This is a genomic window from Sphingorhabdus sp., from assembly GCF_040079335.1.
Taxonomy (GTDB): domain Bacteria; phylum Pseudomonadota; class Alphaproteobacteria; order Sphingomonadales; family Sphingomonadaceae; genus Sphingorhabdus_B.
The window spans coordinates 1-43,911 of record NZ_JBEBKL010000021.1; the positions used below are offsets into that span (position 1 = coordinate 1).

48 protein-coding genes and 1 rRNA gene are annotated in these 43,911 nt (G+C 58.7%); 25 read left to right on the plus strand and 24 right to left on the minus strand.

Going from position 1 to position 43,911, the window contains the following annotated elements:
- The coding region (locus tag ABL922_RS07530; protein WP_349023595.1) for an ABC transporter ATP-binding protein at positions 1–412 on the plus strand (412 nt) is incomplete at its 5' end.
- Here ABL922_RS07530 and ABL922_RS07535 read toward each other — a convergent pair.
- The 5 genes from ABL922_RS07535 to ABL922_RS07555 form a co-directional block, all read right to left on the minus strand.
- Complete coding sequence (locus ABL922_RS07535) at positions 409–1,179, minus strand: hypothetical protein (protein WP_349023596.1); 771 nt, start codon at positions 1,177–1,179, stop codon at positions 409–411. The two genes, ABL922_RS07530 and ABL922_RS07535, sit on opposite strands and share 4 nt — an antisense overlap.
- Entirely contained in the window at positions 1,176–2,378 is a 1,203-nt protein-coding gene (metC, locus tag ABL922_RS07540; protein ID WP_349023597.1) for a cystathionine beta-lyase, read from the minus strand. The genes ABL922_RS07535 and metC overlap by 4 nt, the downstream gene beginning before the upstream one ends.
- A 16-nt stretch (positions 2,379–2,394) precedes the next feature.
- The gene (locus ABL922_RS07545) at positions 2,395–3,192 is read right to left on the minus strand and encodes a DUF2189 domain-containing protein (protein ID WP_349023598.1); all 798 of its coding nucleotides are present in this window, start codon (positions 3,190–3,192) and stop codon (positions 2,395–2,397) included.
- 100 nt (positions 3,193–3,292) lie between these two features.
- A complete protein-coding gene (gene sseA / locus ABL922_RS07550; RefSeq protein ID WP_349023599.1) occupies positions 3,293–4,135 on the minus strand; it encodes a 3-mercaptopyruvate sulfurtransferase in 843 nt (280 codons plus the stop codon).
- 104 nt (positions 4,136–4,239) lie between these two features.
- Positions 4,240–5,406, minus strand: coding sequence for a hypothetical protein (locus ABL922_RS07555; protein ID WP_349023600.1), 1,167 nt, complete (start codon positions 5,404–5,406; stop codon positions 4,240–4,242).
- 87 nt (positions 5,407–5,493) lie between these two features.
- Here ABL922_RS07555 and queF point away from each other — a divergent pair, with 87 nt between their 5' ends.
- On the plus strand, positions 5,494–5,952 hold the full coding sequence (queF, locus tag ABL922_RS07560) for a preQ(1) synthase (RefSeq protein WP_349023601.1): 459 nt from the start codon (positions 5,494–5,496) through the stop codon (positions 5,950–5,952).
- Between the two features lie 73 nt (positions 5,953–6,025).
- Positions 6,026–6,691: an OmpA family protein gene (locus ABL922_RS07565; RefSeq protein ID WP_349023602.1), complete on the plus strand. Its 666-nt coding sequence runs from the start codon at positions 6,026–6,028 to the stop codon at positions 6,689–6,691.
- Here ABL922_RS07565 and ABL922_RS07570 read toward each other — a convergent pair.
- The gene (locus ABL922_RS07570; RefSeq protein WP_349023603.1) at positions 6,688–7,917 is read right to left on the minus strand and encodes a UbiH/UbiF/VisC/COQ6 family ubiquinone biosynthesis hydroxylase; all 1,230 of its coding nucleotides are present in this window, start codon (positions 7,915–7,917) and stop codon (positions 6,688–6,690) included. The genes ABL922_RS07565 and ABL922_RS07570 overlap by 4 nt on opposite strands.
- Before the next feature lie 122 nt (positions 7,918–8,039).
- Between ABL922_RS07570 and ABL922_RS07575 the strand changes: the two genes are divergently transcribed.
- From ABL922_RS07575 to ribA, 5 genes are all read left to right on the plus strand, one after another.
- Positions 8,040–10,352: a DNA translocase FtsK 4TM domain-containing protein gene (locus tag ABL922_RS07575; protein ID WP_349023604.1), complete on the plus strand. Its 2,313-nt coding sequence runs from the start codon at positions 8,040–8,042 to the stop codon at positions 10,350–10,352.
- A 73-nt stretch (positions 10,353–10,425) separates the two neighbouring features.
- Positions 10,426–11,043, plus strand: a complete 618-nt coding sequence (locus ABL922_RS07580) for an outer membrane lipoprotein carrier protein LolA (RefSeq protein WP_349023605.1) — start codon at positions 10,426–10,428, stop codon at positions 11,041–11,043.
- Positions 11,044–11,415: 372 nt separating this feature from the next.
- Positions 11,416–11,889 (plus strand): hypothetical protein, encoded by a 474-nt coding sequence (locus tag ABL922_RS07585; RefSeq protein ID WP_349023606.1) that lies wholly within the window; start codon positions 11,416–11,418, stop codon positions 11,887–11,889.
- A gap of 99 nt (positions 11,890–11,988) precedes the next feature.
- Positions 11,989–12,783 (plus strand): exodeoxyribonuclease III, encoded by a 795-nt coding sequence (locus tag ABL922_RS07590; protein WP_349023607.1) that lies wholly within the window; start codon positions 11,989–11,991, stop codon positions 12,781–12,783.
- Positions 12,780–13,826, plus strand: a complete 1,047-nt coding sequence (gene ribA / locus ABL922_RS07595) for a GTP cyclohydrolase II (RefSeq protein ID WP_349023608.1) — start codon at positions 12,780–12,782, stop codon at positions 13,824–13,826. The genes ABL922_RS07590 and ribA overlap by 4 nt, the downstream gene beginning before the upstream one ends.
- Here the strand turns inward: ribA and ABL922_RS07600 are convergent.
- The 11 genes from ABL922_RS07600 to leuC form a co-directional block, all read right to left on the minus strand.
- Positions 13,823–14,485 carry a Crp/Fnr family transcriptional regulator gene (locus ABL922_RS07600; RefSeq protein ID WP_349023609.1) on the minus strand — a complete coding sequence of 221 codons (663 nt, stop codon included), beginning with the start codon at positions 14,483–14,485 and terminating at the stop codon, positions 13,823–13,825. The two genes, ribA and ABL922_RS07600, sit on opposite strands and share 4 nt — an antisense overlap.
- 15 nt (positions 14,486–14,500) lie before the next feature.
- Positions 14,501–15,889 (minus strand): tetratricopeptide repeat-containing protein, encoded by a 1,389-nt coding sequence (locus ABL922_RS07605; RefSeq protein WP_349023610.1) that lies wholly within the window; start codon positions 15,887–15,889, stop codon positions 14,501–14,503.
- Positions 15,889–16,659 carry a hypothetical protein gene (locus ABL922_RS07610; RefSeq protein ID WP_349023611.1) on the minus strand — a complete coding sequence of 257 codons (771 nt, stop codon included), beginning with the start codon at positions 16,657–16,659 and terminating at the stop codon, positions 15,889–15,891. The genes ABL922_RS07605 and ABL922_RS07610 overlap by 1 nt, the downstream gene beginning before the upstream one ends.
- Positions 16,660–16,675: 16 nt before the next feature.
- Positions 16,676–18,379, minus strand: a complete 1,704-nt coding sequence (locus tag ABL922_RS07615) for a TIR domain-containing protein (protein WP_349023612.1) — start codon at positions 18,377–18,379, stop codon at positions 16,676–16,678.
- Between the two features lie 123 nt (positions 18,380–18,502).
- Positions 18,503–18,829 carry a Grx4 family monothiol glutaredoxin gene (gene grxD / locus ABL922_RS07620; RefSeq protein WP_349023613.1) on the minus strand — a complete coding sequence of 109 codons (327 nt, stop codon included), beginning with the start codon at positions 18,827–18,829 and terminating at the stop codon, positions 18,503–18,505.
- 98 nt (positions 18,830–18,927) lie between these two features.
- A complete protein-coding gene (locus tag ABL922_RS07625) occupies positions 18,928–19,161 on the minus strand; it encodes a BolA family transcriptional regulator (protein WP_349023614.1) in 234 nt (77 codons plus the stop codon).
- Between the two features lie 11 nt (positions 19,162–19,172).
- Positions 19,173–19,496, minus strand: a complete 324-nt coding sequence (locus ABL922_RS07630) for a DUF1476 domain-containing protein (RefSeq protein WP_349023615.1) — start codon at positions 19,494–19,496, stop codon at positions 19,173–19,175.
- 74 nt (positions 19,497–19,570) lie between these two features.
- Complete coding sequence (locus tag ABL922_RS07635) at positions 19,571–20,566, minus strand: NADPH:quinone oxidoreductase family protein (RefSeq protein WP_349023616.1); 996 nt, start codon at positions 20,564–20,566, stop codon at positions 19,571–19,573.
- Between the two features lie 10 nt (positions 20,567–20,576).
- Complete coding sequence (gene leuD / locus ABL922_RS07640) at positions 20,577–21,170, minus strand: 3-isopropylmalate dehydratase small subunit (protein ID WP_349023617.1); 594 nt, start codon at positions 21,168–21,170, stop codon at positions 20,577–20,579.
- Between the two features lie 64 nt (positions 21,171–21,234).
- The gene (locus ABL922_RS07645) at positions 21,235–21,528 is read right to left on the minus strand and encodes a hypothetical protein (protein ID WP_349023618.1); all 294 of its coding nucleotides are present in this window, start codon (positions 21,526–21,528) and stop codon (positions 21,235–21,237) included.
- Positions 21,529–21,611: 83 nt separating this feature from the next.
- On the minus strand, positions 21,612–23,042 hold the full coding sequence (leuC, locus tag ABL922_RS07650; protein WP_349023619.1) for a 3-isopropylmalate dehydratase large subunit: 1,431 nt from the start codon (positions 23,040–23,042) through the stop codon (positions 21,612–21,614).
- A gap of 100 nt (positions 23,043–23,142) precedes the next feature.
- Here leuC and ABL922_RS07655 point away from each other — a divergent pair, with 100 nt between their 5' ends.
- Positions 23,143–23,544, plus strand: coding sequence for a thioesterase family protein (locus ABL922_RS07655; RefSeq protein ID WP_349023620.1), 402 nt, complete (start codon positions 23,143–23,145; stop codon positions 23,542–23,544).
- A 17-nt stretch (positions 23,545–23,561) separates the two neighbouring features.
- Entirely contained in the window at positions 23,562–24,077 is a 516-nt protein-coding gene (locus ABL922_RS07660) for a sterol desaturase family protein (protein ID WP_349023621.1), read from the plus strand.
- On the opposite strand, the gene ABL922_RS07665 is transcribed toward ABL922_RS07660, so the two are convergent.
- Positions 24,074–24,427 (minus strand): YbaN family protein, encoded by a 354-nt coding sequence (locus tag ABL922_RS07665; protein WP_349023641.1) that lies wholly within the window; start codon positions 24,425–24,427, stop codon positions 24,074–24,076. The genes ABL922_RS07660 and ABL922_RS07665 overlap by 4 nt on opposite strands.
- Positions 24,427–25,863, minus strand: coding sequence for an NAD-dependent succinate-semialdehyde dehydrogenase (locus tag ABL922_RS07670; protein ID WP_349023622.1), 1,437 nt, complete (start codon positions 25,861–25,863; stop codon positions 24,427–24,429). The genes ABL922_RS07665 and ABL922_RS07670 overlap by 1 nt, the downstream gene beginning before the upstream one ends.
- 114 nt (positions 25,864–25,977) lie before the next feature.
- Between ABL922_RS07670 and ABL922_RS07675 the strand changes: the two genes are divergently transcribed.
- The 5 genes from ABL922_RS07675 (at position 25,978) to ABL922_RS07695 (ending at position 30,611) form a co-directional block, all read left to right on the plus strand.
- Positions 25,978–27,159, plus strand: coding sequence for a GGDEF domain-containing protein (locus ABL922_RS07675; RefSeq protein WP_349023623.1), 1,182 nt, complete (start codon positions 25,978–25,980; stop codon positions 27,157–27,159).
- Positions 27,160–27,242: 83 nt separating this feature from the next.
- The gene (locus tag ABL922_RS07680) at positions 27,243–28,154 is read left to right on the plus strand and encodes an SMP-30/gluconolactonase/LRE family protein (RefSeq protein WP_349023642.1); all 912 of its coding nucleotides are present in this window, start codon (positions 27,243–27,245) and stop codon (positions 28,152–28,154) included.
- Positions 28,155–28,164: 10 nt separating this feature from the next.
- A complete protein-coding gene (locus tag ABL922_RS07685; protein ID WP_349023624.1) occupies positions 28,165–28,863 on the plus strand; it encodes a VIT family protein in 699 nt (232 codons plus the stop codon).
- Positions 28,864–28,866: 3 nt separating this feature from the next.
- Positions 28,867–29,967, plus strand: coding sequence for a DUF2855 family protein (locus ABL922_RS07690; RefSeq protein WP_349023625.1), 1,101 nt, complete (start codon positions 28,867–28,869; stop codon positions 29,965–29,967).
- Positions 29,964–30,611, plus strand: coding sequence for an HAD-IA family hydrolase (locus ABL922_RS07695; RefSeq protein ID WP_349023626.1), 648 nt, complete (start codon positions 29,964–29,966; stop codon positions 30,609–30,611). Before ABL922_RS07690 ends, ABL922_RS07695 begins: the two co-directional genes overlap by 4 nt.
- A 30-nt stretch (positions 30,612–30,641) precedes the next feature.
- Here the strand turns inward: ABL922_RS07695 and ABL922_RS07700 are convergent, their stop codons facing one another.
- Both ABL922_RS07700 and ABL922_RS07705 read right to left on the minus strand, forming a co-directional pair.
- Complete coding sequence (locus ABL922_RS07700; RefSeq protein WP_349023627.1) at positions 30,642–31,745, minus strand: hypothetical protein; 1,104 nt, start codon at positions 31,743–31,745, stop codon at positions 30,642–30,644.
- Positions 31,746–31,876: 131 nt separating this feature from the next.
- Entirely contained in the window at positions 31,877–32,884 is a 1,008-nt protein-coding gene (locus ABL922_RS07705) for a hypothetical protein (RefSeq protein WP_349023628.1), read from the minus strand.
- 181 nt (positions 32,885–33,065) lie between these two features.
- Between ABL922_RS07705 and ABL922_RS07710 the strand changes: the two genes are divergently transcribed.
- The 6 genes from ABL922_RS07710 (at position 33,066) to ABL922_RS07735 (ending at position 37,720) form a co-directional block, all read left to right on the plus strand.
- Positions 33,066–33,806, plus strand: a complete 741-nt coding sequence (locus ABL922_RS07710; RefSeq protein ID WP_349023629.1) for a PAN domain-containing protein — start codon at positions 33,066–33,068, stop codon at positions 33,804–33,806.
- Positions 33,807–33,916: 110 nt separating this feature from the next.
- Complete coding sequence (locus ABL922_RS07715) at positions 33,917–34,624, plus strand: CoA transferase subunit A (RefSeq protein WP_349023630.1); 708 nt, start codon at positions 33,917–33,919, stop codon at positions 34,622–34,624.
- On the plus strand, positions 34,624–35,283 hold the full coding sequence (locus ABL922_RS07720; RefSeq protein WP_349023631.1) for a CoA transferase subunit B: 660 nt from the start codon (positions 34,624–34,626) through the stop codon (positions 35,281–35,283). Before ABL922_RS07715 ends, ABL922_RS07720 begins: the two co-directional genes overlap by 1 nt.
- Positions 35,284–35,368: 85 nt before the next feature.
- Positions 35,369–35,734, plus strand: a complete 366-nt coding sequence (locus ABL922_RS07725) for a hypothetical protein (protein WP_349023632.1) — start codon at positions 35,369–35,371, stop codon at positions 35,732–35,734.
- A gap of 36 nt (positions 35,735–35,770) precedes the next feature.
- A complete protein-coding gene (locus ABL922_RS07730; RefSeq protein ID WP_349023633.1) occupies positions 35,771–37,030 on the plus strand; it encodes a serine hydrolase domain-containing protein in 1,260 nt (419 codons plus the stop codon).
- Between the two features lie 6 nt (positions 37,031–37,036).
- Positions 37,037–37,720, plus strand: a complete 684-nt coding sequence (locus ABL922_RS07735; RefSeq protein ID WP_349023634.1) for a glutathione S-transferase family protein — start codon at positions 37,037–37,039, stop codon at positions 37,718–37,720.
- Positions 37,721–37,884: 164 nt separating this feature from the next.
- On the opposite strand, the gene ABL922_RS07740 is transcribed toward ABL922_RS07735, so the two are convergent.
- Both ABL922_RS07740 and ABL922_RS07745 read right to left on the minus strand, forming a co-directional pair.
- Complete coding sequence (locus ABL922_RS07740) at positions 37,885–38,742, minus strand: hypothetical protein (protein ID WP_349023635.1); 858 nt, start codon at positions 38,740–38,742, stop codon at positions 37,885–37,887.
- A 163-nt stretch (positions 38,743–38,905) separates the two neighbouring features.
- The gene (locus ABL922_RS07745) at positions 38,906–39,325 is read right to left on the minus strand and encodes an EVE domain-containing protein (protein ID WP_349023636.1); all 420 of its coding nucleotides are present in this window, start codon (positions 39,323–39,325) and stop codon (positions 38,906–38,908) included.
- A 62-nt stretch (positions 39,326–39,387) separates the two neighbouring features.
- On the opposite strand from ABL922_RS07745, the gene ABL922_RS07750 reads away from it, so the two are divergent.
- The 3 genes from ABL922_RS07750 to ABL922_RS07760 are packed head-to-tail and all read left to right on the plus strand — an operon-like array spanning position 39,388 to position 41,862.
- Positions 39,388–40,329: a 2-oxoglutarate and iron-dependent oxygenase domain-containing protein gene (locus tag ABL922_RS07750; RefSeq protein ID WP_349023637.1), complete on the plus strand. Its 942-nt coding sequence runs from the start codon at positions 39,388–39,390 to the stop codon at positions 40,327–40,329.
- A gap of 49 nt (positions 40,330–40,378) precedes the next feature.
- Positions 40,379–40,996: a class I SAM-dependent methyltransferase gene (locus tag ABL922_RS07755; RefSeq protein ID WP_349023638.1), complete on the plus strand. Its 618-nt coding sequence runs from the start codon at positions 40,379–40,381 to the stop codon at positions 40,994–40,996.
- Positions 40,993–41,862: a glycosyltransferase family A protein gene (locus ABL922_RS07760; RefSeq protein ID WP_349023639.1), complete on the plus strand. Its 870-nt coding sequence runs from the start codon at positions 40,993–40,995 to the stop codon at positions 41,860–41,862. The genes ABL922_RS07755 and ABL922_RS07760 overlap by 4 nt, the downstream gene beginning before the upstream one ends.
- Here the strand turns inward: ABL922_RS07760 and ABL922_RS07765 are convergent.
- Positions 41,859–43,373, minus strand: a complete 1,515-nt coding sequence (locus ABL922_RS07765) for a lipopolysaccharide biosynthesis protein (RefSeq protein WP_349023640.1) — start codon at positions 43,371–43,373, stop codon at positions 41,859–41,861. The two genes, ABL922_RS07760 and ABL922_RS07765, sit on opposite strands and share 4 nt — an antisense overlap.
- 445 nt (positions 43,374–43,818) lie before the next feature.
- Between ABL922_RS07765 and ABL922_RS07770 the strand changes: the two genes are divergently transcribed.
- Positions 43,819–43,911 (plus strand): 16S ribosomal RNA (locus tag ABL922_RS07770); the annotation flags it as partial.

Consider the following 43,911-nt stretch of genomic DNA (forward strand, 5'->3'; position numbering starts at 1 on the left):
CCCCAACCCCTCCCCTAGAGGGGAGGGGCTAGTTGAACATCTGCTCGAAGAAGTCGGCCTCCCCCGTGATTTCGCAGCCCGCACGCCAGCTTCGTTGTCGGGGGGGCAAGCGCAGCGCGTGGCGATTGCTAGGGCACTGTCTGCCAACCCCGAAATGCTACTGCTCGACGAGGCGACCTCTGCGCTTGACCCGCTGGTTGCCGATGGTGTGGTTGCGTTGTTCGCCCGGTTGCAGCGCGAACGCGGCCTCTCGTTGCTGTTCATCACCCATGACCTCGCCCTCGCCCGGCGGGTCGCGCACCGGATCGCGGTGATGGAGGCAGGGCGGATAGTCGAATGCGCGTCGCGAGTGGAATTGTTCGCCAACCCGCAGGCAGTGGCGACCAAAAGGCTGATTGCGGCAAGCGGTTAATTTTGCGGTCGCTGCTGCGCTTTTCCAGCCAACGTTTTGAGTTGGCCGACTTGCAGCACCACCCATGTGTCGCTTTCCTTAACACGCATTCTGCCAGCCTCACCGCTCAGGGGTTCGGAACATTCAACAACGGTAACGGAACGCAGATATTCTGAATCCGCGCGAGCTACCTCCAGATGCTGTTCATATGGACTGCCTGACAATTCTGAGGCCAGTGCTGCAATCGCTTCACGCCCCTCTTGAAAATCGGGTCGACCTTCGTCAACCGTGGCTGGACATAGCGGATCAAGACTGTCGTAAATGTTTATCGCTATGCTCCGGAACTTTGCAGCATTGGCGACATTGATCCACTTCGGGACCTCCGATTTTTCGGAGCCAGTTGCCGTCAGCTTTGTCAAATCTGCATTTGCTTGTTCCAACCATCGCTTATGGTGCTCAAAGTTGAGTTCGGAATCCAGGATACCGTCGAATCCGCAGTTCCAATTGGCACCATCGGCAATTTCATAGTCGATTGTCTGTTTCGCCAACGCAAAATCAGTTCCCGCAATCGTACCACTTGCCTGTTTCTCGTATTTAGCAAACGTTGCTATCATTGGCTGCAATGCAACGCGACGCATTTGCGTCAAATCTGACCGTTCACAGGGATAGGTAGATAGTTGGTAAGCATCGTATGCCGTTCGTCTCAATTTTGGATTTAGTTTATTCACCTCCGAGCTGCACGACGCCATTAAACCGAGCATCGCCAGCACGATGATCGCAATTCTCATGTTCTTGATCCAACATTCTGAAATCCCCGTTCCAGATCAGCCTTCAGATCCCCGACATCTTCCAGCCCGATTTGCAAGCGGATAACCGTACCGTCGCAATGCCAAGGCACCGCGCTGCGATATTTCTCCGGCCTTTTCGGCACGGCCAGACTTTCAAAGCCGCCCCAGCTATAGCCGATACCGAACAGTTCAAGCGTATCGACGAATTTGGCGGCCTTGTCCCGATCGCCCTTCAGGACAAACGAAAACAGCCCCGACGATCCGGTAAAGTCGCGCTTCCAGATTTCATGGCCCGGGCAGGAAGGCAGGGCAGGATGCAACACGGTTGCCACTTCGGGTCGCTCGGCCAGCCAATGCGCGATGTCGAGCGCCGCTGCCTCATGCGCTTTCAGCCGTACCGCCATCGTGCGTAACCCACGCGCCGCGAGATAGGCATCGTCGGGGGACAACACTTGCCCTAGCGTTTGCGCGGTCGAACGCAGCGCCTGCCAGTGGCGTTTGGTGGTGGTGACGGACCCCGCCATCACATCGCTATGGCCAACGACATATTTGGTCGCGGCAAGGATGGTCATGTCGACGCCTTTGTCGAGTGCGGTGAAAAAATAAGGCGTGGCCCAGGTGTTATCGAGCAAAGTGACGATCTCGCGCTTGCCCTTGTGCGCCTTGGCGGCTGCGCAGATGGCGGGGATGTCGGACACCTCGAAGGTCAGGCTGCCCGGGCTTTCCATCAGGATCGCACGGGTGCGTTCGCAGAACAGCTGTGAAATACCTGCCCCAATCAGTGGATCGAAGAAACGTGTTTCAACGCCCCAGCGCTTGAGAAAACCCTGCGCAAAACTGCGGCTGGGATCATAGGCATTGTCGCTCATCAGCAACACATCGCCCGGTTGCAACACCGACAGTAGCGCCCCGGCTATGGCTGCAACGCCCGAAGGGTAAAGCATCGTGCCATGCGCGCCAGGTTCGAGTTCGGTCAGCGCTTCCGAAAGCGACCATTGGGTGGGGGCGCCGCGGCGCCCATAGAAGAAACGGCCGTCTTCATTGGTCTTGTCGCCTTCATCGAGTGCTGCGACATCGTCATAGAGATGCGTGCTCGCGCGCCAGACGGGGGGATTAACCGCCGCCCCGGTCAGCGCCTTGCGGCGACCACCGGTGATGATCTTGGTATCGGGTTTCTGCGGATGCTTGGGTTCGGCCATGCCCGTTCGATAGCCGCTAAGCCCCTGCGCTGTCGAGTGCGGCGCCGTCAACGGCGCGACAATAGAGATGCCAGGTCGCATGGCCCAGCACCGGCAGCACTACGAACAGGCCCAGAAAGGCGGGCAACATTGCGAGGAACGAACCGATAGCGATGAACGCCGCCCAGCCCACCATCACCGCCTTGTTCGACCGGATCGTGCCAAGGCTGACGATTATCGCGGTGATAAAATCGACATCCTTGTCGCACAGCATCGGCAGGCTCATCACCGTGATTGCGTAAAGCGCGAATGCGAACAGCGCTCCTACCAAACTGCCGACCAGCAACATCGCGATGGCGAGGGGCTGTAGGAGCATTTCGATATTCTCTGCGCCAATCCCCGATTCGGCCATGAAGATCGCGAAAATGCCATGCGCCAATATCATCCAGAAACTGAAGGCGACGAAGACGATTCCGGCGACCATCAGCACCTGATCATCGCCGCGCCCGCGTAGCGCCCAGATGATCGAACGCCAGTCGACGGGAAGCCCCGCTTGCCACCTGCGGCTGACTTCGTAAAGCCCGACAGCGGCGAAAGGCGCGATGATCGGAAAACCGGCGATCAGCGGGATCGACCATGCGCCTTCGCCGAGCTTGACCAGGCCATAGACCAGCACCGCCCCGCCAATCGCGTAGAAGGCGGCGAAGAACAGCCCGAACGCCGGATAGGCCCTAAAATCGTGCCAGCCAGCAGCTAGGGCAGCACGGAGATCGGCAAATGTCAGATTGTTGGCGACCGTATAGGGCGCAATGGGGGTTTGGCCGGTTGCAGCCATGATGTTCTCTCCCTGTCCATCTTCCCCATAGGTAAGATGCAACGATTCGCGCTTGGCATCAAGCGCTTAACATCAGGGCTGTTTCGATTGGCGGAGCGGCTCAGGCCGCGCCGGTTTCCTTGGGCGTGTCAGGGTCGAGGCCCCATTCGCTCCAGCTGCCGTCATACAATGCCACGTCTTTCTTGCCGGTAAGACGGGCACCGAACAAGACCACGGCGGCGGTCATGCCCGACCCGCAGGTCGTGATCATCTGCTTGTCGAGATCGACCCCTGCTTCGGCAAAGGCGGCTTCCAATGGGGCACCCTGTTTCCAAGTGCCATCGGCGTTAAACAGGTTGGAATAAGGCAGGTTGCGGCTGCCCGGGATGTGGCCCGATGCCATATCAGCGCGCGGTTCAGTTTCTTCGCCGGTGAAACGACCAGCACCGCGGGCATCGACGACCACGGCATCCTTGCTGTGCAGATTGGCGAGCATATCGGCCTTGGTCTTGACGCCGCTATCGTCTTTCCAAACGGTGAAATGGCGGTGGCGCAAAGACGGCTTACCATTTTCGAGCGGGCGCCCTTCTGCCTTCCATTTGGCAAGGCCGCCATCGAGGATGGCGACATCGTGCGCGCCGAACAGCGTCAGCATCCACCAGGCACGGGTCGCCGATTTGAACACGCTGTCATCATAGACGACGATGCGGCTGCCATCACCAAGGCCCAGCGATTGCATGCGGCTGGCAAATTTTTCAGGCGGGGGCAGCATGTTGGGCAGGCTCGAATTGCTGTCGGCGATTTCGGCAAGGTCCATGAAGACCGCGCCGGGAATATGGCCGCCTTCATATTCGGCAGCGGCATTACGCCCCGCATCGGGCATGTGCCAGGTGGCATCAACAATGCGCAAATCCGAAGCGCCCAATTCTTTCGCCAGCCACTCGGTGCTTACCAGTAAATCCATTTTGCCCGTTCCCTTTTCGTCCGACTTTGTCCGCTTGAAGCGATTCTTGTGCAGTGCACGATATGCCGCTTTTCCGGGCTAGTCGAGCGCTAAGAGCCGGAATTTCACGCAAATAGCGGGCGGGCAGATACACCAGTGAAGCGTTTGGGGCCCCGATCAATGGGCAGTGGCTTCATGCGCAGGGTTGTTCCGTCACCTTCTCGACCGATCAGCTGTGATAATCGCACCTCTACCGGCGCACCCTCAATCTGACCGACAAGATTGATCAGGATAATCGGCGCAACAAATTCGCGCTCGGTCCAGCGGAAGGTGGAAAGCTCGGTTCGGAGCTGACGGATTTCGATCACCGCGTCGATCCGTTCTCCAGCAGCGAGCGGCCCCAATGATTGCAGCGCGCCATCCCCTTTTGCTTCATGGAACGCGGCAATCGCTTCTTGCTGGCCATTTTGGGCGGAGATCATGTGCGAACGCATCAGCAAATTATCGATAGGCAATTGCCCCCGGTTGATGATCGTTAGCTTACCGGTCACCGAGAGACTCGCGATGCTGAGTTGGGCCGCTTCGGGCTTGAACTCGGCAAAAATCTGCTCCGGACCGGGGGGTGTTGCGAGCTTGGTCGGTGCGTTTGGCGGCAACGGCGTGGAAGCAAGAGGCTTTGGTTTGTCTAGTCGGGCTGGTGGCGAAGGCTGCTGTAAAGGAATCGCAACTTCGCGTGGCCGTCTGGCCCGATTTTTCCGCCGACGGAATAGCAGGGCAGCTGCTACCAGCGCGCATAGCGCAGCGATTGCTGCGCCCAACCAGACAATTTTGAGGGGCGCAGCCTTCTCTTCGATCGGAGTAGCCGCCTGTGCGTTGTCGCTGCCCGCAATTTCGGGTGGAATGACAGGATCGGTAGATACCGTCGGCGCATCTCCTGTAACGGGTTCTGCCGCTACGGACGGCGTGACCTCGGACGGCGGTGTTTCGTTCTGGCGCGGCGCGGCGCTGCGGTCGGTCGGTCTGGGTTGGGCCTGAGTTGGCGCATTCCGCTCACTGACTGCTGGGCGTGTCGCAGGCGCCGATGTCGTAGGAGCCACTTCGGGCGAAGGCTGTGGCGGGTTTTGCTCGGGTGCCGGACGGGGCGAAGGAGTATCGAGCCGGAAGTCGCGCAACTCGGGTGGGGTCGACGTGCCGATATTCGGACTGCCACCCGTATCCTGGGCGAACAGCATTGCGGGTGCAAGCAATGCCGCTGCGCCTGCAATCACCCGTCCCTGCAAACTTTTTGTCATTGCCTTCCTTCAGTTGGCTGGCGGCTGAATGCCAAATGAATAGTGCATGGGAATGACATAGGCCGTGCAACGCGCTAGACAAGCCGCATGACTGAAAAACCGAATCCCAAATTTCTGGGGCAAGCCAGCGCGCTGCCAAACTCACCCGAACAAGCCGAACTGGACTATGTGCCAAACCCGCGCGCGGGCACATTATATCTTGTGCGCTTCGCAGCGCCTGAATTCACATCGCTTTGCCCGGTGACGGGGCAGCCTGATTTCGCGCATCTCGTGATCGATTATGCGCCTGACGCGACGATCGTCGAATCCAAATCCCTGAAACTTTTCTTGGGCGCGTTTCGCAACCATGCCGCCTTCCACGAGGATTGCACCGTCGGCATCGGCCAGCGGCTGTTTGATGAAATGAAGCCTAAATGGCTGCGTATCGGTGGATATTGGTATCCGCGCGGCGGCATCCCGATCGACGTTTTCTGGCAGTCAGGCGCGCCGCCCGAAGGCCTTTGGCTGCCCGAACAGGGCGTGGCGCCTTATCGTGGCAGGGGCTGATTTTACCAGTTTTGTAATATCAGGTTCATCGCGACTGTGGTCATGTCCTCGCAACAGAACAGGAGAAAATACCATGAACCGTCGTTCCAAAATTACGATCGCGCTGTTGATTTCAGCAATGTCGGTAACCGCCTGCACGACCAACCCTGAAACCGGCGAAAAGCGCATATCCAAAACCGCCATCGGCGGCATTGGTGGGGCTCTGGGTGGCTATCTGCTGGGCGACCTGATCGGCGGAAAGCGCGACCGGACCGAAAAGATCCTCGGCGCGGGCATCGGCGCGGTCGCGGGCGCTGGCGTCGGCTATTATATGGACCAGCAGGAAAAGAAGCTCCGCGAACAGACTGCCGGGACTGGCGTCGAAGTCGTCCGTGATGGCGATCAGCTGGTGCTCGATATGCCTTCTGAAGTCACCTTTGCTTTTGGCAGCGCCAACCTCTCGCCCGAATTTCGAGCCACGCTCGACAAGGTTGGCGCGACATTGGTGGAATATGAAAAAACCTATGTCGATGTGATGGGCCACACCGACTCGGTTGGCTCGGACGCGTTCAATCAGACCCTGTCGGAACAGCGTGCAGCTACCGTCGCAAGCTATCTGACCGGACGCGGGGTTCAAAGCGCCCGTCTTGCCACCAAGGGCTACGGCGAAAGCCAGCCCAAGGCTAGCAACACCACCGAAGAAGGCCGCGCCGAAAACCGCCGTGTTGAAATTCGGCTGGTTCCGGTGACCGCGAGCTAAACTGGCAGTCCTTGTAGCAATTTGGGCAGATTGCCCGACTCGCCGCGCGCTTCGGCCATGAAGAAGTTTTTGATCGGCTTCATGCGCTGAACCGCGGCGAGGCCGACGCGGCGGGCGGCCGAAGCCGTTTTGCCGGGGATGCCGAACAGCTTGTTGAGCGTGTCGGTCGCCATCATCACCGTCTGGACGTCAAGGCTGCGCCAGCGGGTGTAGCGGTCGAGGATTTGGGCATCACCCGGATCGAGCCCCAGCCGCATCCCTTCGACCACCACCTGCGCCAGCGCCGCCACATCGCGCAGGCCAAGGTTGAGTCCTTGCCCCGCAATCGGGTGCATCCCGTGCGCGGCATCGCCAACCAGCACCATGCGTGTGTCGGTGATGCGGTTGGCGTGCTGGAAATTGAGCGGATACCCCATGACCGGCGCATTCATCTGGATTTCGCCGAGCAGCCCGCCCATTGCCTTTTCAATCTCATGCGCCATCCCGCGCGCTGACAGTTTCTTGTAAACAGGTGCTTCGGCACGGGGAACCGACCAGACAATGGCGGAACGATGCTTGCCAGCTTCGTCATCGCGCATCGGAAGGATCGCAAATGGGCCGGTCGGATAGAAAATCTCGTAAGCAACCTGATTGTGCGGCTTCTCGTGGAAAATTGCCGTTACCATCGCCTCATGGGCGTAGTCCCATTCGGTGAGGCGAATTCCTGCGGCATCGCGCGACACGCTTTTCCGCCCTTCGGCGACCACCAGCAGCGATCCGGTGAGTATATCGCCATTTTTCAGCTCGACGCGGACGCCCGCATCATCGGCTTTGGAGGAAGCAATCTCGGCAGGCATATGCAGATGGATTTCGGGCCGCGCCTGGGCGGCCTCATATAACGCCCGCCGGATCAGCTGGTTTTCGAACATCTGCCCCAGATAGCCATCGCCTTCGTCTGGTACGAAATCGAGCGAGCCGGGTTTCAAGCCATCGCTGACCCATATCTGTTCGATCGGACAGCCCTTGCCTTCCAATGCCGGACCGAGACCGATTGCCTCTAGCAATTTCATGCTCGAACTCGATATCGCGGACACGCGACCATCGAAATGCGGGGCAAGCATCGCGGCCTGATCGGCGCGGTCGATAACGTGGCAGCTGACACCGTGCACCGCGAAAGCGAGTGCCTGGGCAAGGCCATTGAGCCCGCCTCCGATGATCACTACGTCGGCAAATTCGTTCTTTGACATGGGGATTCGCTTAGGCCGGTTTTCAGGGGCTGAAAAGGTAGGAAAAACTGCGGACTCTTGACGGCGAGTCCCGCCTCCGCGAAAAGGCGTGCATTCACTCTAACAGGCGTCGCAAACAACTTATGGCATCGCGTTCCCCCAAATCCCAGACCGCCAATTGGCGGCAGATGATGCGCCAGTCGCTGTTGCGCAGCGGTGCGCTGATCGGGGCGGGCGTGGTCGGTCTGTTCGCGCTCTTTTATGCGATTTCCTTTCTTAGTTATTCGTCCGGCGACAATGCATTCAACAGTTCGGCCGCAGGCGTGAGTGGAAACTGGATGGGGCGGCCTGGCGCCTATTTAGCAGATGCATCTTGGTTTACATTCGGGATTCCCGGTATTCTGCTCGTCGCAATTTTTTTGGTATTCGCCCGCCGCCTTTGGCGTGATGTACCCCAACCTCGCTGGAAGAGGCAGATTCTACTCTGTCTTATCGGCATGCTACTCGTGGGTTTTGGTCTACAGCACATGCTTCCTGACAGCGGATTTGATCGGCCGGCCGGGGTAGGTGGTGCACTGGCCCTACTTCTCGATCGGGGTTTCTCGGGGATTGTAACGAATATCGATGGAAACTGGAGTAAATTGGTCAGTTGGATTACCATTTTAGCTTCGGTACTAGGGGGACTTGGCATCGTCCTTCGCTCGTTGGAGCTGGAACGGCCGCTGTTCACGATCCCATCGATCCAGATGCCATCGCTCGGTGGTTCGTCCGAACGAATTGCCGCTGACCCATCGGCGCCACAACGCGAGCCCGAATTTGTAGCTGATCCGGTTCCGCGCAAGCCCGTCGAACGCGAACCACGCCGGGCCCCAGAAATTGCAGAACGGCAAACGGCTCCCAAGAAAGCCAGCTTTGCATCCGGCGCCAAGCAGGGCGACTTTTTCGGCAACTACACGTTGCCTTCGCTCGACTTGCTCGACACCCCGCCGCCCTCGACAGCGCCCAAGCTCGACAAGGCGGCGCTCGAATCGAATGCGCGGCTGCTCGAATCGGTGCTCGATGATTTCAAGGTGCAGGGCGAAATCGTCGCTGTAAGGCCCGGCCCCGTCGTCACCATGTACGAACTGGAACCCGCCCCCGGCGTCCGTGCGCAGCGCGTCGTGCAATTGGCCGAGGATATCGCGCGCAACATGTCGGCGCTCTCTGCGCGCGTCTCGACCGTGCCGGGGCGCACAGTCATCGGCATCGAACTGCCCAACCACAACCGCGAGGCGGTGGTGCTGCACGAAATGATCGCCTCAACCGCCTTTGCCGACCAGAAGGGGCAGCTGCCGATCATCCTCGGCAAGAATATTTCGGGCGATCCGGTGGTGGCTGATCTGCAGCCGATGCCGCATTTGCTTGTTGCGGGCACCACCGGTTCAGGCAAGTCGGTTGGACTCAACTGCATGATCTTGTCGCTGCTCTACCGGCTGACGCCCGACCAGTGCCGGATGATCATGATCGATCCCAAGATGCTCGAACTCAGCATCTATGACGATATCCCACATTTGCTCGCACCTGTTGTGACTGAGCCTGCCAAGGCGATCCGCGCGCTCAAATGGGCAGTTGAGCAGATGGAAGACCGTTATCGGATGATGTCGTCGGTTGGCGTGCGGAACCTGCAGGGCTTCAACGAGAAGATCCTTGCCGCCAAGGCCAAAGGACAGCCCTTGGGGCATAAGATCCAGGTCGGCTATGATCCGATGACCGGGCTGCCGCAATATGAAGAGCAGCAGCATGATTACCAGCCGCTGCCGCAGATCGTGGTGATCGTCGACGAGTTGGCTGACCTGATGATGACTGCGGGCAAGGAAGTCGAATTCCTTATCCAGCGCCTCGCGCAAAAGGCGCGTGCGGCGGGCATCCATCTGATTATGGCGACGCAGCGCCCTTCGGTCGACGTGATCACCGGCGTGATCAAGGCCAACCTGCCGACGCGCATCAGTTTCCACGTCACGTCGAAAATCGACAGCCGCACCATATTGGGCGAACAAGGCGCCGAACAGCTGCTCGGCAAGGGTGACATGCTCTACATGGCAGGCGGACGAGGGCTGACGCGTATCCACGGGCCGTTTGTTTCGGACGAGGAAGTCCGCAAGGTTGCCGAGCATTGGCGCGGGCAGGGCGAGCCCGATTATATCCAGTCGGTCACGGAAGAACCCGAAGACGGCGGCTTTGCGCTTGATGGACTGGGTGACGATGACAGCCCTGAAGATGCGATGTACCGCAAGGCTTGCCAGATCGTTTTCGAAAGCCAAAAGGCATCCACCAGCTGGATCCAGCGCCAGCTGCGTATTGGCTACAACAGCGCCGCCCGCCTTATTGATAGGATGGAAGAGGATGGCTTTGTGACAGCCCCCAACCATATCGGCCGTCGCGAAGTGTTGCGTGACCGCAATGGTGAACCGATCTAGCGCCCCGGTTTGATATTCAGAATCGGTTCAATGCGCTGCCAGTATCTGCGTTGGCAAAAGCCAAGGAAAACACATGACCTATATATTCTCCCGATTTTTGCTCGTTCCCGCGATTATGGTGTCGGCGGCCAGTGCACCTGCGCAGCAATCGAATGATCTTAGCCAAGTGGTCAGCCATATGCAGGCAGTGACGACGATGAACGCGACTTTCACCCAGACCGATCGAAACGGGCAGAGCCTCACCGGTAAGCTGTTGCTAAAGCGCCCCGGCCACGTTCGGTTTGAATATCAGAAAGGTGTGCCCCTGCTGATCGTCGCCGATGGCAAGGCGCTGACCATGGTCGATTATGAGGTGAAGCAGGTGCAGCGTTGGCCGATCCGGAACAGCCCGCTCGCAGCCCTTCTCGATCCCGGCAAGGATCTGGCGCGGTTTGGCAAGCGTGTCGACACATCCAACCCCAACGTCATCAGCGTCGAGGTGCGCGATCCCAAGCGCCCTGAATATGGCACGATGACAATGATCTTTGTGAAGCAGGCCGGTGCCCCCGGCGGGCTGACGTTCAACGGCTGGGTCGCGCTCGATTCGAAAAATAACCGGACAACGGTGCGACTCGCCAATATCAAATTCAACCAACCGGTTGCGCAATCCAACTTCAGTTGGCGTGACCCACGGCCGCGTCGCAAGAGCTGAGCGAACTCATCGGTGAGTTGAGCCGACAAGCCGACCAGCCGATAGTCTGAACAGGGCTGTTCATCTTACCGACAGGAAAATCACCCTAGATTGAGGACATCGAAGGACAGGCGGCTACGCGGTTTTCCCCCTGTTGCCCGTGGCGCTAAAGTCTTCCTTCGGTTTCAGCGTGACGAACGCAAGCTCGGCCCTCATCCCAAATGCCCCCGGGATGAGGGCTTTGCTTTCTCCCGCTCTGACGCGGTGTTGAAATACAACACGCTGTTCAGACGCTCGGCGCAGCAGGCGAACGCTATGCCGCAGACCTTGCTGTGCCCCATTGCCCAACGCCATGCGAAGCTGCACGCTGGCATAAGAAGAGGGAGTGCAGCAATGGTCGCAAAAAACTCGGTCTGGATGAAGCGCGCAGCGATATTGGCACTTACGGTCGCGGTTGCGGGATGTGCTTCGAAGCAGACGCGGCATGCAAGCCCTCTCGCAGCAACGTCACGACCGGCAGCTGCCGACACCGAGGCCATATGGCATTTGCGCTCCGGCTTGAACGTTGCCGCGCTCAATTGTCGTGGACGGGGCCGGGCTCATGTGGCCCCTGCATATAACCGGATGCTGGGCCGTCACCGACAGATACTATCCAGCGCCTATGCGTTTGAACTTAACCGCCACGGCCAACGCGCCCTCGACGGACATCTCACCCAGATATATAATCGTTTTGCCAATCAGCGTTCGCTAGATCGCTTCTGTTCAACCGCGTCGACGATTGTTGGCGAAGCGAATGCGCTGGCTTCTGCCGAGCTCTCTCGTTCTGCGCCGCGGCTTTTGCGCGACCTGGAACGCAGTTTGAAATAACCGATCGCCAAAACAGCTGGGGCTAAATTTGCGCATTTACGCACGCGGGCCCGCCATTCCCTGCTTGCTCCGTAGCGCCCCCGTCCCTAAGCAACCGCCATGGCAACCACTCTTCGTATCGCTTCCTGGAACATCAACTCCGTCCGCGCCCGCATCGACATTGTCGAGCGTTTCCTGCGCGACGAAGCGCCTGACATATTGTGTCTTCAGGAAACCAAGGTTGCTGATCCGCAGTTTCCCGAAGGGCCGTTCCGCCAGCTCGGTTACAACCATATCGTCATCAACGGGCAACCGATGCACCACGGCGTTGCGATTATCAGCAAGGTATCGCTGGCGAACAAGCAGGTGCATGACTGGCAAGCCAATGGCGAAGCGCGGCATGTCGGCGTAGAGATCGCAAACGGCGTGCGCCTCGAGAATGTCTATGTGCCAGCAGGCGGCGATATTCCGGATAGAGAGCAAAACACCAAATTTGGGCAGAAGCTCGATTTTCTCGCGCGGATGACCGAATGGTCGGGCGCAGTCTCGGTCCCAACGATCCTGACCGGAGACTTCAACGTTGCTCCGCTCGAAACCGATGTCTGGAGCCACAAGCAGCTGGTCAATGTCGTCAGCCACACGGCTATCGAAATTGCAGCGCTCGGTGGACTGCAGGCGGCTGGCAATTGGATCGATCTGGCGCGTGAGTTCGTGCCGCCCGAGAAGAAGCTCTTCACCTGGTGGAGCTACCGCGCACAGGATTGGGAAACCTCTGACCGTGGCCGTCGCCTAGACCATATGTGGGTGACCCCCGATCTGAAAGAAAAGGCGCACGCACATGTCGTGCACAAACCTTGCCGTGGCTGGGGCAAGCCTTCGGACCATGTACCGATCGTGACGGAATTCCGTCTTTGAGCGATGCTGCCGCCAAGCGCGCGGCTCGGGCGATTGACGCGCTGCGGCGCGGCTGGCCGGTGCGCGTGGGCGAATTGACGCTGGTGGCGATAGAAACAGGGGCAGCGGCAGAATTGTTTGAAAGCGGTCGGATAAAAGGCATATTGCTGTCATCTGCACGCGCGGCGACGCTCAAACTGGCCAACCAATTTGCAGCTGCCGACACGCAATTGCCGGTTCTGATTGCGCCACCTTCCGATCTGAATGCTTCGCTCTCGCTTGCGATTGCCGATCCTTCGCTCGACTTGCGTTTTCCGTATAAAGGGCCCTTTGTGGCGTTGACAATCGAGCAACCCGATGCGGCAAAAGCCGCTATGGAGCTTGTCCGTGAGGCAGGGTTATTGCCCGCTTTTCTGTTGGTCGAGGCGGATGCAGATGCAGATTTTGCCCCTTCCGATCTTGCAGCCTTCCAGAAAGCCGACAATCTGCGCATCGCCGCTCGGGCGCGTTTGCCGGTTTCGGCGGCAGAAGATGCGGAGTTGGTTGCCTATCGCTCGGTCGCCGATGCAGCCGACCATGTGGCTCTCGTGGTTGGCCAGCGCGATGGCAGCCCGCCCGTTATCCGCCTGCACAGCGAATGCCTGACCGGTGATGTGCTCGGTAGCCTTAAATGCGATTGCGGCCCGCAGCTGCATGAGGCGCTGCACCAGATTGCCGACGCGCAATGGGGCGTGCTGCTCTATCTGCGGCAGGAAGGACGCGGGATCGGTCTGGTCAACAAACTGCGCGCTTATGCGCTGCAGGATCAGGGCTTCGATACGGTCGATGCCAATATCCGGTTGGGCTTTGCCGTTGACGCGCGCGATTTTTCGGTGGCGGCGCAGATGCTGCGGTTGCTCTCGATTGGAGAGGTGCGTCTGCTCACCAACAACCCGGAAAAAGTCGCCGGGCTGGAGGCGGAAGGCATCAAGGTTGTCGAACGCCTGCCACTCAAGATCGCCGCCAACCCGCACAATGCGCATTATCTCGCCACCAAGCGCGACCGCACCGGCCACAAGCTTTAAACGATCAGTTCTTCCAGCATCCGGCGAGAAACGATACGCAAGCCGTTCTCCTGCCGAAGGACGATACCGCGGCGCACCAGTGTCGCCAGCGCCCGCGATGCCGTCTCTCGGGTCGTATGAACGCTCAAAGCCAGCGCAGCGACAACTGGCGCCGGCTCGATGTTCCCATTGCCATCCGACAGTTGCAGCAAGGCACGATAAAATCTCCCGGTGGCGCTGAGTCCAATGCGCGCTGCCATGCGGTCAAGTACCAGATCGAGCTGTCGCGCGAGCAGATTGGCGATGCCGTTGGCGATCTCGGCATGCTCGCCAGCCAATGCTTTAAGCCGCGGCGTTGCAATGGTCAGCAACCGTGTTTGGCCGACCGCCGCTATATTGGCGCGGAAAACCGATTCATCGGGATAGGCGCCGAAAATTTCGCCGGGCCCGTGGCGTGCCAATTGTACTTGCTGGCCGTCGACACAGAATAATTCGGCAACGACAGCCCCTTCGACGACCAGCAACAGGTGGGCCGAGCGGTCACCGCCAATGGCCAGAATAGCGCGGTGGGCCACCGAACGGCTGGTCATTTCAGCGGCCAAAATGCGGGCGCAGGCTTCGGTGCAACCGAAGCAACCCTGAATGACGGCGATGTCGTCGCGGGTCATGTGCGCTGTCATCCAGCCATCCGTCCGCTACCCGCCGCTTTTCGTGAGTTTCGCAAGACAGATATCAATCGAGCCGGCAGGGGTGGCGATCTCCCCCAATGATTCAACCCGTCCAACTGCTCCACTCGCGAGCAGCGCTAGGGCGGCGCTTCGGCTGGCAACCAGCATTCCGGCTTCGCCATGCGCCAGCAAGGTGCGCACCCTTTGGTGCTCATCAAGACGGCAATCGAGCGCGGCAATTTGGTCTCCTGCCTTCGCCAGCACTTCCAGCGCTTCGTCCAGATCCGGATAAGTTTCGGGCGGCGCGCCGTCGATCGCCACGTCAAAGACCAGTTCGCCTTTCGGCAGCGGTGCAGACGGTAAGCCTGCATTGCCTTCGATCTCTACAAGATGAATTTCGCGGCCTGACTTGAGCCAGAGGTCTCCCAATACCGGGCGACCGGCGGGTTCGATTCGCAATGCCACAGCCCGGGTTTCCAATTGCCGTGCGAGCTCGGCCACCATGCCCATTGCATGATATTCGGCGAGCATCACACCCGCGGCGCTGGTACCTTTGTTGGAACCGCAGACCGCCACCGAATTTGCGTTGTCCAACAAGGCGCCAAAGCGCTGCTCCCAGTCGGCACCAAAAGGCGCAACCGATGAGAGGTGGAAGTCGGATGGATCCGAAGGAAGTGCGACATTCAGTTCAGCGCCCGATGCGACCAAGTATTCCGCGGCAATAATATCGGCACCTGCTGCCAGCGCACCAAAGGCAAAACCGGGAGCGATGGCCTCAATCGTCGCCTGAATCGCCTTGGCGGCGGTCTGATCGTCCGGCGCGATACCGAGAATGCCACTATAGTGCAGAACTGCCGGGGGCCGAAACCGGTCCAGCCATGCGACATCGGCATTGGTCTGAGCCGCGATCAGTGCGAACTGGCGTAATGTTGCGGCGCGGTCTTCCCATGCCGTCGGCGCCTGTTCTACTGCGTTCTGAAAGCTCTTCGCCGCATCGGCTTGTCGCCCGAGCAGCAACAGCGCCTCTGCCCGGGTTGCTTCGCACCAATAGGGCGTTTCACCCTTGTCCGCGCCACTTTCGATCAGGTTTAGAACCTTGCTTGCCAGCAGTTCGGATCGTACGCGGTCTCCGGCGAACAGCGCCATAGCCGACGCGTTTATGAGCGGATAGCTGTCCTGACGGAGCGCCGCTGCTTGCTCATAAGCATTCCGCGCCAGATCGAACATTGTGGTTCGTTCGTGCGCCACCGTTTGTCTGGCTCGATCCTTTAGCAAGCGGCCTTTGAGGGTCAGAGCATCGAAATCGCCATCCACCCGATCCAGCCCTGCGGCGACGAATATATCCCATGCCTGCGACGTCGCGCCGCTGCGCGCGAGCGAGAGGATCCTGGCATATTCGCCGCCGGTTTCGGGCATCAGGGCTTCTTGATCCCGTTCGTGCCATCCGGATCGATAACCAAATATATACAGTCTTCGGGGCTATTCACGTTCCAATTCATCCGGACGTGGATGTTCATCGAAAAATCGACCCGCTTGGATTCAGGTTGCAAGTCCGCCGTGACAGCGTCAGGTATTTTTGAGCCATTTCCATATGCGTACCAATTTTCCACGGTCAACAGTTCTATGCCGTCCTGTATAACAATTCGATCATTCCAGAAGCTGTTGTTCCGCGGTAGTTTTTTCAATTTGTCTTTGTTACCATCTTTGGCCTTATAACCCGACATCACGATCAAATTGACCGGATCAAATTGGACATCGCCCGGATCGTTATCGAGGTAAAAATAGAGTCGCGTTTGCGCTGAAAATCCAAATTTTCGAAAACTGTTGGCATATCCCAAATCAGCTTGGGACCAATTTAGATGCTCTCTGAATTTTGACACTGCCCTCTTTTGACTCGCAGCGTCGTCCGCACCTTCATTTGCAATGAATATGGATTTTACAACCAGCTTTGCGTTTTCAAAGTGAAGATAAACTAGGAAATCGAATTGCGGTTCAAAGTTCCATTTATACTTTGCCGGTCGCTCTTTGGCATTGGCAATATCCGGCACCTCATCGTTTCCATCTCCTGGTCCAAATGTTCCTACATTCCCAAACTGAACCGGATCTTTGTCGGCTTTTGAACAAGCCGACAAGGCGATCGTTGCACCTGCAGCGCCCAAGATATTCCTGCGATTAATGTCAGTCATTTCCGTTATTCCCCCTTCAATTGCCATCCTGCCTTTTGATTGCGTCGAAAGCTGTAGTGCGCTGGCGGAGTCCCGAACCAAACTGCGCCTCGACCTGTCGTGCCAGTTCGGCTGACTGTGCAGCCCGGCGGCGCCAATTGCGGCCTTGCTTGCGATCGATTTCACCGTGGTAATAGGCCAGCCGGAGCCGTTCGATCCGTAGTCCTGGATTGTCATCCGCCCGCTTGATGGCTGCGTCGATCCGCGTGATTGCAGGTGTCAGCACTGCTTCTGCAGCGCGAATATCGCCTTGCTCCAGATACAAGCTGATCAAGCCGATAGCTGGCAAATTGGCACGTTCGATATACTCGATGTTGAGCGGATCGCGCGCGATCAATTGCTCAACGGTAGCCGCCTCGGCATGGCGTTGTGCAACGGCTTTGGGCAGCTTGCCCTGCACTTCGAATATGTCCGCCATCCAGCCCTGCCGGTTGGCCAATGCCAGGATGGTTTTTGGATTTCTGGGGTCGCTTCGTGCAGCTTTTTCCATAAGCGCGAGCGATTTTACGCAGTCGGGTTCCGCCTTTGCAGCGTCGCTGCTCTGGTCGAACTCCAGTTCGCACAGATTCCCATGGGCATATCCCATTTCCTCGAAACTGCGTGCCGTGTTTGGCTGAAGTCTGGCCAGTGCACGCGCTTCGTTCAAATAGTTGTTCCAATATTTTCGTGCGGCATCAAAGCTGTCTTGATGGACGGCGATCCGGCCTAACCAATAGACGCTTTGGGCGTTGGCGAAGCGATGCTCCGCGTTGTCCGGATCGGCTTTGACGAGGTCAGAGGTGATCGCATTTGCCATATTCAGTCGACGCGAAGCGGCGGCAAAATCGCCGCGCTTGATGTCGATTTCGCCTACTGCATGCAGGATGCGGGCCCGGCGGTTCAGGCTGTCTGCCGTCAGAGAGCCGCTGGTCTGATCGTCATAATATCGCAACGCGCGGGCATTGACGTCGTCCATCACGTCCAATCGGCCGACGCCATCAAGCTTGCTGCCGAGATCGGTAATCAGATATTCGACCAGCCCTTCGGCCTCGGCCCGCTGGCGCGCCGCTTCGTTTCGCGCAGAGATGGCAAGCGTCGTCATTACACCCATGGCTAGCATCGCAGCAAGTGCGCCTGCCGTGATCCACATCACGCGGCGCATTTTGCGTTGGGCGTCGCGTTGGACTAATGTGTCCAATGGAACTGCGGCTATCCCGGCGACAATCTTGAGGAAACCGAGTGACCATCCGTCGGCTTCCGGCCGCAGGTCGGCGGCGAGGGGTTCCAGACCGCCCTCGGTTAATACCGGAGGAAAAGCTTCGCCGGGTTCGCCCCGCACCAATGCTGCAAGAACTGGCCTGTCCGGGTGCAATTTCCGAAACAGTTCGATTTCCTGTGACACCCAGTGCGACGACCGCGCATCGGGGGAGCAGATAACGATCAGGGCCTCTGCGGCGGCAAGGGCATCGCGAATGGCATCAGTAAGGCTGGGGGCAGCGGCCAGATCCTCGCGATCACGAAAGATACGGCCAATGTCGGCTGACTGCTCTGGATGCAAAGCGGCGACATGCCGGGGAAGGCGATATTGTTCTAGCTTGCGCTGTAGTTTCGCGGCGATTGCTGCATCGGCATGGCTGTAGCTGATAAAGGCAGCAAAGCGCTGTGCTGCGCCGTTTCCCGACTGTATCCCGCCCCTAGTCATCGCATCGACCCCCTGCGAATCTCGTAGCAAAGTTACACGATATTAGAGCAAGTTAAATCGCTTTTCGATTCACCGCGCAGAGGGCCAAAGTTGCGGCCTTGTTTGGAGCGAATTGCAGGCCGCTCAGCCTGCTTTGGCCAGACCCTGGCTCTCAACCAGTTCCTGCAGTTCGCCAGCTTCATACATTTCCATCATGATGTCGCTGCCGCCAAGGAATTCGCCCTTTACGTAAAGCTGCGGGATGGTCGGCCAGTCGGAATATTCCTTGATGCCCTGACGGATTTCCTGATCCTGCAGCACGTCGACGCTGGCAAATTCGACATTGAGGTGATCGAGGACCGCAATCGCCCGGCTCGAAAAGCCACATTGCGGAAACAAGGGCGAACCCTTCATGAACAGGACGACGTCGTTGTTCTTGACCAGTTCATCGATACGTTCGTGCGCTGACATAAACTTCACTCCAACTTTCACCGAAGCCCTGAGCCTGTCGAAGGGCGCTTCTCGGTGAGGCGTGCTTCGACAGGCTCAGCACTACGGTTAAACTCAAATTACTCCGGCACAGCCGTGGTCAGCTGCAGTGCGTGCAGCACCCCGCCCATCCGGCCACCCAAAGCATTATAAACCGCCTGATGCTGCTTCACGCGCGGCATCCCGCGGAAAGTTTCGCTGACGACGCGTGCGGCATAATGGTCCCCGTCGCCGCGCAGGTCGGTGATTTCAACCGTCGCATCGGGAAGCGCAGCCTTGATCATGTCTTGTATGTCGTCAGCCGCCATTGGCATGGGATAGCCCTTTATGCCTCTTCGATGAACTGGCGGCGGGCCTCGACCAGCTTGGTGTCGAGTGCGGCGCGTATTTCGGTATCGCTGGTTTCGACGCCGGCCGAGGTCAGGTCGCCGAGAAGCTTGCGGATGACATCTTCGTCACCGGCTTCTTCAAAATCAGCCTGCACCACCGAGGTTGCATAGGCCCCTGACTCTTCAGGGGTCAGCCCCATTTTCTCGGCAGCCCACAGGCCAACAAGCTTGTTGCGCCGCGCTGTTACCTTGAACTGGAATTCCTCGTCGCGGGCGAATTTATTTTCAAAGGCGTGTTCGCGATCATCAAAAGTGGTCATGCTCGAATCCTTCGGCGCTACAGACTTAAAATAGTCACGCGGCCCCTGCCAAACAAGGGCCGCGGCTGCAAGGATTAGATGGTGACGACCAGCTTGCCGACCGCCTCGCGGTTGCCGAGCTTGGCGATGGCCTCGCCACCGCGTTCGAGCGGGAAGGTTTCCGACACGCGCGGCTTGATCTTGCCTGCCTTATAGAGATCAAACAGCTCCATGATGTTGGCGCGGTTCTTCTCGGGTTCGCGCGCGGTATAGGCGCCCCAGAACACGCCGCAAACGTCACAGCTTTTGAGCAGCGTCAGGTTGAGCGGCAGCTTGGCGATACCGGCCGGGAAGCCGACGACTAGGAAGCGGCCTTCCCAGGCGATTGAGCGCACTGCGGGTTCGGAATAATCGCCGCCAACGGTGTCATAGACGATGTCAAAGCCATTGGGGCCAGCCGCTGCCTTGAACATTTCGGCCACAGCCTTCGACTGATCCTTGTCGAACGGCTGATATGGATAGACGACGACATCATCGGCCCCAGCCTCGCGCGCAACCTGCGCCTTGGCTTCGCTCGACACGCCTGCGACCACGCGCCCGCCATAGGCTTTGGCCAGCTCGATGGCTGAAATGCCAATGCCGCCTGCACCACCGAGCACGAGGACGCTTTCGCCCAACTTCATTCGGCCTCGGTCCTTCAGCGCGTGCGCGCTGGTGCCATAAGTCATCAGCAACGAGGCCCCTTCTTCGAACGACATTTCGTCGGGCATCTTGTAGAGATTGTGTGTGCCCAGCACGATTTTTTCCGAAAGTCCGCCATTGCCGCAACCTGCGAGCACGCGGTCGCCAACTGCAAAGCCGGTCACGCCTTCGCCGATCGAATCGACCAGACCCGCAATCTCGCCACCGGGGGCGAAAGGCCGGGGTGGTTTGAACTGGTAGCGGTCTTCAATAATCAGCGTGTCAGGGAAGTTGATCGAGCATGCCTTCACGGCAACCACAACCTGCCCCTTGCCAGCGACCGGATCGGGCAAATCACCCAGCACAAGGGTTTCAGGGCCGCCGGTGGCGGTCGATAACAGCGCTTTCATTTCTCTCTCCTCAAATCATCTGGGGCGTGAGCCACGGTTTTTCGGTGTTCAATCTGGATTCATATGCCGAAATCGCGTCGCTGTTGGCGAGTGTCAGGCCGATTTCGTCGAGGCCGCCCATCAGGCAATGCTTGCGGAACGCATCGATTTCAAAGGTGAAGCGGTCCTGAAAGGGTGTGGTCACGACCTGGTTTTCCAGATCGATATGGATCGGATCGGTTCGGGCAACTTCCATCAACCGGTCGACCGCTTCCTGCGGCAGGACAACCGTCAGCAAGCCGTTCTTGAAGGCGTTGCCTGAGAATATGTCCGAGAAGCTCGGCGCAATCACCGCCTGGATGCCCATGTCGGCGAGTGCCCATGCGGCATGTTCGCGGCTCGATCCGCAACCAAAATTGTCGCCAGCGATCAATATGGGGGAACCTTCATATTCGGCACTGTCGAAGAGATTGCCCGGCTCCTTGCGCAACGCCTCAAACGCGCCCTTTCCCAGCCCCGAACGGCTGATCGTCTTCAGCCATGCAGCGGGGATGATGACGTCAGTGTCAACATTTTTGAGGCCGAAAGGATAGGCCTTTCCGGAGATAGTGGAGACGGGGTTCATTCGGAATCAGTCCGTTTCAGTCTTGAGGTTATATTCAGATCGACGTTCGGTTCTGACCTCAAGTCTATTTTTTGCGCTTTGGCAAGAAGCGCTGCCATAATGATGGCTTCACGCGCTGCGGCAAGGCCTGGCCGGTGGCATCCAGCAGATATTTGGCGAGCAGCAAGGCCTGATTGTGCGTCATCAGGAAGTGATGGCTGTCGATCTGGTGATCGTCGAGCGCCTGTTTTGAGACCGTGCTTTGAATGCGCAGGTCGATTGACGAGCCGAGACCATTGTGCGTCCAGCCCACCACTACAGCGCGATGTTCTGCGGGGTCGGTTGGCTCCACCTTTTTCTTGGCCGGACGTCTTGCCATCAATCGCCTCCTGAAGCCATTTTACATTCCGCAGCAAGCTATGCGAGTCAATATGCCCAAAGGAAGATGTGCCGCAGCGGGACTTAGCCTATCAACTCCCGCACATCGGTGAGCCTGCCCGTCACCGCCGCCGCCGCCGCCATCGCTGGCGAAACGAGATGCGTCCGGGCACCTGGGCCTTGGCGTCCGACAAAATTGCGGTTGCTGGTGGAGGCACAGCGTTCCCCCGCAGGCACCTTGTCGGGGTTCATGCCGAGGCAGGCCGAGCAGCCCGGTTCGCGCCATTCCAACCCTGCTTCGATGAAGATACGGTCGAGACCCTCGGCCTCGGCCTGGCGCTTTACTAGGCCAGAGCCGGGGACGACGATGGCCCATTTAATGTTGGCGGCTTTCTTGCGGCCCTTGAGCACGGCGGCTGCAGCGCGCAGGTCTTCGATGCGGCTGTTGGTACAGCTGCCGATGAAGATATTCTGCACCTCGACTTGGGCGAGCGGGGTGCCGGGCTCCAATCCCATATAGGCAAGGCTCTTGGCGGCTGCTTCCTGCTTCGACGGATCGGCAAAGCTCATCGGATCAGGAACGCTGCCGGTGATGGGAACAACATCTTCGGGACTGGTGCCCCAGGTGACGCTCGGCGCAATGCCGGCGGCGTCTAAGACGACGACCTTGTCGTATGCCGCGCCCGGATCGGTCGTGAGGGTGCGCCAATAGGCGACGGCTGCGTCCCAGTCGGCACCCTTGGGGGCCATCGGACGATCCTTTAGATAAGCGAAGGTCTTTTCATCGGGCGCACACAGTCCGGCGCGCGCGCCATGTTCGATTGCCATGTTGCTGACCGTCAGGCGGCCTTCGATGCTGAGATTGCGGATAGCACTTCCGGTATATTCGATGACATAGCCGGTCCCGCCTGCTGCACCCAGCACACCGGTGATGTGGAGTACGATATCCTTGGCAGTAACGCCCGGACCCACCTCGCCCTCGACGCGGACTTCCATCGATTTGGATTGCTTGAGCTGCAGCGTCTGCGTTGCCAACACATGCTCGACCTCGCTGGTGCCGATGCCAAAGGCAAGCGCGCCGAGTCCGCCGTGGCAGGCGGTGTGGCTGTCGCCGCAGACGATGGTTGTGCCGGGCAGCGAAAAGCCCTGTTCGGGGCCAACGACATGGACAATGCCCTGTTCCACATCGGCATCGCCGATATAGCGAATGCCAAAGGCAGGGGCGTTGGCCTCGAGCGCTGCCAGCTGCTGCGCGCTTTCGGGGTCGGATATGGGGATGCGATGCCCGCTTGCGTCGCGGCGCGCTGTGGTCGGCAAATTATGGTCGGGCACCGCGAGCGTCAGGTCGGGCCGACGCACGCTGCGACCGGCGGTGCGCAGCCCTTCAAAGGCTTGCGGGCTGGTCACTTCATGCACCAGATGGCGGTCGATGAAGATCAGGCAAGTGGCATCGTCGCGGGCAGACACGACATGCGCGTCCCAGATCTTTTGGTAGAGCGTGCGGGGCTGATTCATATGCTTGGGCTAAAGGCACAGCACACCGCGCTTGGCAAGCAAGGATATTTTATCGGCGTTGTGGAAAATGTAATCATCGGTCGCTATATTGCGATTCAATATGAACACACTTTCGCACCTCTTCCCCATAAAGATCCTGCCCGAAGACATCGATTTCATGGGGCATGTGAACAACAGCCGTTATCTCAACTGGGTGCAGGAGGCGGTGCTCGAACATTGGCGCAACCTCGCCCCGCCCGAGGCAGTCGCACAGCGCGCATGGGTCGCGCTCAAGCATGAGATTACCTATCGCAAGCCCGCTTTCCTTGAGGATGTCGTGGTTGCCAATGTGGTGCTCGAAAGCGTCCAAGGCGCTCGCGCCTTTTACGAAACGGTGATTAAGCGCGGCGAAGAAGTGCTCGCCGAAGTGAAATCGAGCTGGTGCTGCATCGACGCCGAAACGCTGCGTCCTGCGCGGATTGGTGCGGATGTTGCCGCCTATTTCTTTCCGAAGGCGGATTAAGCCGCTATAGTGACACCATGTCGCTGATTGCCATCATTCTAATTGTCTTCGCTACCTTCTTCGCGATGGAGTTTGTCGCGTGGAGCAGCCACAAATATATCATGCATGGTTGGGGCTGGGGATGGCACCGTGACCATCATGAGCCGCATGACAATGCCCTTGAAAAGAACGATCTTTACGGTTTGGTTGGTGCAGCGATGAGCATTTCGATGTTCGCTATCGGCAGTCCGATGGTCATGGGCGCGGCGGCCTGGGAGCCGGGCACATGGATCGGGCTTGGCATCCTCTTCTACGGCATCGTCTATACGTTGATCCATGACGGGCTGATCCACCAACGCTATTTCCGCTGGGTGCCCAAGCGCGGCTATGCCAAGCGGTTGGTGCAGGCGCACAAGTTGCACCATGCGACGGTCGGCAAGGAAGGTGGGGTCAGTTTTGGCTTTGTCGTTGCCCGCGATCCGGTGGTGCTCAAGCAGGAACTCAAGGTCCAGCGCGAGGCAGGGATCGCCGTGGTACGCGAGGCTTTGGGCTAGGCCTCCGGCCGCCGCCAGAGCCATGTGCCGCAGACCAGCCCGACTGCTGCTGGGAGTAGCGACCAGGGCGGGGTCAGCGTCAATCCGCCAATCAAAGCACTGGCCAGAAATGCGCTCGTGGCCGACCATTTGGCCCGCCTACTGACCACACCCTTTTCGCGCCATGCCACCAGATGGTGGCCGTAGCGGGGGTGGTTCATAAGTTTCGCTTCAAGCGCCGGGCTGCTGCGGGCGAAGCAGAAAGCGGCGAGAATCATGAAGGGCACGGTGGGCAGGATTGGCAGGAAAATCCCTACCGTTCCGAGGCCAACCGAAGCCCATCCGGCTGCAAGATAGAGCCGCCGGGCAATCACGCCTGATGGATTGCCTTGGTCACATAATAGCTTTCCATACCCTCGGGCCCGCCTTCGCTGCCAAAGCCGGATTCCTTGACGCCGCCGAATGGCATATCGGGCATTGAAATCGCGGCGGTATTGATGCCGACCATGCCTGCTTCGATCAGGTCGCCCGCCATATTCGCCTGACGACCATTTTCGGTGTGGACGAACGAGGCAAGGCCAAAGGGCAGGCGGTTGGCCTGTTCGATGGCATCGTCGAACTTTGCGAATGGCCGGATCAGCGCGACCGGGCCAAAGGGCTCGTTGGTCATGATGTCGGCTTCGAGCGGAACATCGGACAGCACCGTCGGGCGGAAGAAATAGCCGTCGCCATTGTCGGCGTTGCCCCCGGTGCCGACGCGCGCGCCCTTGGCGATAGCATCCTGCACCAAGGCACCAATCGCCGGCGGACGGCGCGCATTGGCGAGCGGGCCCATGATCGTGTCAGCATCAAGGCCATTGCCAACCTTCACCCTGGCCGTGCGTTCGTTGAACCCGGCGACGAAGCGATCGTAAATCCCCTCCTGCACATAAAAGCGCGTCGGCGAGATGCAGACCTGCCCCGCATTGCGGAATTTCTGCGTGACGACGATGTCTAATGTCTTTTCAAGGTTGCAATCGTCGAACACCAGCACCGGCGCGTGCCCGCCTAACTCCATAGTCACGCGTTTGACGCCGTCGGCGGCGAGCTTCATCAGATGCTTGCCCACGGGAATCGAGCCAGTGAAGCTCAATTTGCGGATTACGGGTGACCCAAGCAGCTGACGGCTGACCATATCGGGCACGCCAAAGACAAGCTGTGCGACGCCTGCGGGGATACCCGCATCGGCGATACAGCGCATGATTTCGCTGGTTGAGCCCGGCGTCTCTTCGGCTGGCTTGGCGATCACCGAGCAACCTGTGGCCAGTGCCGCCGCAACCTTTTTCGACATCAACGACACGGGGAAATTCCACGGTGTCAGCGACGCGACCGGACCGATAGGCTGTTTGAGCACCATTGCGCGCTGGCCTGCGGGGCGGAGTGCGATGCGGCCATAGCTACGCTTGGCTTCCTCGGCGCAATATTCGAAGACCGCGGCGCAAGAGAGCGTCTCGGTGCGCGCCTCAGCCAGCGGCTTTCCCTGCTCCATCGTCAGGAGGGTGGCAATATGCTCCGCTCGCTCACGGATCAGAGCCGCAGCCTTGTGCAGCACCGCCGCGCGGGCGTTAACGTCGGTTGCGCGCCATAGGGCAAAGCCTTTGGCAGATGCTGCTAGCGCCTCGTCCAGATCGGCGGCGGTTGCCAGTGGCAGCTCGGCGAGGACTTCGCCGGTTGCCGGATTGAGCACCTGATGCACATCGCGGCCCTCGCCCGAGCGCCAGCTGCCATCAATGTAAAGGGCAAGATTCGCCTGATATTCGCGTGTCATGGATTTCCTGCGACAATGTTTTCGATTGCCCTCCATCTAGGCGCTTCAATTTCGCTTGGAAAGTCCAGTCGCTTTAACCTGTGCTTTACCGCAACTGGTTAATCCTGCGGTTTAATGGGCAAACCATATTTGATAGCCAAGATTCGATTCCAGGCCGCACGGCTCTGGCGTTGGTTTGCGCCATCGGTTCCGCGCTCAATTCTCGCGCCGCTGCATGCCGCGCAGCTTGATAATGTCCGCACCCAGGTGCCAATGCTGCTCGCGGTAGCTGCGCTCAACACCTGCATCGTTATGGCGGTATGCTGGAGCAATGGCCTGCCGTTTAGCAATTATGCCTGGATGTCCGGCCTCATTCTCTATTGTTGCGCACGAATGACCGTGTGGAAACGGTTGCTGCAAAAGCCGATCCCGCTGGCAAAGGTGCCGATCATTATCAAGGCGAATGTCGGGCTGTCGGTCGGCATGATGGGATTTCTGGGCATCACAGCCTCGATCACCTATATCGCCGGAACTTTCGCCTACGACACGCTAATACCGGTCTCGCTGGCCTTTGGCGCGACCGCGATTGCCCATTGCCTCTATACGCTTCGGCCTGCGGCGATCGGCGTCCTCGTCATTGGCATCACGCCGGTGGCGCTGTCGATGATCTTTGCAGGTGACTTCAACGCCAAAATGCTGGGTATTTCGATGCTGAGCGTAGAGGCGCTGATGATCCGCTTTGTCGCCGCGCAATATGACCGGTTGATCGAAGGGTTGTTCCTCGAACAGCAGATCCGTGAACTGGCCGACACTGACCCGCTGACCAGTCTTCCCAACCGCCGTGCCATCATGGCGTCAATCGAGGCGGAGCTCGAATGCGAGAGCGAACAGAAGCCGAGTTTCGGTATCGCGCTGCTCGATCTTGATGGCTTCAAGCAAGTGAATGACAGCCTCGGCCATCATGCCGGTGATCTGATGCTGCTCGGTGTCGGCGGGCGTCTCGCCGATGCAGCCGAAAAAGATGACAGTGTGGGTAGGCTGGGCGGAGACGAGTTCATCGTACTTTTCCGCAATGTGGAGAACAAAGCCGAATTGTCTGCCCGCACCACAGCGATGCTGGCGGCTTTGTGCCGCCCCATCGATCTTGACGGCAGTCGCCTTCCTGTTGCCGCGAGTCTCGGATATGCGCTTTATCCGGAGGATGGCCAAACGGTTCGCGAAGTCATGCACGTTGCCGATGCCGCACTCTATGCCGAAAAACGGGCAAGCAAGGCGCAGACGCAAACCGTAGCGTCAAGCAGACAAAGCGCCGCCTGAGCCACAGAATCGGGCTTCCCAAATGCACTTCCTGCTGCCAGCTTGGGTGGCGAGAGAGCATGGGAGAGACGATTATGGCGGAAATGGTAACCATCACTGACGGGCTGCGCTTTCCCGAAGGGCCGGTTGTGATGCCCGATGGCAGCATCATCCTGACCGAAATCGAGCAGGGTAAAATCACGCGGGTCAAGCCCGATGGAAGCAAGGAAACCGTGGCCACCACAGGCGGGGGCCCCAATGGCCTCGCACTCGGCCCCGATGGCAAGCTCTATTGCTGCAACAATGGCGGCTTCGAATATGCCGAAGCCAATGGCTATCTGGCCCCGCATGGCATTGCCAATGACTACTCAGGCGGGCGGATCGAGCGGATCGACATCGCCACTGGCGCAGTCGAAATTCTCTACAAGTCGGGCGATCATGGCTGTGTGCTGCGCGGGCCAAATGACATCGTTTTTGACGAACATGGCGGCTTCTGGTTCACCGACCACGGCAAAGTCGACTATGCCAAAAGGTGCCATGACATTGTCGGCATCTTTTATGCAAAAACCGATGGCAGCCATCTGGAGGAAGTCATCTTCCCGTCGAACAACCCCAATGGCGTCGGTCTCGCACCCGATGGCAGCGCGCTGTATGCGGCGGAAACATACACATGCCGTTTGATGAAGTTCAACATCACCGCCCCCGGCAAAGTCGCGCCCGATGCCGGCCCGGGAGGCCCCGGCATCCCGATTTACCGACCCGCAGGCTATAAATTCTTTGACAGCCTTGCGATGGAAGCGAATGGCAATATCTGCGTCGCGACCATCGGCGAATGCGGGGTCAGCGTGATCTCCCCCGAAGGGGAGCTGGTCGAATTTGTCGCGACCGACGATATCTTCACCACCAACATTGCCTTTGGCGGCGAGGATATGAAGGACGCCTATATTACGCTGTCCGGCAGCGGGCGGCTGGTGAAGACGCGCTGGAACCGGCCGGGCCTCAAGCTGAACTATTGAAGGAAAGCCCATGTCGCGCCTGCATATTGAAGCCCATGTCATCGACCGGATCGGTTGGCTGCGCGCCTCGATATTGGGTGCGAATGACGGGATAGTCTCGACCGCCAGCTTGATTGCCGGGGTCGCGGCGGCGGGGGCTGCGCAATCAAGCATATTGGTCACCGGCATCGCGGGGCTGGTCGCGGGTGCGATGTCGATGGCCGCAGGCGAATATGTTTCGGTCAGTTCGCAAGGCGATGCCGAAAAGGCCGATATTGCGCGCGAGACCAAGGAGCTGGAGACCCAGCCCGAATTCGAACGCGAAGAGCTGATCGGCATTTATGAAAAGCGCGGTCTAGATCGCGATCTCGCGGAAAAGGTTGCCGACAAGCTGATGGCAGGCAATGCGCTCGAAGCGCATTTGCGCGACGAACTGGGGTTGACCAGTGAGATGTCGGCGCGACCAATACAGGCGGCGCTCGCTTCGGCTACGGCATTTGCAGCCGGGGCCGCACTGCCACTGGCACTGGTGCCCCTGTTCCCTGGCCCTTCGCTCACATGGATTGTTTCGGGCGCGTCGCTGCTCTTCCTTGCCATATTGGGCGTAGTCGGCGCAAAAGCGGGTGGCGCGCCGATTGGCAAGGGCGTGCTTCGGGTGACTTTCTGGGGCGCCGTAGCGATGGCAGCGACAGCGGCAATCGGCTCGCTGTTCGGCACAACGGTAGGATAGATTATGAGCAATGCAGCATGGGCGATCGATATCGATCGCGACGACGTCAGCAAGACCGAAGTCGTAACTGCCGATACTGCAGTCGGCCCCGGCGAGATATTGGTGCATGTTGATAGCTATGCGATGACAGCGAATAACGTCACCTATGCAGTGTTCGGTAAGCCCGCTGGCTTGTTTGGCAATGAGCAGGGTTATTGGGATTTCTTCGCCGAACGCGGCGTTCCGGGGCGGCTGCCTGTCTGGGGCTTTGCGACAGTGCTGGTCAGCGACATTGAAGGCGTAGCTCCCGGCGATCGCTATTATGGCTATTATCCGATGGCGAGCCATGCGGTGCTGATGCCGGGCCACATCGGCGCAGGTAGTTTCGTCGATATAACGCCGCGCCGCTCCACCCTGCCGCCAATCTATAACCAGTATCAGCGGATCGAAGCGATCCCCGACTACAAGCCCGAACATCATGATTATTGGCCGGTCTTCCGCCCGTTGTTCCTGACCGGCTGGCTTATTGCCGACCAGTTTGAAGATGAAGGCGACTATGGGGCCAAGCAGTTGCTGATCGCCAGCGCGTCGAGTAAAACCGCGATCGGTCTGGCCCATGCGATGAAACAGCGCAGCGAACGCCCGCGCACCATCGGCCTAACCAGCAAGGGCAACGCAGTCGGGCTGGCCGCGCTTGGTATCTACGATCAGGTGGTCGCCTATGACGACATCGCTACCCTCGATGCATCGGTGCCGTCGGCTTTGGTCGATATGGCAGGCAGCGGCGATGTAACGCGTGCTGTCCACAACCATTTCGCCGATGCCCTCAAATATTCGATGATCGTCGGCAAATCGCATTGGGATGCAGCCCCCGAAATGGGGGAATTGCCGGGGCCAGCACGCGAAGGCTTTTTCGCCCCCGGCCGCAGCCAGAAACGCATCGCTGACTGGGGTGCGCGCGGCTTTGGCGAACGGATCGGTGCGGCATGGCTGGGGTTCATGGAAGTCGCCCCCTCCATCGCCACTATCGACAAACGCAGCGGCAGCGAGGGGGCCCTCGATGCCTATTATGAAGTATTGAGCGGCGCTGCCGACCCCAAGACAGGAATCATCGTTACCCCATGAAATTTTCCCATGTGATTTTCGATTTCGGTGGGGTGATTACCTCGTCTCCTTTTGAAGCATTCAACCGGCTGGAGGCTCAGCGGGGCCTACCGCAGGATTTCGTCCGCAGCGTCAATGCGATCAACCGGGATGACAATGCCTGGGCCAAGTTCGAACGGGCGGAAATCAATGCAGACGGCTTCGATTCGCTGTTTGCGGCAGAGGCAGAGGCGATGGGCCATGCGCTCGATGGGGCATCGGTAATTGCGTGCCTCGCAGGCGATGTACGACCCTATATGGTGAACGCGCTCGACCGGTTGAAGGTGGAAGGTTTTGGCATCGGCTGCATTACCAACAATGTGAAGGCCGGTCGCGGTGCCGCGATGGCGCGCAGCGAAGACAAGGCGTTGCAGGTTGAAGCCATCATGGCGCGCTTCGACCATGTGATCGAAAGTTCGAAGGCAGGGGTGCGCAAGCCGGACCAGCGGATTTACCAGATGATGTGCGAGGCTTTGTCAGTCTCGCCCGGTACCTGCATCTATCTCGACGATCTGGGCATCAACTGCAAGCCTGCTGCCACCTTAGGCATGCATGCCATAAAGGTAACCAGTGGCGAACAGGCGCTCGCCGATCTGGAGTCGGCGGTAGGTTTGGCGCTCCGCTGAAAGCGCAGCGAGAGCCGAAATCCCAGCCTATTAGCGGGGCTTCGGATTGGCTCGCCGGACACCATCACCTTCGCCAGCACGCGGGCCTAAAAGGGGCGGGAGTTGCTCGGGATGCAGTCTCGCACCGCATTTGCTGAGCAGAGCTCCGATAGGTTCGCTCTGACTGCCATCGGAAAAATCGAGATAGGCGATCCAGAACGCCGAATTGCAAAACCTTCCCGACATGGTCAGGTTCATGATCGAACTGCCCGGCCGGGGATCTCCGGCAAAAGGCAGGCCTTGCGCATAAGTATCGGGGGTGAAACGACCAGTTAATATCAAGGTCCGCCTTTCCGGATCGGGCTGTATATCGCTCAGATCGAATCCACGTAGCGCGAGACGCATTGGTCGTTTGCCTTCAGGATTGGGCATGTCGATCTGGAATTTATCGCCCGCCAACGCGTCAAGCGTGCACGGCCGGATGACGTAGCGCGAAGTTGTTGGAATATCGCGTCCATCAGCACGTATCACCATCCCTCTCGTTTCACTGCAATTACGGCGGTCTGGAAGCCAACTGTCAGGCGAACCGGCAGAAGCGGGGTTGGGGACGATTGGCGCAGTAGGTACGGCCAAGGTTGGCTGCATCGCTGCCGTGATTCCGGAACGGCTGCCCGAAAAGCTCTCTATCGGTCCTGTGCGGGTGCGGCCATCGGGATACCGGCACTGCCATTGGCGGGTTCCGGTGAAGCTGTTTTCCGCAGCATTGAATGTGACGTCGAAAATCCCGTAATCATAGCTGTCATCAGCAGCGGTATACAGTGTTGGCCGAGAACCAAGGCACATGCTGCCATGCGGCTTGTGGTCACGGCTGGTCATGACCCAATAATTGCCTTTCCAGCGCAAATTTCGAAACTCGCCCTCCATCACCACAGCGGCGCGTGGCGCTATGTCGACACGTGGGCCTGCGCCGTTGCGCCAGTTCTCGCGCGGATAGGACGGTGAATCGGGAACATAAATGCGCAGATCACCCGTGTCGGTAACCCAGTTTGAATCGCGTCCCACTTGGGCTCTTGCGGCTGACGGCGGGAACAGAGCGGTTGCGAGACCTGCGGTGGCAAAAAGCACCAGATAAAGAATCGTCCGGTACATCGTCATCGCGCATCCTCCTGAGCATCACTTCTAACTTAGGTTACATGGCTACCCGGAAGGAGGGTGACGAACCATCCCATGAACTGGGGATGATGGGCGGCCCGCGATAAGCTTGACGCTTGGTTGACTGATCGATGTCACATCTTCGGCGTGATTTCGCCGACCCTGCGGAAATCCTCGATACTGCCGGGCCCGCATTCCATATAGACTACGCCATTGCCTGCATGGATCGCGCCGGTGCCGTCGCGGACAGAGATCGCCCAGAAATCATGGCGGCAGACTGATCCGGGCGGGATGACCTCGGTTGTGTCACCGCTGCGCCAAAACTTCAGTCCGCGGACTTCCTGGAACACTTCTCTTTCAGTCGGATGGCGGGGCAAAATCGTGTTGCTTGAAATCGCGCGCGCCACGGCTTCGCGGTCATCAGACAGCGGTGTGAAAATCACCCGGTCGACTGCTTTGGGCATGTCTTTCAGTAACCGCATGCGGAGCGGACGCAATATGGGCAGTGTGCAGGGCTCAATCGCAGCGACCGCATTGCGCGACACGGCGTTGCACGGGCCGTCATAGGGGAAGGAAGGCACCGGAACGGTGCGGCTGCCGGGCGCCACGCTATATTCGGTTGGCACCCAGTGGCCCGTGAACTCGGCCGCCCCGTCATTGGCCAGATCGGGATAGGCGGCTTCGCGGCAGTAGACAACGTCGCCCCGAAAGGTTTTGCCCTCGCTGGTAAAACCGATGCGGATGCTACCCCAATGATAGCTGTCTGGTGGTGTAATCGTGTGGGGAACGCGGGTCATCCGCGTGCTGCATTTTTGCGCGCGGTTGAGCGTGCGCGGCACATTTCCGTTGCGATCCTGCACCGCGACCCAGCGGCCAACAAATACCCAAGATGCCGGGGTTGATCCTTCAACCCGTTCGAAATAGCCCCAGATGATATGTCCGTCGCCAAAGGTGAATTGGCCGTTCAGTCCGGACCGGCTGCGATCGCCCCGTTCATAGGAAAAGGTGGCGGGCCCCCAGCTGGTGTCGTAGCTGCCACGCTCGGGCGCGAACCTGCCAGGGATGGGATCTGCCCAAAGCGCGGCTGCAACCCCTGCCGTCGCAAGCAGCAGCAGATAGAGGATAGTCCGGTAAACGGTCATAAAGGAGCCTCCTGCACAGCGCGCCACGTCTAACTTCGGTTTCACAATCTATCCGCATGGGGTGCAGCCGACCATCCCATGAACTGGGGATAGTGACCGGCCATGCGCGGCGATAATTATAGCGCTTGGGCAATCCCGGATTTTGGCCGGGAGTGGTGCTGATGCAACGAGGAGACAGGTCATGTTGTCGAGAATGGGAATAGCTGGAAGCCTGTTGCTTCTGATAATCGGGGCTTTCGCCTGGTCTGCCACAGGTAAGGATGAGGCCCCCGAATTTGCGACCGCCCCGTGCACCGACAGCGAAGGTGCCAGCACCGGATTCTTCTGTCAGCCGCTGTCCGCCAAAGGCAAGCTCGTCAAAGCGTGCGACGATAAGAAGCCCAAGGATCTGGCCACATGCCAATCACAGGGCGCGCGCGCCTATTGCAGCAGGCGGGGCTATTCGCAGGTGTTGTCTTATGCCGCCGACGCAAAGGGCAATCTTGCCGAACTGGTGTGTTCGCGCCAGACGGTGACTTCGGTCGCGGCCGCCGCACCCGTTGAGGAATGGCAGCCGATGCACAATGTCAACATCATGGGCTATGACCACCGCGAATTTGCCGTCGCCAACGCCAATGACTGGCAAAGCTGCAAGCGTGGCTGCGATGCCGATGGCAGCTGTCAGGCCTGGACTTTGGTGCCCGAACGCAAAATGTGCTATCTTAAATGGGATGGCCGGGCCGAGCTGCTGCAATCGAACAATTGCTGCATCACCGGCGTGAAAGGCATGGCCAGCGCCGGACCGGTCGCCAGCCAGAAGAAAGTCCGCACCCCCGAAGAACTGCGCCGTCTGGGCCAGCGCACAATGGGCGCAGCCGAAGATGAAGTCGGCCGCCGCGCCGAAGATGCGGTGCGTCGCGGTATCGGCGACATCATCAACTGAAGACAAGCATCTGACGCTAGGGTTTTGGGGCGCCAGTCCCTTGCACAATGCCGACCGAACGGTTAGGTGGCTGGGTCTCTCCCAACCCCAACCGTAAGGTCGGTAATCCCATGAAAAAACTCTACTCTGATGCAAAGGCCGCACTCGATGGTCTGTTGCGCAATGATATGCTTATCGCCAGTGGAGGTTTCGGCCTGTGCGGCATTCCTGAACGCTTCCTAGAAGCAATCATGGACAGCGGCGTCACCGGCCTGACCTTCGCCTCGAACAATGCCGGTATCGACAATGAAGGCATTGGCAAGCTGCTGCGCACCAAGCAGGTCAAGAAGATGATCGCTTCTTATGTTGGCGAGAATAAGGAGTTTGAGCGCCAGTTCCTGTCGGGTGAGCTTGAGGTTGAATTCAGCCCGCAAGGCACGCTTGCCGAGCGTATGCGCGCAGGCGGTGCGGGCATTCCCGGTTTCTATACCAAGACCGGCGTTGGCACACAGGTGGCCGAAGGCAAGGAAGTGAAGGTGTTTGACGGCGAGGAATATATCCTTGAACGCGGCATCTTTGCCGATCTGAGCCTGGTCAAGGCTTGGAAAGCGGACGAAAGCGGCAATGTCGTGTTCCGCAAGACCGCGCGCAATTTCAACGTACCCGCCGCCACCTGCGGCAAGGTCTGTGTCGTTGAGGTTGAAGAAGTGGTGCCGGTGGGCAGCCTTGATCCCGATGCGATCCATTTGCCCGGCGTCTATGTGCAGCGGATGATCATCGGCAGCCCCTATGACAAGAAGATCGAGTTCCGCACAGTTCGCGAAAGGGAGGCCGCATAATGACAACCCATGATGGCCTCACCAAAGGATGGACCCGCGACCAGATGGCGGCGCGTGCGGCGAAGGAACTGCAGGATGGTTATTATGTGAACCTTGGCATCGGCATCCCGACGCTGGTCGCGAACCACATCCCCGACGGGATGGACGTGACGCTGCAGTCCGAAAACGGCATGCTCGGCATCGGACCTTTCCCTTATTCGGGCGAAGAAGATGCCGACCTGATCAATGCAGGCAAGCAGACGATCAGCGAGCTTCCGCAGTCGGCCTATTTTGACAGCGCCCAGTCCTTTGCGATGATCCGCGGCGGACATATTGACCTGACCGTACTCGGCGCGATGGAAGTCGCCGAAAATGGCGATATCGCGAACTGGATGGTTCCCGGCAAGATGATCAAGGGCATGGGTGGTGCGATGGATCTGGTCGCGGGCGTCAAGAAGATCATCGTGGTGATGGAACATGTGGCCAAGGACGGCAGTCCGAAGCTCATCCCTGCCTGCACATTGCCGCTGACCGGCAGAAACGTCGTTGATATGGTCATCACCGACCTGGCGGTGTTCCAGCGACCGGACCACGCTTCACCCTTCCGGCTGATCGAACTCGCCCCCGGCGTGACGGTGGACGAGGTCGCGGAGAAGACGACGGCGCATTATCTTGCGTAAGTTCCCGTCGAATCCGGGAAGCCAATGGCTCGTTGTTAGCGGCTGGATGTCGGTTGCCGCTTCGTTGCTGCATATAGGGTGCATCTTGGGCGGTCCTGATTGGTATCGTTTCTTCGGTGCTGGTGAAGACATGGCGAGGGCAGCTGAGCAGGGTCGTTGGATACCTGCTATTCTCACATCGATTATCGCCGCCATTCTTGCTGGTTGGGCGGCCTTTGCCTTTGCGGCGGCAGGCAAAATAGTGCGACTGCCTCTCATCCGGACAGCGCTGGTGCTGATAAGTGCGGTGTTATTGCTGCGGAGCCTGGCGGTATTCAGCCCTTCATTCTGGGCGCCGGAGCATTCGATGGCGTTCCGTATCTGGTCATCGGCGATCGTATTCGTTCTCGGCGCCTGTTTTGCGCTGGGCACGTGGCGTGCATGGCCAACATTATCGGTGAAGGCGGCATAGTGGCGGCTTTCATCAGAATGGCAGCATGATTGCAGAATGATAAAACGGGCCGTCGTCCTATTTGCTGTTTTCGCCGTACTTGGGCTGGCTGGATGGTTTGGTTCCAAAAGCCTTGATGGCAACACGCCTTTGGCCGAGGCACAAATCATTTCCCGCCTGACTGCGGAGAATCTGCCCGACACGCCCGACGAGTGGGAGGGGCGGATCGACTATCCTGCACTTGAGCAGCAATTGTCCGAGCTATCGCTTCGCCCCGAAATGGCAGGGCTGGCGGTTGCTGTCGTCGAAGATGGCAGGCTCAGTTTCGTGCGCACCTATGGTGTGACTGACGGGTCAACCGGTGCGCAGGTAACGCCGCAGACGGTGTTCCGCTGGGCCTCGGTTTCGAAAACGGCAACCGGCATGCTGGCAGCGTCGCTAGCCAATGAAGGGCAGATCGATCTTGATCGCCCGATTTCCGACTGGCGCACGTCGCTGCGCTTGCCCGGCGGGGCGGAATCCTATGTGACTTTCGGCCAGCTCTTGTCACAGCGTACCGGTCTCACCAAAAACGCCTTTGACGAGCGGCTGGAGGACGGTCAGAATCCCGGCCGGATTCGGGCTGATCTTGTCGCGGCGCCTCTGCAATGTCAGCCCGGCACCTGTCACACTTATCAGAATATTGCCTTCGACGCCGCCAGCGAGATATTGGGGCAGGCCGCCAACCGGCCCTTTGCCGACGCAGTTGTCGACCGCTTCTTTCGCCCGCTAGGGATGCGCAGCGCTGGATATGGTATGAAAGGACTGACTGGTTCTAATGACTGGGCGCGGCCTCATCATAATCAGCAAGTCCGCGCGGTGAAGGAGGCCTATTGGCGCGTCCCCGCTGCGGCCGGTATCGACAGCAATATCGTCGATTTCGCCAAATGGATGCAAGCGATGATGGGGGAAAAGCCGGACGTGCTGCCGCTCTCGGTGCTCCAGATCGCACAGGCTCCACGCATTGCCACGCCACGCTTGTACAGTGGTGATCTAGCCAGAGCGCTTTCGGATGCAGGATACGGCCTAGGCTGGCGCAGCGTGATTTATGACGGACATGTGCTTGCCGGACATTCAGGCGCAGTTGCGGGTTATCGCGCCACGATGATATTCGAACCCGCGACGCGTACCGGTGTCGTCGCGATGTGGAACAGCAATTGGGGCATCCCCTTCCGCATCCCGTTTGCGGTGATCGACAGCTATCATAATAAACAGGACTCGCTCTGGCTCGATCTGAGCGAACTTCCGCCCGTCAAAGGCGATGAACCAGAGAGGTAAGATGCCATGACCTACACCCTGATCACCGCCAACAGGAACTATTCGAGCTGGAGCTTGCGCCCGTGGATGCTGATGAAGGGGCTGGGGTTGGCATTTGAGGACCAGCTGAAACCCTTCGCCAAGCCGAGCAATTATGAGGAATTCCGGGCCTTTTCACCGACGGGGCAGGTGCCGGTTCTGCTGCATGAAGGTCGCACCATCTACGATTCGATGGGCATCGCGCTCTATCTGGCCGACCGCCATAAAGGCGTCTGGCCGAACGATCCCGACGCGCGGGCATGGGCACAATGCGCAGCGTCCGAAATGCACAGCGGCTTTTCCGCACTCCGCAATGATTGCACGATGAACGTTGGCGTGCGGGTTAGCCCCAAGCCCATGTCCGGCGCCTTGAAAGCCAATGTCGCCCGTATCCGCGAATTGTTCGAAGAGGGGCTCTCGCGTTTCGGGGGGCCCTATCTCGCAGGTGCGGAGTTTAGCGCGGTCGATGCCTTCTTTGCTCCTGTCGCGTGGCGGGTGCGGACCTATGGGTTGGACGTCGGCAAAGGTCAGGCCTGGGTTGACCACATAATCGCCCACCCTGCGATGCAAGAATGGGAAGCCGCCGCGCTCAAGGAAGAATGGCGCGAGGTCGGCCATGAGGAGGAATTGCGCGCCTGTGGTGAGGTGATCGCGGATTATCGGGTGGGGTGAAACGTCCGCTTGAAATGTAGGACTTCCTTTGCCACCGTTCTCGCATCCGCTCTTTGACAGTGTGTATCCATCCAGCTAAAAATTTCGGGAAGCAGGCGGGTCAACGTGTAGGAAATATTCTTGCGTGCAGCGGCCCGCGACATTTGGTGTTGGTGTCAACTTTGTCAGCTTTGTGTTGCTCTTACCGCCGCAGCAAACAGCGCACCGTCATCCTTGGCAAAATGCAGGAACAGGCTGGGCTCGATCAGTTCGAGCTCCATCAGGCGAAAATTGCGTTCGCCATCGCGGACCATATCGACGCGGGCGTAGGTCAGCGGGCCGCAATCGAGCAGCTGGTCGGTGGCCGCCAGCGCGCTTTCGGCCAGCACCTTGGCATCATCGGGCGCGTCGATGCCGCGTTCGACGCCGCCAAATTGTTCTTGAACACGAAAATCGCCCTCGGCCGGATGCTTGCTGATCGCGTGGCTGTAGGTGCCGCCAAAATAGAAGAGCGAATATTCGCCGTCTTCGGAAATCGCGGGCAGGAAGGGCTGTACGAGCATCCGCTGGCCGATGGCTTCGGCAGGCAGCGGATCGGACGGGCCGATCAGATAGGTGCCGTCTGCCCCGCCTGAGATGGGCGGTTTGACCACAAGCCGCTGGCTTTCAAGGATTTCGCGCGCCGATGCCAGTGCAGCGTCGCTCATCGATTCGCGGATCAGTGTCGGCACCGTCGCGACGCCCGCTGCTGACAGTTCAGCCAGATAGGCTTTGTCGCTGTTCCAGCGCAGCACCTTAGCCGGATTTGCCAGCGGCAGAGCTTCAGCCTCCAACCAGTCAATCAGTGCGAACCAGCTGGGCACATCGCGTTGGTAACCCCATGTCAGCAGCGGCAGGATAAGATCGAAGCCTGAAAGGTCGCAGGGTTCGGTCCAGGGGCGGAAAGCCAGATCTGGTCCGAGCAGCCGCTGATAATGCGCCTTTGGCAGCGACCAGTTTTCCCAGTAGTCGGGTGCGGGAACTAGGATGCAAAGCTTGGACATGTCGCTTGTGATTTTTCCTCAGAAGGAAGAAGGGAATAAGGAATAAGGGCGTCAGCCCCTCAATAGCGACAGTCAGTTGGGATCTCAATTTTAGACGCGTTGCGCACGGGGTTTGAGCGAAACAAGATTCTTCTTCCTTATTTCCTTCTTCCTTCTGAAGGAATCAAACCTTCTCCCCAGCCATCCGCAAAATCTCCGCCCATTCCTCCGATCGAACCTTGCCGACCGACAGGCGCGACAGGCGGACGAGGTCCATTTCGGCGAGTTTGGGGTTGGCTTTCACGGCCTTGAGCGGCACCGGAGCCTTCAGCTTGCGCACCGGCTTTACCTTCACCGCCACGAATTTGCCCTTTTCGTCTGTCGGGTCGATAAAGGCGGTCTTGCTGATCTTCAGGATGCCGACCACTTCAACGCCGATATTGCTGTGGTAGAAAAAGGCAAGGTCGCCTTTCTTCATCGTCTTCATGTTGAGAGCGGCCGCATGGTTGCGCACGCCGTCCCACATGCCCTCTTTTTCCGCAACCAGATCGTCCCAACCGTAAACATCGGGTTCCGACTTCATCAGCCAATATTGTTCGGACATTTTGTGCTCCTTTTGATGCGGGTCAATTTCTCTGGCGCACGCTTTGGTCAAGAGCTATTCGCATGGATATGAGTCAAATGCCCGATATTTCGCTGGCCAGCAGCGACACACACGCCATTTCGCAAGCGCTTGGCGACAGTTTCCGGACCTATGGTTTCGCGAAGGTCGTCGACCATGGAATCGACCCTCACCTCACCAAAGAGGCCTGGCGGCTCTCGAAAGAGCTGTTCGCCCGCTCGACCGAGGAGAAGCTGCGATGGTACGACAAGAACATCGCCGGACAGCGCGGCTATACGCCGTTTAAGACCGAGATCGCCAAAGGCGCCGACCATCATGATCTGAAGGAATTCTGGCATGTCGGGCGAACCTTGCCCGCCGGCCATCCGCTTGACGGCGAGATGCTCAAGAATATCTGGCCCGACACTGTTGACGGTTTCCGCGATATCTACGAACCGCTTTATGCCGAGTTCGACCGGGTAGGCGCGAAGATATTGTCCTATCTTGCCATCTATCTGGGCCTTGATGCCGAATGGTTTGCCGACAAGATCAATGTTGGCAATTCGATCCTGCGCTTGCTCCACTATCCCCCGATCGAAGGCGATACCGAAGGCTGTATCCGCGCTGGCGCACATGAGGATATCAACCTTATTACCCTGTTGCTCGGCGCCGAGGAATCGGGGCTGCAGATATTGCGGCCCGACGGTACATGGATGGATGTCTCACCGCCCGAAGGTGGGCTATCGCTGAATGTTGGCGATATGTTGCAGCGGCTGTGCAACCATTATCTGCCTTCGACCACGCACCGGGTGCGCAACCCGATGGGCGAACGGTCGAAATATAGCCGCTATTCGATGCCTTTCTTCCTGCATCTCAATTCGGACTATCCGATCGCGACGCTGCCGCAGTGCATCAGCGAGGAAAATCCGAACCGCTATCCCGAGCCGATCCTTGCCGACGATTATCTGCGCGAACGGCTTATCGAGATCGGGCTTTTGAAGGCGTGACAAGAATTTACGCGCTGTAAAGGGCCGGTCTGCTATCCCAAACCTGCGCTTGCGTGGCGTATTCGGGGTGGCGATGGACGACGGGCTTAAAAACTGGCTGGGGAAGGTTGCGGCTGCTGTCGGCTATGACAAGCAGCACATCACCCGCACGGTCGCCTATCGCGAGATCGACCGCTGGCTCGACGGCATCGGGGCAGATGATCTGAATGCGCTTGAAATCAGCGCGGGCTGGAAATGGCGAGAGCGCCAATGGGGCAGCTTCACCGAGATGAACTGGCCCGACCATGACATCTGCAACGTACAGCTCGACCGCCAGTTCGACATCATCATCGCCGACAATGTGTGGGAGCATCTGCTCTACCCCTATCGCGCCGCGCGCAATGTGCACGCGATGCTGAGGCCGGGTGGCTGGTTCATCAACATCACGCCCTTCTTGATCCGCTATCACCCCATCCCCACCGACTGCAGTCGCTGGACCGAATTGGGGATGAAGCATTTCCTCGAAGAAGCGGGCTTCAATCCCGAGCGCGTGGTGACCGGCAGTTGGGGTAATGCCGCGGCGGTCAAGGCCAATTTCCACCGATGGGCCAGAACCGGCTGGCAGCGCGACCTGCCCAATGACGAGCGGTTTCCGGTAACCGTTTGGGCGATGGCGCAGAAGTCATGACGTCGAAGCCATCGATATGTATCGCTGTGCTCGCGCATAATGAAGAAGCGCGGATTGCCGCTTGCCTGAACAGCCTGCCGCTGGACGAAAAGGATGTGGCGATCCATGTGATCGTCAATGGATCAACCGATGCGACAGCAGGTATTGCGGGTGGGGTTGCGGCGGCAGCGCGCAATGTCACGGTACATATATATAAAAAAGGCGGGAAGGCGCGGAGTTGGAACCGGTTCCTGTTCGATGAACTGGATGGCTTTCATGACACCCATATCTTCGTCGACGGCGATGCCGAAATTACGCCGGGGTCGATCGAGGCGTTGAGACAAGCCCTGCATGAAAAGCCACAGGCAAATGCCGCGTCCGGCCTGCCGATGAACGGGCGTAAAATGGCCTATTATCAGCAGGCGATGCGGCGCGAGCATGGGCTGTTCGGCGATCTCTATGCGGTGCGCGGTGATTTCCTGCAGCGGATGCAGGCTGGCGGCTTCCGCTTGCCCGACGATGTCATTGGCGACGACGGCCTGATCTGCGCAATGGCCAAGACCGACCTCGGCGATGAATCGCATTGGAACGATTATCGGGTTGCAGTTTGCGAAGGGGCGGGCTTCTTGTGCGCACCGGTCAGTGCGCTATCCCCCTTAAGCTGGCGCATGCAATATCGCCGGATGATCAACTATAGCGTCCGCCACTATCAGAATGCGATGATCAGCCGCATTATGCGCGATACAGGGGCAAAGGGGTTGCCGCGCTTGCTTTCCGACATCTACCGGCGCGAACTGCCTGGCATGCGACCTAGAGGGCGTCCTGAACTATTCTGGTTCGATCGACTGGCGTTGAAGCGGATGGCGCAGGCGGTCCAGCCGGTTTAGCCTGCCTCAGCCGCAGGCGTAGCCTTTCGGCGCACGACCAGATTGACGACCTCCATCGCAGTGGCTCGCGAACCAAACCATAAGAGTGCACCGTAAATCAGGGCCCCGACCCCTGCGAGCAGCAGCAGGTGGAGTATCGGCATCAGCTGTGGCCAGTTCACTTCAACCAGATAGCGGTCGAACAGCCAGACCGAAGCCGCCATCACCGCTGCTGCACACAGTCCCGGCATGATCGCGCCAAACAACTGGCTGATACGGAACCCGATATGCGGACGCGCCTGAAAGATGGTGAAGGCAAGCAAAAGCGGGAAGGAAACCAGCCAACCCCAGGCCAGCCCCATCGCACCAAAACGGATCGCGGCGAGATAGACCAGCGGCATGATGATCGCGCCGGCTATCGAGTTGCGCATCGTTATGCCGGGGAGCCCCATCGCGTTGATCGCGGGCTGGAACAGGAACTGCAAAGTGGCGACCGGCATTGCAAGCGCAAGTATCGCGACGATAGGTGTGGCCTCGGTCCATTTCTCGCCCATCAGCGTGGCGACAAAGGGGGCGGCAGTCACGGCCATGCCGAAATAGAGCGGGAAGGCGACCAGCATGATCAGGCGCACCGCTTTCAGGAAACTATAGGCCAACTTGCTCTGGTCATGCTGGATCCGCGCATAGGCCGGGAAGGCTACCTCGTTCAGCGGCGGGATGAATTTGGTGGCGAACAACTGGGTCAGGAACAGCGCCTCGGCATAAAGCCCCAGATCATGGGTATCGAAGTGGCGCCCTGCGATGAAGATATCCGACTGGCTCTGGATGATGAAAAAGCCGTGGCCAATCAGCAGTGCAGCGCCAAAGGTGAAGATGTGTCCTGCGCCACGGAAATCGAAACTCGGCAATACCCAGAAGCGCGTGGCAATCATCAGCATGATTGCGCGGCTCCAGAAGATCGAGATCGGCGCGAATACCAGCGTCCAAACACCCGCCCCATTTAAGGCCAGCGCCAACGCGACGCCTGCTCCAACCAGAGAGGTCAACAAATTGATGATTGCTGGTTTCCGGAATTCGAGTTCGCGCGTCATCAACGCTTCGGGCAGAATCAGGAAAGGCGTCGACAAATATATGAGCGACTGCCAGCGCAGCATCTCTGCCACCACCGGCTCCCTATAATAGGCAGCGGCCAGAGGAGCGGCGACAAAGAGTTGGATCAGGGCCAAACCTACATTCAGCAGAATCAACATGCCGAAAGCTTGCCTGATTCGGATCGGCTCAACCGATTCGGACTGGATCAGGGCGCTGACAAAGCCGTATCCGTTGAGGAAATTCAGGAAAACCAGCACGACGGAGGTCATCGCGAACAGGCCATAGTCGCTTGGATCAAGGATTCGGATGACCGCGAGAGTCGCCCCCCAACTGACGATTTGCGAGATGATTTGAGTGCCGGAACGCCAAAAAACCGCGCGTTTCACGCGGTTTCCAAAGTCGGCCCCTTCCGGAGGTGTTGTGCTGTTCGCATCGCTCATGAAGGCCCAACTATCGAAAATTGCTTACAAAATCTTGGTTTTCTGGGGTTCTGCAAAAATTTTGAAATAAAATTGCAAAAAGCCTGTTGACCGAATCGTAGGACCCCTTTAGAGGCCCCTTCACCGGACGGGAAGCACACGCTTCTGCGGTCTGGTCGCCAACATAACAGGACACTCCCTCCTCCGGTAGGAATATCGGGGATCGCTGAGTGTCCGGTTTTTTGTCGGTCGGCTCTTTGACATTGTGATGTTTGATGAAGGGACATGTGGGCGGCGGCCCCGGTTTCTGCGGCTTCAAGGCGCAGAGTATCGGGTTACCAAATACGCCGACTGCACATATGTCCTTTACGCATATCCATATATAGTAATTGACTATTGTGCAGCCCGGATCCTTGGATTTGGTCGTGCCAGTCGGTATTCCAACCGGTTGACATGATTATAAATCAAACTTGAGAGTTTGATCCTGGCTCAGAACGAACGCTGGCGGCATGCTTAACACATGCAAGTCGAACGAGACCTTCGGGTCTAGTGGCGCACG

Bases quoted from the DNA above. Each gene is read 5' to 3' on its own strand.
- ABL922_RS07535 (WP_349023596.1), bottom strand. From the start codon at position 1,179: ATGAGAATTGCGATCATCGTGCTGGCGATGCTCGGTTTAATGGCGTCG.
- metC (WP_349023597.1), bottom strand. From the start codon at position 2,378: ATGGCCGAACCCAAGCATCCGCAGAAACCCGATACCAAGATCATCACC.
- ABL922_RS07545 (WP_349023598.1), bottom strand. From the start codon at position 3,192: ATGGCTGCAACCGGCCAAACCCCCATTGCGCCCTATACGGTCGCCAAC.
- sseA (WP_349023599.1), bottom strand. From the start codon at position 4,135: ATGGATTTACTGGTAAGCACCGAGTGGCTGGCGAAAGAATTGGGCGCT.
- ABL922_RS07555 (WP_349023600.1), bottom strand. From the start codon at position 5,406: ATGACAAAAAGTTTGCAGGGACGGGTGATTGCAGGCGCAGCGGCATTG.
- queF (WP_349023601.1), top strand. From the start codon at position 5,494: ATGACTGAAAAACCGAATCCCAAATTTCTGGGGCAAGCCAGCGCGCTG.
- ABL922_RS07565 (WP_349023602.1), top strand. From the start codon at position 6,026: ATGAACCGTCGTTCCAAAATTACGATCGCGCTGTTGATTTCAGCAATG.
- ABL922_RS07570 (WP_349023603.1), bottom strand. From the start codon at position 7,917: ATGTCAAAGAACGAATTTGCCGACGTAGTGATCATCGGAGGCGGGCTC.
- ABL922_RS07575 (WP_349023604.1), top strand. From the start codon at position 8,040: ATGGCATCGCGTTCCCCCAAATCCCAGACCGCCAATTGGCGGCAGATG.
- ABL922_RS07580 (WP_349023605.1), top strand. From the start codon at position 10,426: ATGACCTATATATTCTCCCGATTTTTGCTCGTTCCCGCGATTATGGTG.
- ABL922_RS07585 (WP_349023606.1), top strand. From the start codon at position 11,416: ATGGTCGCAAAAAACTCGGTCTGGATGAAGCGCGCAGCGATATTGGCA.
- ABL922_RS07590 (WP_349023607.1), top strand. From the start codon at position 11,989: ATGGCAACCACTCTTCGTATCGCTTCCTGGAACATCAACTCCGTCCGC.
- ABL922_RS07600 (WP_349023609.1), bottom strand. From the start codon at position 14,485: ATGACAGCGCACATGACCCGCGACGACATCGCCGTCATTCAGGGTTGC.
- ABL922_RS07605 (WP_349023610.1), bottom strand. From the start codon at position 15,889: ATGCCCGAAACCGGCGGCGAATATGCCAGGATCCTCTCGCTCGCGCGC.
- ABL922_RS07610 (WP_349023611.1), bottom strand. From the start codon at position 16,659: ATGACTGACATTAATCGCAGGAATATCTTGGGCGCTGCAGGTGCAACG.
- ABL922_RS07615 (WP_349023612.1), bottom strand. From the start codon at position 18,379: ATGACTAGGGGCGGGATACAGTCGGGAAACGGCGCAGCACAGCGCTTT.
- grxD (WP_349023613.1), bottom strand. From the start codon at position 18,829: ATGTCAGCGCACGAACGTATCGATGAACTGGTCAAGAACAACGACGTC.
- ABL922_RS07625 (WP_349023614.1), bottom strand. From the start codon at position 19,161: ATGCCAATGGCGGCTGACGACATACAAGACATGATCAAGGCTGCGCTT.
- ABL922_RS07630 (WP_349023615.1), bottom strand. From the start codon at position 19,496: ATGACCACTTTTGATGATCGCGAACACGCCTTTGAAAATAAATTCGCC.
- ABL922_RS07635 (WP_349023616.1), bottom strand. From the start codon at position 20,566: ATGAAAGCGCTGTTATCGACCGCCACCGGCGGCCCTGAAACCCTTGTG.
- leuD (WP_349023617.1), bottom strand. From the start codon at position 21,170: ATGAACCCCGTCTCCACTATCTCCGGAAAGGCCTATCCTTTCGGCCTC.
- ABL922_RS07645 (WP_349023618.1), bottom strand. From the start codon at position 21,528: ATGGCAAGACGTCCGGCCAAGAAAAAGGTGGAGCCAACCGACCCCGCA.
- leuC (WP_349023619.1), bottom strand. From the start codon at position 23,042: ATGAATCAGCCCCGCACGCTCTACCAAAAGATCTGGGACGCGCATGTC.
- ABL922_RS07655 (WP_349023620.1), top strand. From the start codon at position 23,143: ATGAACACACTTTCGCACCTCTTCCCCATAAAGATCCTGCCCGAAGAC.
- ABL922_RS07660 (WP_349023621.1), top strand. From the start codon at position 23,562: ATGTCGCTGATTGCCATCATTCTAATTGTCTTCGCTACCTTCTTCGCG.
- ABL922_RS07670 (WP_349023622.1), bottom strand. From the start codon at position 25,863: ATGACACGCGAATATCAGGCGAATCTTGCCCTTTACATTGATGGCAGC.
- ABL922_RS07675 (WP_349023623.1), top strand. From the start codon at position 25,978: ATGGGCAAACCATATTTGATAGCCAAGATTCGATTCCAGGCCGCACGG.
- ABL922_RS07680 (WP_349023642.1), top strand. From the start codon at position 27,243: ATGGTAACCATCACTGACGGGCTGCGCTTTCCCGAAGGGCCGGTTGTG.
- ABL922_RS07685 (WP_349023624.1), top strand. From the start codon at position 28,165: ATGTCGCGCCTGCATATTGAAGCCCATGTCATCGACCGGATCGGTTGG.
- ABL922_RS07690 (WP_349023625.1), top strand. From the start codon at position 28,867: ATGAGCAATGCAGCATGGGCGATCGATATCGATCGCGACGACGTCAGC.
- ABL922_RS07695 (WP_349023626.1), top strand. From the start codon at position 29,964: ATGAAATTTTCCCATGTGATTTTCGATTTCGGTGGGGTGATTACCTCG.
- ABL922_RS07700 (WP_349023627.1), bottom strand. From the start codon at position 31,745: ATGACGATGTACCGGACGATTCTTTATCTGGTGCTTTTTGCCACCGCA.
- ABL922_RS07705 (WP_349023628.1), bottom strand. From the start codon at position 32,884: ATGACCGTTTACCGGACTATCCTCTATCTGCTGCTGCTTGCGACGGCA.
- ABL922_RS07710 (WP_349023629.1), top strand. From the start codon at position 33,066: ATGTTGTCGAGAATGGGAATAGCTGGAAGCCTGTTGCTTCTGATAATC.
- ABL922_RS07715 (WP_349023630.1), top strand. From the start codon at position 33,917: ATGAAAAAACTCTACTCTGATGCAAAGGCCGCACTCGATGGTCTGTTG.
- ABL922_RS07720 (WP_349023631.1), top strand. From the start codon at position 34,624: ATGACAACCCATGATGGCCTCACCAAAGGATGGACCCGCGACCAGATG.
- ABL922_RS07730 (WP_349023633.1), top strand. From the start codon at position 35,771: ATGATAAAACGGGCCGTCGTCCTATTTGCTGTTTTCGCCGTACTTGGG.
- ABL922_RS07735 (WP_349023634.1), top strand. From the start codon at position 37,037: ATGACCTACACCCTGATCACCGCCAACAGGAACTATTCGAGCTGGAGC.
- ABL922_RS07740 (WP_349023635.1), bottom strand. From the start codon at position 38,742: ATGTCCAAGCTTTGCATCCTAGTTCCCGCACCCGACTACTGGGAAAAC.
- ABL922_RS07745 (WP_349023636.1), bottom strand. From the start codon at position 39,325: ATGTCCGAACAATATTGGCTGATGAAGTCGGAACCCGATGTTTACGGT.
- ABL922_RS07750 (WP_349023637.1), top strand. From the start codon at position 39,388: ATGGATATGAGTCAAATGCCCGATATTTCGCTGGCCAGCAGCGACACA.
- ABL922_RS07760 (WP_349023639.1), top strand. From the start codon at position 40,993: ATGACGTCGAAGCCATCGATATGTATCGCTGTGCTCGCGCATAATGAA.
- ABL922_RS07765 (WP_349023640.1), bottom strand. From the start codon at position 43,373: ATGAGCGATGCGAACAGCACAACACCTCCGGAAGGGGCCGACTTTGGA.